At 44.4% G+C, this 57,671-nt stretch carries 54 protein-coding genes and 2 riboswitches (2 of these 56 cut by a window edge); of the genes, 6 read left to right on the top strand and 48 right to left on the bottom strand.

The features are described from left to right. The 8 genes from BN1765_RS03820 to BN1765_RS03785 form a co-directional block, all read right to left on the bottom strand. Positions 1-176 carry the start of a MetQ/NlpA family ABC transporter substrate-binding protein gene (locus BN1765_RS03820; RefSeq protein ID WP_050613917.1) on the bottom strand. The gene continues 658 nt to the left of window position 1, outside the view, so only the first 176 of its 834 coding nucleotides appear in the window; it begins with the start codon at positions 174-176; its stop codon lies off the left edge, out of view. Between the two features lie 13 nt (positions 177-189). Then, complete coding sequence (locus tag BN1765_RS03815; protein WP_050613916.1) at positions 190-840, bottom strand: methionine ABC transporter permease; 651 nt, start codon at positions 838-840, stop codon at positions 190-192. Then, positions 830-1,861 carry a methionine ABC transporter ATP-binding protein gene (locus BN1765_RS03810; protein ID WP_050613915.1) on the bottom strand — a complete coding sequence of 344 codons (1,032 nt, stop codon included), beginning with the start codon at positions 1,859-1,861 and terminating at the stop codon, positions 830-832. Before BN1765_RS03810 ends, BN1765_RS03815 begins: the two co-directional genes overlap by 11 nt. A 103-nt stretch (positions 1,862-1,964) precedes the next feature. Then, positions 1,965-2,073: riboswitch (SAM riboswitch) on the bottom strand. Between the two features lie 246 nt (positions 2,074-2,319). Next, positions 2,320-3,051: an ABC transporter permease gene (locus BN1765_RS03805; RefSeq protein WP_050613914.1), complete on the bottom strand. Its 732-nt coding sequence runs from the start codon at positions 3,049-3,051 to the stop codon at positions 2,320-2,322. Beyond that, positions 3,048-3,782 (bottom strand): ABC transporter ATP-binding protein, encoded by a 735-nt coding sequence (locus tag BN1765_RS03800; protein WP_050613913.1) that lies wholly within the window; start codon positions 3,780-3,782, stop codon positions 3,048-3,050. Before BN1765_RS03800 ends, BN1765_RS03805 begins: the two co-directional genes overlap by 4 nt. Then, complete coding sequence (locus BN1765_RS03795) at positions 3,779-4,213, bottom strand: helix-turn-helix domain-containing protein (protein ID WP_050613912.1); 435 nt, start codon at positions 4,211-4,213, stop codon at positions 3,779-3,781. Before BN1765_RS03795 ends, BN1765_RS03800 begins: the two co-directional genes overlap by 4 nt. Positions 4,214-4,447: 234 nt before the next feature. Then, positions 4,448-4,978, bottom strand: coding sequence for a DUF4269 domain-containing protein (locus tag BN1765_RS03790; RefSeq protein ID WP_050613911.1), 531 nt, complete (start codon positions 4,976-4,978; stop codon positions 4,448-4,450). 23 nt (positions 4,979-5,001) lie between these two features. Further along, on the bottom strand, positions 5,002-5,850 hold the full coding sequence (locus BN1765_RS03785; protein WP_050613910.1) for a pyridoxamine kinase: 849 nt from the start codon (positions 5,848-5,850) through the stop codon (positions 5,002-5,004). Between the two features lie 255 nt (positions 5,851-6,105). On the opposite strand from BN1765_RS03785, the gene BN1765_RS03780 reads away from it, so the two are divergent. After that, positions 6,106-6,645 (top strand): ECF transporter S component, encoded by a 540-nt coding sequence (locus BN1765_RS03780; RefSeq protein WP_050613909.1) that lies wholly within the window; start codon positions 6,106-6,108, stop codon positions 6,643-6,645. A gap of 584 nt (positions 6,646-7,229) precedes the next feature. On the opposite strand, the gene BN1765_RS03770 is transcribed toward BN1765_RS03780, so the two are convergent. Next, complete coding sequence (locus BN1765_RS03770) at positions 7,230-7,796, bottom strand: GNAT family N-acetyltransferase (RefSeq protein ID WP_050613907.1); 567 nt, start codon at positions 7,794-7,796, stop codon at positions 7,230-7,232. A gap of 296 nt (positions 7,797-8,092) precedes the next feature. Continuing rightward, positions 8,093-8,947 carry an alpha/beta fold hydrolase gene (locus BN1765_RS03765; RefSeq protein WP_050613906.1) on the bottom strand — a complete coding sequence of 285 codons (855 nt, stop codon included), beginning with the start codon at positions 8,945-8,947 and terminating at the stop codon, positions 8,093-8,095. Positions 8,948-9,127: 180 nt separating this feature from the next. Here BN1765_RS03765 and BN1765_RS03760 point away from each other — a divergent pair, with 180 nt between their 5' ends. After that, a complete protein-coding gene (locus BN1765_RS03760) occupies positions 9,128-9,577 on the top strand; it encodes a MarR family winged helix-turn-helix transcriptional regulator (RefSeq protein ID WP_050613905.1) in 450 nt (149 codons plus the stop codon). Positions 9,578-9,874: 297 nt separating this feature from the next. Here the strand turns inward: BN1765_RS03760 and rlmD are convergent, their stop codons facing one another. Next, positions 9,875-11,245, bottom strand: coding sequence for a 23S rRNA (uracil(1939)-C(5))-methyltransferase RlmD (gene rlmD, locus BN1765_RS03755; protein ID WP_050613904.1), 1,371 nt, complete (start codon positions 11,243-11,245; stop codon positions 9,875-9,877). 200 nt (positions 11,246-11,445) lie between these two features. On the opposite strand from rlmD, the gene BN1765_RS03750 reads away from it, so the two are divergent. Beyond that, positions 11,446-11,817: a hypothetical protein gene (locus BN1765_RS03750; RefSeq protein ID WP_050613903.1), complete on the top strand. Its 372-nt coding sequence runs from the start codon at positions 11,446-11,448 to the stop codon at positions 11,815-11,817. A 43-nt stretch (positions 11,818-11,860) separates the two neighbouring features. Here BN1765_RS03750 and BN1765_RS03745 read toward each other — a convergent pair whose 3' ends face one another. The 12 genes from BN1765_RS03745 to pruA all read right to left on the bottom strand — a co-directional run bounded on the left by BN1765_RS03745 (position 11,861) and on the right by pruA (position 26,089). Next, entirely contained in the window at positions 11,861-12,637 is a 777-nt protein-coding gene (locus BN1765_RS03745; protein ID WP_050613902.1) for an alpha/beta fold hydrolase, read from the bottom strand. Between the two features lie 178 nt (positions 12,638-12,815). Next, a complete protein-coding gene (locus BN1765_RS03740) occupies positions 12,816-13,757 on the bottom strand; it encodes a diacylglycerol kinase (protein ID WP_050613901.1) in 942 nt (313 codons plus the stop codon). Between the two features lie 258 nt (positions 13,758-14,015). Then, the gene (locus tag BN1765_RS03735; RefSeq protein WP_050613900.1) at positions 14,016-14,747 is read right to left on the bottom strand and encodes a DUF3784 domain-containing protein; all 732 of its coding nucleotides are present in this window, start codon (positions 14,745-14,747) and stop codon (positions 14,016-14,018) included. Between the two features lie 558 nt (positions 14,748-15,305). Further along, positions 15,306-16,736: an Asp-tRNA(Asn)/Glu-tRNA(Gln) amidotransferase subunit GatB gene (gene gatB, locus BN1765_RS03730; protein ID WP_050613899.1), complete on the bottom strand. Its 1,431-nt coding sequence runs from the start codon at positions 16,734-16,736 to the stop codon at positions 15,306-15,308. Between the two features lie 12 nt (positions 16,737-16,748). After that, the gene (gene gatA / locus BN1765_RS03725; RefSeq protein WP_050613898.1) at positions 16,749-18,209 is read right to left on the bottom strand and encodes an Asp-tRNA(Asn)/Glu-tRNA(Gln) amidotransferase subunit GatA; all 1,461 of its coding nucleotides are present in this window, start codon (positions 18,207-18,209) and stop codon (positions 16,749-16,751) included. 12 nt (positions 18,210-18,221) lie between these two features. Beyond that, a complete protein-coding gene (gene gatC, locus BN1765_RS03720; RefSeq protein ID WP_050613897.1) occupies positions 18,222-18,512 on the bottom strand; it encodes an Asp-tRNA(Asn)/Glu-tRNA(Gln) amidotransferase subunit GatC in 291 nt (96 codons plus the stop codon). 232 nt (positions 18,513-18,744) lie between these two features. Continuing rightward, entirely contained in the window at positions 18,745-19,422 is a 678-nt protein-coding gene (gene deoC, locus BN1765_RS03715; protein ID WP_050613896.1) for a deoxyribose-phosphate aldolase, read from the bottom strand. A gap of 73 nt (positions 19,423-19,495) precedes the next feature. Next, the gene (locus tag BN1765_RS03710; RefSeq protein ID WP_050613895.1) at positions 19,496-20,797 is read right to left on the bottom strand and encodes a pyrimidine-nucleoside phosphorylase; all 1,302 of its coding nucleotides are present in this window, start codon (positions 20,795-20,797) and stop codon (positions 19,496-19,498) included. 321 nt (positions 20,798-21,118) lie between these two features. Continuing rightward, positions 21,119-22,300: a NupC/NupG family nucleoside CNT transporter gene (locus BN1765_RS03705; RefSeq protein ID WP_050613894.1), complete on the bottom strand. Its 1,182-nt coding sequence runs from the start codon at positions 22,298-22,300 to the stop codon at positions 21,119-21,121. 101 nt (positions 22,301-22,401) lie between these two features. Beyond that, entirely contained in the window at positions 22,402-22,803 is a 402-nt protein-coding gene (locus BN1765_RS03700; RefSeq protein WP_050613893.1) for a cytidine deaminase, read from the bottom strand. A gap of 516 nt (positions 22,804-23,319) precedes the next feature. After that, on the bottom strand, positions 23,320-24,270 hold the full coding sequence (locus tag BN1765_RS03695) for a sugar-binding transcriptional regulator (RefSeq protein ID WP_050613892.1): 951 nt from the start codon (positions 24,268-24,270) through the stop codon (positions 23,320-23,322). A 271-nt stretch (positions 24,271-24,541) separates the two neighbouring features. Then, entirely contained in the window at positions 24,542-26,089 is a 1,548-nt protein-coding gene (pruA, locus tag BN1765_RS03690) for an L-glutamate gamma-semialdehyde dehydrogenase (protein ID WP_050613891.1), read from the bottom strand. A gap of 169 nt (positions 26,090-26,258) precedes the next feature. On the opposite strand from pruA, the gene BN1765_RS03685 reads away from it, so the two are divergent. Next, on the top strand, positions 26,259-26,573 hold the full coding sequence (locus tag BN1765_RS03685; RefSeq protein ID WP_050613890.1) for an ArsR/SmtB family transcription factor: 315 nt from the start codon (positions 26,259-26,261) through the stop codon (positions 26,571-26,573). Then, positions 26,570-27,277: an SRPBCC domain-containing protein gene (locus BN1765_RS03680; RefSeq protein WP_050613889.1), complete on the top strand. Its 708-nt coding sequence runs from the start codon at positions 26,570-26,572 to the stop codon at positions 27,275-27,277. The genes BN1765_RS03685 and BN1765_RS03680 overlap by 4 nt, the downstream gene beginning before the upstream one ends. Positions 27,278-27,352: 75 nt before the next feature. Here the strand turns inward: BN1765_RS03680 and BN1765_RS03675 are convergent, their stop codons facing one another. From BN1765_RS03675 to BN1765_RS03645, 7 genes are all read right to left on the bottom strand, one after another. Beyond that, a complete protein-coding gene (locus BN1765_RS03675; protein ID WP_050616666.1) occupies positions 27,353-28,537 on the bottom strand; it encodes a CamS family sex pheromone protein in 1,185 nt (394 codons plus the stop codon). Positions 28,538-28,555: 18 nt separating this feature from the next. After that, a complete protein-coding gene (gene ligA / locus BN1765_RS03670; RefSeq protein WP_050613888.1) occupies positions 28,556-30,562 on the bottom strand; it encodes an NAD-dependent DNA ligase LigA in 2,007 nt (668 codons plus the stop codon). A gap of 19 nt (positions 30,563-30,581) precedes the next feature. Continuing rightward, positions 30,582-32,825 (bottom strand): DNA helicase PcrA, encoded by a 2,244-nt coding sequence (gene pcrA / locus BN1765_RS03665; RefSeq protein ID WP_050613887.1) that lies wholly within the window; start codon positions 32,823-32,825, stop codon positions 30,582-30,584. A 227-nt stretch (positions 32,826-33,052) separates the two neighbouring features. Further along, a complete protein-coding gene (gene pcrB, locus BN1765_RS03660) occupies positions 33,053-33,739 on the bottom strand; it encodes a heptaprenylglyceryl phosphate synthase (RefSeq protein WP_050613886.1) in 687 nt (228 codons plus the stop codon). Positions 33,740-33,898: 159 nt separating this feature from the next. Beyond that, a complete protein-coding gene (locus BN1765_RS03655; RefSeq protein WP_050613885.1) occupies positions 33,899-34,195 on the bottom strand; it encodes a YerC/YecD family TrpR-related protein in 297 nt (98 codons plus the stop codon). Positions 34,196-34,268: 73 nt separating this feature from the next. Further along, the gene (locus tag BN1765_RS03650; protein ID WP_050613884.1) at positions 34,269-35,306 is read right to left on the bottom strand and encodes a DUF3048 domain-containing protein; all 1,038 of its coding nucleotides are present in this window, start codon (positions 35,304-35,306) and stop codon (positions 34,269-34,271) included. Between the two features lie 60 nt (positions 35,307-35,366). After that, positions 35,367-37,109 carry an adenine deaminase C-terminal domain-containing protein gene (locus tag BN1765_RS03645; RefSeq protein WP_050613883.1) on the bottom strand — a complete coding sequence of 581 codons (1,743 nt, stop codon included), beginning with the start codon at positions 37,107-37,109 and terminating at the stop codon, positions 35,367-35,369. A 147-nt stretch (positions 37,110-37,256) separates the two neighbouring features. Between BN1765_RS03645 and BN1765_RS03640 the strand changes: the two genes are divergently transcribed. Further along, complete coding sequence (locus BN1765_RS03640) at positions 37,257-37,580, top strand: YgaP family membrane protein (RefSeq protein ID WP_069202979.1); 324 nt, start codon at positions 37,257-37,259, stop codon at positions 37,578-37,580. 257 nt (positions 37,581-37,837) lie between these two features. Here BN1765_RS03640 and purD read toward each other — a convergent pair whose 3' ends face one another. The 18 genes from purD to BN1765_RS03550 form a co-directional block, all read right to left on the bottom strand. After that, positions 37,838-39,115: a phosphoribosylamine--glycine ligase gene (gene purD, locus BN1765_RS03635; RefSeq protein ID WP_050616665.1), complete on the bottom strand. Its 1,278-nt coding sequence runs from the start codon at positions 39,113-39,115 to the stop codon at positions 37,838-37,840. A 22-nt stretch (positions 39,116-39,137) separates the two neighbouring features. Then, a complete protein-coding gene (purH, locus tag BN1765_RS03630; protein ID WP_050613882.1) occupies positions 39,138-40,679 on the bottom strand; it encodes a bifunctional phosphoribosylaminoimidazolecarboxamide formyltransferase/IMP cyclohydrolase in 1,542 nt (513 codons plus the stop codon). Positions 40,680-40,681: 2 nt separating this feature from the next. Beyond that, positions 40,682-41,272 carry a phosphoribosylglycinamide formyltransferase gene (gene purN, locus BN1765_RS03625; RefSeq protein ID WP_050613881.1) on the bottom strand — a complete coding sequence of 197 codons (591 nt, stop codon included), beginning with the start codon at positions 41,270-41,272 and terminating at the stop codon, positions 40,682-40,684. Between the two features lie 6 nt (positions 41,273-41,278). Beyond that, complete coding sequence (gene purM, locus BN1765_RS03620) at positions 41,279-42,307, bottom strand: phosphoribosylformylglycinamidine cyclo-ligase (RefSeq protein ID WP_050613880.1); 1,029 nt, start codon at positions 42,305-42,307, stop codon at positions 41,279-41,281. Positions 42,308-42,364: 57 nt separating this feature from the next. Next, positions 42,365-43,783, bottom strand: a complete 1,419-nt coding sequence (purF, locus tag BN1765_RS03615; protein WP_050613879.1) for an amidophosphoribosyltransferase — start codon at positions 43,781-43,783, stop codon at positions 42,365-42,367. Then, positions 43,768-45,990: a phosphoribosylformylglycinamidine synthase subunit PurL gene (gene purL, locus BN1765_RS03610; protein ID WP_050613878.1), complete on the bottom strand. Its 2,223-nt coding sequence runs from the start codon at positions 45,988-45,990 to the stop codon at positions 43,768-43,770. Before purL ends, purF begins: the two co-directional genes overlap by 16 nt. Continuing rightward, on the bottom strand, positions 45,974-46,660 hold the full coding sequence (gene purQ, locus BN1765_RS03605; RefSeq protein ID WP_050613877.1) for a phosphoribosylformylglycinamidine synthase subunit PurQ: 687 nt from the start codon (positions 46,658-46,660) through the stop codon (positions 45,974-45,976). Before purQ ends, purL begins: the two co-directional genes overlap by 17 nt. After that, positions 46,657-46,911, bottom strand: coding sequence for a phosphoribosylformylglycinamidine synthase subunit PurS (purS, locus tag BN1765_RS03600; protein WP_050613876.1), 255 nt, complete (start codon positions 46,909-46,911; stop codon positions 46,657-46,659). The genes purQ and purS overlap by 4 nt, the downstream gene beginning before the upstream one ends. Then, positions 46,899-47,624: a phosphoribosylaminoimidazolesuccinocarboxamide synthase gene (gene purC, locus BN1765_RS03595; RefSeq protein WP_050613875.1), complete on the bottom strand. Its 726-nt coding sequence runs from the start codon at positions 47,622-47,624 to the stop codon at positions 46,899-46,901. The genes purS and purC overlap by 13 nt, the downstream gene beginning before the upstream one ends. 203 nt (positions 47,625-47,827) lie before the next feature. Continuing rightward, positions 47,828-49,120, bottom strand: coding sequence for an adenylosuccinate lyase (gene purB, locus BN1765_RS03590; RefSeq protein WP_050613874.1), 1,293 nt, complete (start codon positions 49,118-49,120; stop codon positions 47,828-47,830). After that, positions 49,113-50,291: a 5-(carboxyamino)imidazole ribonucleotide synthase gene (purK, locus tag BN1765_RS03585; RefSeq protein WP_050613873.1), complete on the bottom strand. Its 1,179-nt coding sequence runs from the start codon at positions 50,289-50,291 to the stop codon at positions 49,113-49,115. Before purK ends, purB begins: the two co-directional genes overlap by 8 nt. Then, the gene (purE, locus tag BN1765_RS03580; protein ID WP_050616664.1) at positions 50,266-50,730 is read right to left on the bottom strand and encodes a 5-(carboxyamino)imidazole ribonucleotide mutase; all 465 of its coding nucleotides are present in this window, start codon (positions 50,728-50,730) and stop codon (positions 50,266-50,268) included. Before purE ends, purK begins: the two co-directional genes overlap by 26 nt. Positions 50,731-50,932: 202 nt before the next feature. Then, positions 50,933-51,034, bottom strand: a riboswitch (purine riboswitch). Positions 51,035-51,111: 77 nt separating this feature from the next. Further along, positions 51,112-51,306: an NETI motif-containing protein gene (locus tag BN1765_RS03575; protein ID WP_050613872.1), complete on the bottom strand. Its 195-nt coding sequence runs from the start codon at positions 51,304-51,306 to the stop codon at positions 51,112-51,114. Between the two features lie 155 nt (positions 51,307-51,461). Beyond that, positions 51,462-51,980, bottom strand: coding sequence for an anaerobic ribonucleoside-triphosphate reductase activating protein (gene nrdG, locus BN1765_RS03570; RefSeq protein WP_050613871.1), 519 nt, complete (start codon positions 51,978-51,980; stop codon positions 51,462-51,464). Between the two features lie 22 nt (positions 51,981-52,002). Then, complete coding sequence (locus BN1765_RS03565; RefSeq protein ID WP_050613870.1) at positions 52,003-54,360, bottom strand: anaerobic ribonucleoside triphosphate reductase; 2,358 nt, start codon at positions 54,358-54,360, stop codon at positions 52,003-52,005. 279 nt (positions 54,361-54,639) lie between these two features. Further along, entirely contained in the window at positions 54,640-56,502 is a 1,863-nt protein-coding gene (locus tag BN1765_RS03560) for a PTS fructose transporter subunit IIABC (RefSeq protein WP_050613869.1), read from the bottom strand. Positions 56,503-56,526: 24 nt separating this feature from the next. Next, the gene (pfkB, locus tag BN1765_RS03555) at positions 56,527-57,438 is read right to left on the bottom strand and encodes a 1-phosphofructokinase (RefSeq protein WP_050613868.1); all 912 of its coding nucleotides are present in this window, start codon (positions 57,436-57,438) and stop codon (positions 56,527-56,529) included. Next, positions 57,435-57,671 carry the 3' portion of a DeoR/GlpR family DNA-binding transcription regulator gene (locus BN1765_RS03550; RefSeq protein WP_050613867.1) on the bottom strand. Its footprint extends 516 nt past the window's final position, so 237 of the gene's 753 nt are visible here — the last part of the coding sequence; its start codon lies off the right edge, out of view; it ends in the stop codon at positions 57,435-57,437. The genes pfkB and BN1765_RS03550 overlap by 4 nt, the downstream gene beginning before the upstream one ends.

Genomic DNA, 57,671 nt, shown 5'->3' with positions numbered 1-57,671 from the left:
TTGATTCCTTCCTTCTCTGCTTCCTTCGCTACGTAATCCCAAATCCGTGTATCTGTCCCGCTCACACCGAGTTTGATTTCCTTTTTTTCCTCTTCGGCGGATGTTTCTCCGTTAGAGCATGCTGCCCCAAAAATCGCCAATAGGCCTATAATTGCTATGAACCATATTTTTTTCATGATGACCCCTCCATTAACGTCTTCTGATTTTTTTTGATGAAAAATTGCCCAATGATTGTAAGCCTTGAACAAGGACCACAAGAATTACGACCGTGATTACCATTGTCGTTGTATCAAAACGTTGGTAGCCATACGTAATGGCAAGATCGCCGATTCCTCCGCCGCCAACCGCCCCTGCCATTGCCGATGCTCCGACCAGGCCGATGGTGGCAATTGTGAACGTAAGGACCAGTGAGCTTAATGCTTCAGGAATCAGAAATCTAAAAATAGTCTGGAACGGTGTTGCCCCCATCGCATCTGCAGCCTCAAGCACTCCCTTATCAACCTCAAGCAAGGAATTTTCGACGAGGCGGGCAATATACGGCCCAGCGTAAAAGACGAGCGGCACAACCGCAGCAGCCGTTCCGATCGACGTATTGACGATGGCTCTTGTAATCGGGATAATCGCCACCATCAAAATGATGAACGGGATCGAGCGCAGAATATTGATAATACCGTTCAAAATATGGAAGACCACTGTCTGCTCCAGCAAATGTCCCTTTCGTGTCACCACGAGCAGCACACCTAATGGCAGCCCGATGATGGTCGAAAACAAAAGCGAGAAAGCGACCATTTGGATGGTTTCAATAAGCGCTTCAATGATTTGTTCTGAGTTAACCAGCATGTCTCGCCACTTCCTTTATTTTGATTTCTTTTTCGCGGATATAAGCTAATGTCTTCTGAATTTCCGTGTCCGTCCCCCTGAATTCGACAATCATATTTCCAAACGGTGTGCCCTGCAGCTCTGTGATATTGCCGAACAAGACGTTGACATCGAGCCCGAACCGTTTGGATATATCGGATATGAGCGGTTGCCCGGTCGATTTTCCGATGAAATTGATCTTGTAGATTGGATGGCTTCCACTTCTGTCCTCGGTCAGCTCATGGACATGTGCCGGAATATGGTCATGGATGACTGTACCGACAAAGTTCCGGGCCGTCTCTGTCTTCGGCGACGAGAAGACCTCGAACACGGTACCTTCCTCAATCATCCTTCCCTTTTCCATAACCGCCACCTTGTCGCAGATTTCCCTGATAACCGCCATTTCGTGGGTGATGATTAAAATGGTGATGCCGTATTCCTTGTTGATCCTCTTCAGCAACTGCAGGATGGAGCTTGTCGTTTGAGGATCCAATGCGGAAGTTGCTTCATCACAGAGGAGGATGGACGGCTGGGTAGCTAAGGCCCTTGCAATTCCAATCCTTTGTTTCTGCCCTCCCGACAATTGGTCCGGGTAAGCGGCTGCCTTATCGGATAACCCGACGAAATCAAGAAGCTCATCCACCCTTGCCTTTATCTGCTCCTTCGGTACCTTCAGCAATTTTAGCGGCATCGCCACATTGGCAAACACGGTCTTTGAATTTAAGAGGTTGAAATGCTGAAAAACCATGCCAATTCCTTTTTTGATCGAGCGTATTTGTTTCGGCGTCAATCCTGTCAAATCATGTCCATCCACGATCACCTTCCCTGCACTCGGTCTTTCAAGATTGTTCACGCACCGGATCAATGAACTCTTCCCTGCCCCGCTGAAGCCGATGACGCCGTAAATTTCTCCTTTTTTAACTTCAAGGCTGACCCCATCAAGTGCTTTGACCTGTCCTTGGCCGCCACCGTAAATTTTTGTAACATTCTGAAATTTAATCATGTCACACTTCCCTCCCTATACTCCTTGCTGCCATCATGCAAAAAACCCCTCTTCCGGAAAAAAGAAGAGGGGTTTACTTATAGACATGCAAAGTAAGATGCTCTTCTTATCTTCCAAGACAATGCTTGCTGGATTTGGCACAGTTCCCTTCATAAAGAAGTTCCGCTGCCGAGGCTTCAAAGGGCCAGTCCCTCCACCTCTCTTGATAAGAATCGGTAATATGTAGTTGTTGTTTCTTTTTAAATTATGTTTTCTAATATATTCTATAAACAGATGGCTGTCAATGAATTTTTAGAATTTTTTGTTCACTTGGTTGCATAAGCAGAAACCAAAAACCTTTCTTTACTTCTTCCTTTGCCAGTCCAAACAGAACGGAACTGTCCTAAAAATGTCATCTAATTATTTTTAGAACAGCCAATCATATCGTTCAATATTCTTTTAACAAAGGGCATACGGAATCAATCAGCTTGCATTTTCTTTTTAAAAACAATAATCGCAAGCACCGATAAGACGATGCTGTAACCAAGAACCCACCATATATGAGGAAAAATGCCGCCATATTCACCAGCAAGGGCAGCTTTCCCCATATCAACCGCATGTACAAATGGCAAAGTATAAGCAATGTCTTTGAAAAGACCTCCGACCAGGTCTAAGTCAAACCATACACCCGAGAGCCAAGCCGATAAGTTAGTTAAAAGTGCTCCGCATACACCGACAGCGGCTTTTTCACTTAATAGTGTCCCGCATAACAGACCGATTCCGATAAAAATCAGAGAAGTCGGGATCAGCAAGGCAATGGCCGCAATGATGGAAACAGAAATAGATAGCCCTATGAAAACAGCAACAATATAACATACAATGCCCTGCAATATGGACATCACAAGTAAAGGTAAACCGTATCCGATTATATAGTCTTTTGATGTCATTGGAGTTGTGAAAAGCCTTGTTAAAAACGAACTTTCCCTGTCTTTGGATAAGATTTGTGCTGTAAAAAGGGCCATAAAAGACAGGCCAAACACCGCTATTCCAGGTGTCAATGCAGCAATGTTAAAAAGATCGACCGGGATGCTGCGATTAATCACGGATAAAAGGAGCAGCAGAACAATTGGAAACACCAGGCCCAAAAAAACCGATAACGGATCCCGCACTATTTCTTTTGTCGTTCTGTCCGCAAACACTAGCATTCTCATCTAGCCTCACCTTCCGTCACAAAGTAAATGAACGCATCCTCAAAACTAGCTGTTTTAGACTGTTCTATAAGCTTCTGCACTGAACCGATGGCTTTGATTTGCCCATTCTTCATTATGCAAATGCGGTCTGATAGCACCTCTGCTTCTTCTAAATAATGTGTCGTTAATACAATCGTTGTTTTTTCCTTCACCTTTTTTATTAATGCCCATAACTCGCGTCGTCCTAAAATATCGAGCCCAAGCGTCGGTTCATCCAAAAATAAAATGCCGGGCTCACTGATTAACGCCATTGCGATGCTCAGTTTACGTTGCCAGCCACCGGATAACGTTTTGCTGCGCTGTTTTTCATAAGGTTGCAGTGAAAACTGAGCAATCAGTTCATCTGTTTTTATTTTCGTTTTCTCTTTGTTGAAGCCGTGTATTCCGGCCATCAACTCTAAATTTTCACGTACGCTTAAATTTGGAGCAATCGCAGTTTCCTGTGGTGATACAGAAATAGATTTACGCACTTGTTCCGGATGCTGTGTAATACTTTCACCTAATAATGTTGCTTCACCGCTCGTTGGTTTTGTTAAGCAAGAAAGCATCTTGATCAGTGTCGTTTTGCCGGCCCCATTTACACCCAGCAGGCCGATCAGCTCCCCTTCCTTTATAGAGAAAGACACGTGATCGACAGCATTTTTTGTGCCATATGTTTTTGTTAAAGAGTTTATTTTAATGGCAGTATTCATTTATCTCCCTCCAAATCAAAAGAAGATTTAACCATATGAAAAAAACTATTCATCATCTGTTCCGGGATAATGGCAAGTCCGCGATCTTCATCTCCAACGATAATAAGCTTATCGCCTGCATGAAAATTAAATAAATCTCGTGCTTTTTTAGGAATGACGATTTGACCGCGCTCCCCTAAAGTTGCTATTCCGAAAAAATGTTTTCCTTTCGGAGGAACACCCAGTCCCGCTACTTCACCTTCGTACTTAACTAGATTATCCAGTGTAACATTGTAAAGCTTTGCGAGTTCAATACAATATTGAATATCAGGAGTTGACTCACCCTTTTCCCATTTTGCAACCACCTGACGTGATACATTCAAATGATTCGCCACTTCTTCTTGAGTGAGTTGATGGTGCATACGCAGTTGTTTAATATTCATATTAATCATACTTTTCACACCTCCTACTTAAAATTATCGGCTTATGAAAAGCAATTGTCTATCAATGATCGTTTACTTAGATGTTACAATTCATTCCGTTGTATAATTTTTTTGCTAAAAAGAGTCTTCTCAGTTTAATAGGCGGCTTCGGTATGGACCTAGCAAAAAAAACGGAACCTTTTTAGGAACCGTTCTTTTCAATGATTATGCAATATAGTATGTACTCCCTTTACAATAAAGGAATTATATTATCCCCATATATCTTCCGTAAGCCAACAGACTCTCATAAGAATCTCCTTTTAACCCCAACACTTTACAGAAGGCTGGCTCTGTTTTATACCCTTGTTTTTTAAGATATATGACATCATTTCTCATGTTAGGGAACCGCTTCATGACGGCGTTTACAATCATCATATGAAGATAGGCATATTGTTCTTTGACAGGCTGAGGTTGGCCAAATAATTCAAATTCGAATCCTTCAAAAATGAAATTTACTTTGACAACCGGGACTTCTCTGATTAAAAGTCTCTTTATTTTAAAATTTTCTTTATTGCCATATAGCATTTCTACTTTCTCCATAAATCTCTCGAAATCGGAAACCTCCATGATTAGATCCAAGTCGGACCCGGCAATGTCTATTCCAATCGGGATTGTACCGCAAAGAACGGGATTATATTCGGCCAAGCTTTCCATGATTCCCAAATTTTTAATGGCTTTATAAGCAAGAATCTGTTTTTCATTCCCTAACGCCAAATAATCTATATCATCAAACAAGCAATCTACTCCAAAAATTAAGGTTATAATAACATTCCCAAAAACGTTTCGAAGTTGACTCCCTCTCTTTGAGGAATTTGCTCCAAGGATGTATCCGCAATGGCTTTGGCCAGAAATTCCTCCGCAAGCCGGATAGACTTTTCTAGATCGTCTCCCCGCATTAGGCTTCCCATTATGACAGAGGCGAATAAATCACCTGTGCCAGAATAGCCTTCACCATTATACGGCATTGCGCTATACAAGGTTTTATTCCCATCCACATACATATTGCCGATCAACTGTTGATTGGTATGTGCTGACGGCGGATTTACGCCAGTAATGATTACCTTAGCTTTCGTTTCTTGTTGCAATGTCTTGCCTGCTTCTTCTAATGCTTTAATAAAATCTCTTTCATCTGAATAACTATGTAGTTTTTCATAAGATAATCCGGTTAATAGGCAGCACTCCGTTACATTCGGTGTAATCACATCTGCACATTTCACCAGCTCTCTCATTCGCACTAGTAAATCTTCCGTAAAAAGTTTATAGGCTTCCCCTGCGTCCCCCATTACCGGGTCAACAAGCAAAACAGTTTCTTTTGTATGAAATCTATCTAAAAAACGAAAAATATGATCAATCTGCTCTCGGCCAGTTACAAAGCCAGTGTAGATCCCATCAAAGGTTACCTGAAGCTTGCTCCATTCCTCTTCGAAATAGTGCATTTTAGATGTGAAATCTTCACAAAAGAAACTTGGAAACCCTGTCTGTGCTGATAATATAGCAGTCGGTAAAGGGCATGCCTGCACCCCCATAACCGAAAGAACCGGAATCGCGGCTGTTAATGAACATTTTCCAAAGGATGATAAATCCTGTATGACAGCGACTTTTTTCATAATAACCTCCATAAAATCTATCCAACTTACACTTTTTTCATATTACCATGAATGAAAAAATGAAGAAAATGGCCATATTTAAGTGCTCACTAAATCTTCTCGCAGTTCTCTTGTTCCATAATGGAAACGGGAGTTTTAGCGCCAGTTAGAACGGGGCAATCTGACCCCATCGTTTTTTAATAAATTGACCCTTTTTGATATATCAGTTTTTTGCTAAAGTAATCCGTACATTCTATTGTTAGGAGGTTTATTGATTTGCAAAGTACACAAACTTATTCCAAGTCACGTCAACAAACTCTTGATTTAATTATTACCGCCATGTTAGTTGCACTTGTTTTTGTTTCTACCGTCTTTATAAACATCAAACTGCCAATCACCGCAAATGGCGGATTAGTTCATCTGGGAACTGCAATGCTTTTTATTGCCTCTCTTTTATTCGGCCCTAAGAAGGGGGCTCTTGCCGGTGCAATTGGAATGGGATTATTCGATCTACTTGGAGGTTGGGCAATCTGGGCACCTATCACTATTCTTGCGCGCGGCTTGCAGGGATACATAGTCGGTAAAATTGCTTGGTCAAATGATCGCAAAGGTACCAGCCTTGCTCTAAATTTAACGGCAACCATTGTTTCAATTCCATTTATGGTAGCCGTTTATTACTTTGGTGAGGTAGTTCTGTACGGTAATTGGATTGCACCCTTAGCTTCCATACCTGGAGATCTCCTACAAAATGCATTGGGCGTTCTAATTGCCGTGCCTGTTTGTGTAATGTTAAAAAAAGTTCCTTACTTTAAGTAATAACCACTTCTTAAGGTGATCCATACATAGTAAAAAACGAATTCCACTAACAGAATTCGTTTTTTACTAATCACTATAACCAACCAAGTGACCGCTTCACCATATGTAGAGGGTATGAGGGAACATATAAGTGTTGGTGGGTTCATTATAGAAACACGATTTTTATTTAAGAAGGAATCCATTCTTTTTTCTTCAACAAACGCGCCGTTAAGCTACATTGTTTTTGAGAAAGTACGTAGGAACTAGTAAGTCCTTCAGAAGTTTTTTAGCTAAGTGCATTATTTATTCTCTTTTTAATTAAGATATAGAGCGAGATTAAAAATGCACAGATTGTAAGAAACCATGTTATAAAAAATGAGATGCCTAAACCAATATTTGCATCTTCATATTGAACGATTTTATGATTAATTACTCCATAAACAACAGGACTAGCGATCATTAAATAGATAAAAGATGCGAAAATAAACGGCATTTTTCCCTTCTTACCGGTATTTTTAAAGTAAATAATAAAGGGAATGACCAATATAATTAAAGTGATTAGTAAGATAGTAGTCAGGAACATGTCACGTACACCTCCCTATCTATTACTCCTTTTTTTCGGAATTTACATACTCATCTTTTAGTATGGAGTAATATGCACTATCTACTAGTTCACCTTTTATCATTTCGCTTTTACGAAGGATCCCTTCACATTTCATACCTAAGCGGCTCAATACTTTTCCAGAAGCATTATTCTTAACCTCATGTGCTGCATATACGCGCTCTAATCCCAGTACATCGAAGGCTAATCCTAGTATTAGTTTTCCAGCTTCCGTCATGTAGCCATTACCCCAAAAATGTCTATTTAATGTAAAACCTAGTTCTCCACTTTTATTCCATTCATGCACTCTGAACTCGATAGCGCCAACCATTTTATTGCTTTCTTTTAAAACAATTGCATATTTGCCGATAGACTCTTTTATAAAATAATTAGCAATTAGATTTTTAGTTTGGTTCAAATCTTTATGTGGTGCATAAAGAAATCGTGTCGTTTCTTCATCCGATGTATATTCATACATATCTTCAGCATCATCAAGCGAAACCGGACGTAATAGGATACGTTCCCCTTCCATTTGACTGTGTTTAACTATTAAAAGGTTTAAATTGCTCATGTTCTCTCCTTAATTTGTTTTCCAAATTTAGTATTTTTTACTAATTAATACTAACACAAATAAATTATTTAGAATAGTTAGATTTTATTATATATCTCATCTAAGCGGGATTGAGGCATTTTTTAATTCCTGTTACATGAAAGCCCCGTTAAGCTTCATCATGCTTTATTTCCATCTATTCGTTGTGCAATATGGGATATTTACTAAAAAAATGTCGGCGTTTACACATGGCCAACTTCTTATTTCAACAACTTGAAGGCACGCTATTGCGTGCCTTTATTGTTTACGTTAAGCAATTATTTAGCAATTGATTCAGTAGTTTTCAAGAATTGAACAAGTTCCGCATTGAACTCTTCGGCATGTGTTACGTTAAAACCATGCGGACCTCCTTTAATCACAACAAGTTGACTGTTAGAAATGCGTTCATGTGCCTTCTGTCCACTGATTTCAACCGGAACGATTGCATCTGAATCACCATGAAGAATCAATGTCGGCACGTCAAACTTATCTAAATCGCCACGGAAATCTGTTTGGCTAAATGCTGCAATACAGTCAAGAGTGCCCTTTGGTGAAGCAAATGCTGCAATGTCGCGATTGTATAATCGGAATTCTTCGCTCACTAAATCCGTTCTATCCCCAGAAGCGAAGAAGTTAGTTGTAAAGTTATCCAGGAATGCAATTCGATCTGCCTTCACGCCATCTTGTAAGCCTGTGATTGTGGCATCGTCAAATCCGCCGTCCGGATTATCTGCAGACTTGTAAAGGTATGGTGGTACTGCTCCTGCCAATACGGCTCTTGATACACGATCCGTTCCATAGGTGCCGATATAACGCGCAACCTCACCGCCACCCATCGAGAATCCAACCAACGTCACGTCTTGAAGATCCAAATGAGTAATCAGTTTGTGCAAGTCCGCCGCAAATGTATCATACTCATAACCATTCCAAGGCTGTGAGGACTGCCCGAATCCACGTCGATCATACGTAATAACACGGTAACCAGCCTCCACTAATACTGGCACTTGTTTTTCCCAAGACCTTCCGCTAAGTGGCCAACCATGAATTAATACAACCGGTTTTCCAGATCCTACATCCTCGAAGTGAAGTTCAATAGGTGCACCATTTTCAAATCCAACTGTAATATTACTCATTTTAAATTCCCCCATATTCATATTTTATATTTTGCGAAATTGTATTGTGCAAAATATATTCGGTATGTTTATATTACCTCCCCTTCAAAATATTGTCAACGATTAAATTGTGCAAAATATATTTTTCTCCGGAAGCATGGTAAGATGTTAAAGAACAATACTATTGATTGAGGTGTAATCATGGAGAACAACCCACATAATCTAAATTTAGAGGATCACTTATGTTTCTCATTGTATGCCTGTTCAAGAGCTATTTTACGACTTTATCGCCCTTACCTAGATGAACTGCAACTAACTTACCCACAGTATTTGGTCTTAGTTACGTTATGGGAGAAGGAACAGCGCACAATTAAAGAGCTAGGTGAAGCACTTTATCTTGATACCGGCACACTGACGCCTCTACTCAAACGGATGGAAGCTGCCGGTCTCATCGAGCGTCATCGTGACACAGTGGACGAACGCGTTGTTAACATCCACATTACGCAAGCAGGCAAAGCGTTACAAGAGAAGGCATCATGCGTTCCGCAATCTTTATTCAATGCTTCTGGTATGAGTAAAAAGGAACTGGGGGAAATAAACAAAACCATTATGAGCCTATTACATCTGCTGAATGTAACCGCTGAGAAATAAATCCAAGCAAAGATTCTCTCACCATCAACCGCACCCCCCTTGTATTCGATTTAACAAGTGGGGTACAGGTTTCCCCTCATTACAGAAAAAACAGTTTAATCCGAATTCAAAAAAATCAACATTTAATCAATCAAGAAGTCCAGAAGGCGCCCTTTTGCTGGCGATGTACACGCAGTTGATGAAAAGATCATTGCCTTTCGTAAAAACATGGTGCTCATGCTACATCTTCCTATTGGTTCTATTTAGAACGCAAAAAAAAAGAACGAATTCCACCATCGGAAATTCGTTCTTTTTCATTTATACTAACTCCAACCAAGTGACCGCTTCAACATGCGTTGTTTGCGGGAACATATCAACCGGCTGCACTTCCATCGTTTGATAGCCGCCGTCCTCGAGTATGCGCAGGTCTCTTGCCAATGTGCCCGGATTGCAGGATACATAGACGACCTTTTTCGGTTTCATGGCAATGATGGTGTTCAATAATGCTTCGTCACAGCCTTTGCGTGGTGGATCGACCACGACTACATCTGCTTTGACGCCTTCTTTGTACAAATCGGTGATCACAGTCTCAGCCGCTCCTGTGATGAACTCAGCGTTATGGATGCCATTCAGCTTGGCGTTGCGCTCAGCATCTTTGATGGCGTCCTTGACGATTTCGATTCCGTATACTTTCTTCGCTTTTTGGGCGAGGAACAGGGAGATGGTTCCGATTCCGCAATAAGCATCGATCACTGTTTCTTCTCCTGTCAGGCCGGCATAGTCAAGCGCTTTGTCATATAATACCTTCGTTTGGTATGGGTTGACTTGATAGAAAGATTTGGCCGAAATGGCGAATTTGACATCGCCTATATAATCTGTGATGGTCGAGCTTCCGTAAATGGTCAGTGACCGGTCGCCAAGAATGACATTTGTGCGTTCTACGTTGATATTATGGACAATGCTTTTCACATTCGGGATTGTTTTGACGATATCTTTAACGATTTCATCTTTATTCGGCAACTGGCGTGTGCGAGTTACCAACACAATCATGATTTCGCCCGTTTCTTTTGCCCAACGAACCATGATATGGCGCAGCACACCGCGGTGTGTTTTTTCATCATACGGGGAAATGCCGTTATCGATGCAGATATCCCGGACTTTCAATACAATACTGTCGTCCATGGACAATTCGACGCCGCAGTTTTCCATATCGATGATATCGTGGCTGCGCTTGCGGTAGTATCCAGTAACGATTTTTCCGTTCTTTTCGCCTACCGGCACCTGTACCTTATTGCGGTATTTCCAAGGGTTGTCCATGCCAAGGACGTGGTGGACCTTTACATCCTTTAATCCGCCGATCCGTTCCATGGCGTCACGGACTTGCTTTTCCTTTGCTTTCAGCTGTCCTTCATAGCTTAGATGCAGCAATTGGGCGCCGCCGCATTCTTTATGGAGCGAACATGGGTAATCGACACGGTCCGAGCTTTGCTCGATGATTTTTTCCAAGCGGCCAAAGCCATATCCTTTATTGGCTTTTACTACACGGATAATAGCTTTTTCACCGGGCAATGCGTAAGGCACGAATAACGGATAACCATCCACCTTGGCTACGCCAGCTCCGTCCGTTGTCATATCTTCAAATGTAACAGTCAGCTGTTCATTTTTAGCGACTGGTGCGTTTTTCTTCATGTATTCTACTTCCTTTTCTATATGATGCCTCATTTTCAAGGCTTTCCTTTTACAGACTAGCATGATTTTACCACATTCAGGATTGACAATAAAGGAAGCCGGAATGTCCCGGGTGATTGAGGGGTATAAGATAAGAGAACCCTATATTCGCTTGCTCCGGTTTATTGTACACTTAAGGTACATAGGAAGAGGTGTTTTGCATGAGAAAAATACTTACAGCCCTTGTCGCAACTATTCTATTCAGTGTATTATTGCCAATCTTGCTTTATGGTTTCACTGAACTTACTTATATTCCGCTCGTCGCTCTATTGTCACTGCCTCTTTTTGTTGTATTCGGCATCCCGGCTTCCATCTTCATCGAAAAACGGAATCCGCGAAACGGCATTGTCAAATTTGTGCTTTATATTGTGGCAGGGCTTGCTTTGGGCTTGATTGGCCATCTATTTGGCCAACTATTCAACACTGACTTTGGCAACTTCAGATCAGATTTTGTCTGGTTCCTTGCCTACGGGGCCCTTGCCGGATTGATCTATTATGGTGTGACGCTGATCATCAAGCCAAAGCGCTATTAACAGCTAAAAAAAGATGAATGGAACACATGCCATTCATCTTTTTTTAGCTGCTCTTTATGGAAATTAATTCTTGACAATAGGAATCAATAAAAGACATGCTCCGCTTAGTAAATGCTTGAGGTTGATCAATATTGCACATATGCCCCGCCTGGTCAATGATATCAAACGTGACATGGTGCCCCGTATGCAAAACGATATCTTCTACGCCTTCTAGAAAAAGGTAATCTTGTTCGCCCATGAGGAATAAGGTCGGGATATTGTGGAATTCTTTCTGCAGTTTTTTCAGGTAAGGACCAGCATTCTTAGCGAGTGCATTCCATTGAATAGACTCACTTTGCTGTATGGATTTTGCCTGCTCGATAAATAACTGTCGGGCTTCTTTTTGATTCGCGAGTGGCATGACTATCCAGGCAAACGACCGGTAGATCCATTTAAAGGGGACAAATTGGTTGGCCAAGCGCCCTAATGACAGACAAAGTTTGGTGCGCATATTTAGTGTCGTAATAGCACCGCCGAGGACCATTGTCTCGACACGATCCGCCTCTAGATTAGCTATACATTGGATAACCACAGTCCCCAGTGAGATGCCTATAAAATGTGAACGCTCTATTTGTAGGACATCTAAGACCTTTAAGACTTCCTTTGCAAGCGTATCCAAATTTGATTCGTCCTGGCCGTGCAGATCAATCAGCAGCACATTATAATGCTTCCTATACTCCTTCAATTGCTTGAACCAAATAGATGAATCGCCTTCTGCTCCCTGGATCAATGTAATCCATGGTTTATTCTCATTCAAGTGGTATGTCTGATAATGGAGCACTGTTACCGCCCTTTCAAATTGGGTTTCTTTTTTACATATAGTTTGAGTATAAAGGATACGGCTCCAAATCTGAACAGGGAGAGGATGGGAATAAAGTGAAACTTTGATTCGTTGGTTATTCGATTATAAAAAAAGCAAATGAACCTGCGAGGGATCATTTGCTTTTTTTTTTAGCTATTTATAAGCTTTCTTCTTCACGCTCATCAATCTGCGGCAAGGCATCAGGAGAGAAGCCGCTTGGCACAAATACGTCGAAATGGCGATACATATTAACGAATTCCGCAGGTGCCATGCCGCCGTATTCACCATCAAGGTTCAACAGGATCTTCTTGTCGACCGGCGTTACCTTAATGCGGTTCGCTTTGGCATAGACAACGCTCGGATGATTAATATGCTCTCCGCGGATGGCCATGGTGACTACGCGAATAAACTCGGCTAAATTCATCTTCTTAACAATCAGCAGGGAGAACATGCCGTCATTGAGGGAGGCGTCCGGAGCCAACCGTTCAAATCCGCCGACGGAATTTGTATTCGCTACTAGGAATAGCATAATTTCGCCTTCAAACAGTTTTCCGTCATATTCGATTTTGACTTGGGAAGCCTTGATGCTTGGAAGCATTTCGATTCCCTTGAGATAATACGCAAGCTGGCCGAGCATGGTTTTCAGCTTGCTTGGAACTTCATATGTCAGCTCGGTCAAGCGTCCGCCGCCAGCAATATTGATGAAGTATTTATCATTCATTTTACCGATATCAATCGGCATCGCATATCCATCCGTAATGATATCGACAGCAGCGTTTACCTGACGGGGCACATGGATGGCGCGCGCAAAGTCATTGGTTGTCCCTGTTGGGATAATCCCCAGCTTCGGCCGGTGCTCTGCGCCAGCAAGGCCGTTGACGACCTCATAGATTGTTCCGTCTCCTCCTGCTGCTATTACCACATCGTATTTGCGTTCGATGGCGATCTTAGCCGCTTCCGTTGCATCTCCCTCGCAAGTCGTTGCGTGCGCGGATGCTTCGTATCCCGCCTGTTCCAATTTGGCAAGGATATCGGGTAAATGCTTGCGGATCACCTCGCGCCCCGATGTTGGATTATATATTAGTCTTGCTCGTTTCATTGTCATCATCCTATAGTCAGATTCATCGGTTATGCTTTTCCTGCGCACAACATATATCAATTCTCAGTGGCAAAGTGTCCAATATAATGCCGAATAGATTATATAGCACTGCTCAAAAAAAAGCCACTTAAACAGTATATCTAAAAAACAGGGATTTTAAAAAATATTTATCCTATTTCAAGAAAATAATTTCTGCTTATTTCCATACTCTCCATAAAATGACTTAAACAAACAACCAAGCCTTTTTCCTGTGCCTCACTATTCCATACCGGCCCCTTGCAGTGCGGCATGTATCCGATCATACCATTGCTCTGTTTCCTGCTTGTCCCTGGAATTAATCAAGATGTATGTGTGTTTTGCTCTAATATAGATGAACGGCGGTTTATTGGGGTAGACAAAATGAACGCCTTTTCCCAATTCTTTGGATTGAAAATAACCGAGCGATCTCCAGGTGGTGGCATATCCATTCAATTTAATAAGGTTTTCAGGCATTTGCTCCATCCATTCTACGCTCTCTATATCTTTAATGGGAAGGCGGTACGTATACATGCTGTCGAATACGATGCTTTGCTCATTGATTTTAACCTTTGTCTCCTGCTGCCCCTGGATGAAAATAAAACCCAGAATAATGGCGATAGCCATATACAGCATCAGTAAAATCCGAGTATTGCGCTTCCTTTTTTTAGCTACATCGAAGCGCCGGATAATCCAGGTGCCAACCATGACATATAGTAAAAAAACCGTCAGCGACACTTCCATGGCATAGGTTACCTTAAAGGCTAAAAATGGGATGGTCAAAATCCACAGTATCGCTATCCCCCAAGTAAACCGGCCGATATGGACCAGGTAACCGCTCTGTTCCATTTCTCTTTTTACAAAAGGGCTATATTGGTGATAATGCGATAACAAGTGATATTTTTTACGATTATGGAACGCATAAGCCAGAACACAAAATAGAATGGCGACCGCTATCCAGATCGCTAAAACCATATTATTTCTTCACCCTCTCCTCATTTAATCGCAGCCTCCACCTGAATCTCCTCCTGAACCTCCGCCAAAATCGAATCCATTGCCCATGCTTACTCGGAAGCATCCTTATTCAAGTTATATAAGCATAACATATATGCATCGTTTCCTTCGAGAGTAGCATTGTAGGTTGGCCCGGTTAGAGCTTTTAACAAAGAAGCATGCCTCTTGCTGATTAACCTTCAGAGTGATCAAGTGTATTTTCCTTTATTTTAGCATATTCTGAATAAAGAATTATGAGTTTAAAGAGCATTTTATTTATTAATCCCGCTCTTGTCGATTGATCGTTGAAACACTAGCAAGACAGAGTAAAAGATGGAGGGCAAAATAAGAAAACCACTTCCCTATGAGGGGAGTGGCCTGTATTTGTTTATCCCATTCTAATTGCGCTAAGGACCCCACTTCAACTGATTAGAGACGCGAAGAAGTATAAAGGGAGATCAAGCGCCAGTAAGAATGCGATTGGTTCAACTAATGATCGGCAGGAGATGAATAAAAACTCCCGCCGCCTAAGGTTTCACTTTATCGTTTCTGTATTTCCTGCATAAGCAGTTTATTGACCAACTGCGGATTGGCTTGGCCTTTTGTCGCCTTCATGATTTGTCCTACGAGGAAGCCGGTCGCTTTCTTTTTGCCCGCTTTGAAATCTTCAATGCTTTGCGGATTTTTGTCGAGTGTTTCATCAATGATTTTCAGAAGGGCGCCTTCATCCGAAATTTGGACAAGTCCTTTTTCTTTGACGATTGCTTCAGCGTCCCCGCCATGCTCAACCAATTCCTTAAACACTGTTTTGGCAATCTTAGAAGAGATTGTTCCGTTTTCGATCAAAGCGATCATGCCTGCAAGCGAAGCCGGAGTCAAAGGCAGATCATGAAGTTCTTTTCCTTCAGCGTTCAAGTAGCCAGACAAGTCTCCCATGATCCAGTTCGAAGCCTGTTTCGGATCAGCGCCCGCTTCAACAGTCGCTTCGAAAAAGTCGGCTGTTTCCTTGGCAACAGTCAGAACGCCTGCATCGTAAGCCGGCAGTCCCATCTCTTCCATATAACGCTTCTTGCGCGCATCAGGAAGCTCAGGAATTTCGGCGCGGATGCGTTCTTTCCACTCATCGTCGATATATAGATCCATTAAATCCGGTTCAGGGAAGTAGCGGTAATCATCCGATCCTTCCTTCACCCGCATCAATAGCGTTTTGCCTGTATTCTCGTCAAATCGGCGCGTCTCTTGTTCGATGACGCCCCCGTTCGAAACAATTTCACGCTGGCGTTCTTCTTCGTGCTGCAATCCACGGCGGACGAAGTTAAAAGAATTCAAGTTTTTCAATTCTGTTTTTGTGCCGAATTCTTTCTGCCCAACCGGCCGGATAGAGATATTGGCATCACAGCGCAATGAACCTTCCTCCATTTTGCAATCTGATACGCCTGTGTATTGAATGATGCTCTTCAATTTTTCCAGGTATGCATATGCTTCATCCGGCGTGCGGATATCCGGTTCCGATACGATTTCGACCAGTGGCGTTCCCTGTCGGTTGTAATCGCATAGCGACATGCCGCCGGCTCCATGCGTCAGCTTGCCGGCATCCTCTTCCATATGGATGCGTGTAATCCCAATTTTCTTTTTATAGCCGTTCACTTCAATCTCAATCCAACCGTGCTCGCCGATTGGCTTATCGAATTGCGAAATCTGATAAGCTTTTGGGTTATCCGGATAGAAATAATTCTTCCGGTCGAATTTCGTCTCGGTCGCAACTTCACAGTTCAGCGCCATAGCTGCCTTCATTGCATAATCGACTGCTTTTCTGTTCAAGACGGGCAATACGCCAGGGTAGCCCAAGTCAATGACCGATGTATTGGTGTTTGGTTCAGCTCCGAACTGGTTCGGACTGGATGAAAAAATCTTCGAATCTGTTTTTAATTCCACGTGCACTTCAAGGCCTATTACCGTTTCAAATTCCATAATCCTCACCCCTTACAATTGTGGTCTTTTTGTATGATGGTCTGTTGCCTGTTCAAATGCATGAGCAACACGATAGACGGTGCTTTCATCAAAATGCTTGCCGATAATCTGCAATCCAAGTGGCAGCCCTTGCTGTGACAAGCCGCAAGGAACAGATATGCCTGGCACGCCGGCAAGGTTGACAGGAATCGTCAAAATATCATTTGCATACATGGTCAACGGATCTTTCGTATTTTCACCGATTTTGAAAGCCGGCGTCGGTGTTGTTGGCCCTATAATGACGTCATATTGGGCGAATACATCATCAAAGTCCTTCTTGATCAATGTGCGGACCTGCTGGGCTTTTTTATAATACGCGTCATAGTAACCTGAACTTAACGCAAAGGTACCAAGCATAATCCGGCGCTTTACTTCTTTTCCGAAACCTTCTGAACGGGTGTGCTTGTACATTTCAATTAAATTCTCGGCATTAGGCGTACGGTAGCCATATCGGACACCGTCAAAACGAGCCAAGTTAGCCGATGCCTCTGAAGAGGATAGCAGGTAATAAGTAGCTAAAGCGTACTTAGAGTGCGGAAGGGATACTTCCTCCCATGTCGCTCCCTGGGCCTCTAAAACGTTTAGAGCCTCCATCACCGAAGCTTTCACTTCTTCATCTACGCCCTCTGCCAAATATTCCTTCGGCACAGCGATGCGCAGCCCTTTGATATCCCCTGTCAGCGCTTCTGAGAAACGCGGGACATCCACATTGGCAGATGTTGAATCCATAGGGTCAAGACCGGCAATGGCTTCAAGCAAATAAGCATTGTCTTCAACCGTATTGGTGATTGGCCCGATTTGGTCAAGCGAAGAAGCGAATGCCACCAAACCGAAGCGTGATACACGGCCGTACGTAGGCTTCATGCCCACTACGCCGCAGAACGAAGCTGGCTGGCGAATGGAGCCGCCTGTATCTGAACCTAATGAGAACAGCACTTCTCCCGCTGCAACAGCCGCTGCGGAACCGCCTGATGACCCTCCAGGTACATATTCGTTATTCCACGGATTTCTGACAGTCTTATATGCGGAGTTTTCATTAGAGGAGCCCATGGCAAACTCATCCATGTTCAACTTTCCAATGGTTATTGTTTGCGCATTGTTCAACTTTTGGACAACGGTCGCATCATAGATTGGATCAAAGTTATCCAGGATCTTACTTGCACATGTTGTGCGCAGATCCTTTGTGACGATATTATCTTTAATTCCGATTGGCATGCCGAATAACAGGTTATTGCCCTCGTTCTTTTTCAATGCTTCGTCCAATGACTTTGCCTGCGTGCGGGCTTGTTCTTCATTCAAAGTAAGGAAAGCGCCGATTTTTCCATCCACTTGCTGAATGCGCTCGAATGAAGCATTCACCAGGTCGGATACGGACACTTCATTTTTATGTAGTAAACTGTGCAGTTCTTTCAAACTATTCGTAAACAGTGACATGTTGTCCCCCCCTTAGTCCATAATTGCCGGTACACGGATCAGTCCGTCCTTGTGGTCCGGTGCATTCTTCATGACTTTCTCGACTGGAAGCCCTTTTTTGGCTTCATCTTCACGAAATACATTCACCATATCAAGAACATGCGACATCGGCTTTACACCGCTTGTGTCCAATTCATTCAATTGTTCGGCAAATGTGATGATTGCTTCCAGTTCTTTTCTCATTTCTTCGGCTTCTTCTTCATTGACGGCCAATCTTGCCAGATGGGCCACATGCTTCACTTCTTCATTTGAAATACGTGACATTTCTCCATTCACCTCCAGAAAATCTCGATCAAAAATCATACTTCTAATACTATCAAATTGTGCTACGGTAAAGCAATATAGGGGCAAGGTTAAACATCGCTTTGCCTACTTTTCTCCCTTGCCTTTACTCTCGTGTTGAAGCGAGAGCCATAACGCCATATAGAACGAAACAAAAAAAGACGCTGGCAAGAGCCTTGAGCGTCTTTTTCTTCATATTAATATATGGACTTGATTAATAGCTTGATTTAGATTGTTCGCCGTTGATGATCGCAATGCCTGAGCTTGCTCCAATACGAGTAGCGCCGGCTTCAACCAATGCTTCAACGTCAGCTAGGCTGCGCACGCCGCCTGATGCTTTAACGCCAACGTCCGGTCCTACTGTTTTGCGCATTAATGCGATATCAGCAACTGTTGCTCCGCCAGTAGAGAATCCAGTTGATGTTTTAACGAAATCTGCGCCGGCTTTAACAGAAAGCTCGCAAGCACGGACTTTTTCTTCGTCAGTCAACAAGCAAGTTTCAATGATGACTTTTGTCAACGCTTTGCCTTTTGCCGCTTCAACAACTGCTTTAATATCGTTCAAAACAAGCTCGTCATTCTTGTCTTTAAGCGCGCCGATGTTGATGACCATATCTACTTCAGTAGCGCCTTTAGCGATTGCATCTTTTGTTTCAAATGCTTTTGTTTCAGATGTAGATGCCCCTAATGGAAAACCGATTACTGTGCAGACTTTCACTTCTGGAGTGTCTTTAAGGATTTCGTACGCTGTTTCGATTTGTGACGGGTTCACACAAACAGAAGCGAAACGGTGTTCTTTTGCTTCGTTAGCCAATTTAATGACTGCTTCGCGGCTTGCATCCGCCTTTAATAATGTGTGGTCAATCATTCCTGCGATTTGTTCTTTGTTCATGGTGGTTCCTCCGTTGCTTATTATTTGTTAATGGCGTTACATCCCGAAAGATACAACGCATTCTTACTGTCAATTAATGGATTTCTGCATGTACAAGCACAGCTTCTCCAACTTTTTCAGGCGTAATACGGTAAGATTCGTAGATACGGTCCATTACATCATCCACGTTCTCGCGGTTGCTGTGGATCGTAACGATGGTGTCGCCCTTCTTCACTTCATCGCCGATTTTCTTATGTAGCATGAGGCCGACTGCCAAATCTACAACAGATTCTTTTGTTGCACGGCCGGCACCCAGAATCATAGCTGCTGTTCCGATGCTGTCTGCTTCGATTTCAGCCACATAGCCATCTTCTTTCGCCAATACAGGAATTTCATATTTCGCTTTAGCCAATTTAGATGGATCGTCGATGACAGAAGCATCTCCGCCTTGAGCGATGACAAATTCCTTGAATTTCTCAAGTGCTTTACCGTTATCGATGACTTCCTTAAGCATTTTACGCGCTTCTTCCACTGAATCTGCATGCTTAGCAAGCACGACCATTTTGCTTCCCAATGTTAAGCAAAGCTCTTCAAGGTCTTTAGGGCCTTCTCCGCGAAGAGTATCGATTGCTTCCTTTACTTCCAAAGCGTTACCGATTGCATAGCCAAGAGGCTGGTCCATGTCAGAAATGACAGCCATTGTGTCACGGCCGACGTTTTTGCCGATTTCAACCATAGCATGAGCTAATTTTTTGGCACTGTCAACATCTTTCATGAATGCGCCTGCGCCAACTTTAACATCTAAAACAATGGCATCAGAGCCGGAAGCAATTTTCTTGCTCATGATGCTGCTTGCCATTAGAGGGATTGAGTTAACAGTAGCCGTTACATCGCGCAAGCCATAGATTTTTTTATCGGCAGGAGTCAAGTTTCCAGTAGGTCCTGTTACAGCCACTTTCACATCATTCACTTGCTTGATGAACTGCTCAGAGCCAATTTCAGAATGGAAGCCTGGAATTGATTCGAATTTATCAACTGTACCGCCTGTATGTCCAAGGCCGCGTCCAGATAATTTAGCAACAGGCACGCCCACAGCCGCCACTAGTGGAGCTAGCACGATTGTCGTTGTATCGCCTACGCCGCCTGTGCTGTGCTTATCGACTTTGATGCCTTCGATCGCTGAAAGGTCAATTTGGTCTCCTGAATTCACCATCGCCATTGTCATATTAGCTGTTTCTTCCGGAGTCATACCTTTAAAGAAAACAGACATTAAGAAAGAAGACATTTGATAATCAGGAATAGAACCATCTGTATAGCCTTCAATCATGAAATTGATTTCTTCTTTCGTCAACTCGCCGCCGTCACGCTTTTTTTCGATTAAGTCTACCATTCTCATATAATCCAACTCCTCTTTGTTTGTGTTAGCTTAGAAAAGCTGCTTGTTCGTTCTAAAATGCCCAGTATCCCTTTACTTTGGGCCATCTATTGATCAGTAACTGCTTCATAAGATTATTTACTTTCCAAGAAAAATCGTTCTTCTACAAATAAAAGAACGCTTTCCTATGGGTTACCCCTTTACTATACCAGCTTTTTGAACAAACGTAAAATATAAAATGAACATATGTAAAAATAAGTGGCGAACAAGTGAATATCCCTACATCTAAAACAAAAAAAGAAGCATCTTTTGACCTTTCATCAAAAGCTGCTTCTTTTTTAATCATATAACCAATCCGACGATAATAGATGATAGAACGCTGACTAGTGTTGCACCATACAACAATTTTAAACCAAAGCGCGCAACCACGTTCCCTTGTTTTTCATTCAAACCTTTAACTGCACCGGAAATAATGCCGATCGAGGAGAAGTTTGCAAAAGAAACAAGGAATACAGAGATAATACCGACTGTACGTGCGCTGAATGTATCGGCAACGTCAGTCAAGCTCAGCATAGCCACGAATTCATTCGTTACTAGTTTTGTGGCCATAATTCCACCCGCTGAGACAGCGTCTGCCCAAGGCACACCCATTAAGAATGCAACAGGCGAGAAGATATAACCAAGGATATCCTGGAATGATACGCCAAGAATCATGTCGAATAATGAATTGATGAACGCCATTAAAGCAACGAAGCCGATCAGCATGGCAGCAACAGTGATTGCTACTTTAAATCCATCCATTATGTATTCGCCAAGCATCTGGAAGAAGGTTTGCTTTTCTTCTTCTTCAATAGCCAGAATATCTTCTGAAGGATCTACTTTATATGGATTGATGATAGAGACAATGATAAAGCCACCAAATAGGTTGATTACGATAGCCGTTACAACATATTTCGGTTCAATCATTGTCATATAAGCACCGACGATGCTCATTGAAACAGTTGACATGGCAGATGCGCATAACGTATACATACGCTGCGGATTCAGCTTAGACAACTGTTTCTTCACGGTAATGAATACTTCCGATTGTCCCACCATTGCGGATGCAACCGCATTATAGGACTCCAATTGGCCCATTCCATTGATTTTGCTCAACAAATATCCAACGCCCTTCATGAATAGAGGCAGGATTTTAAAATGTTGCAGAATACCGATCAATACCGAGATGAACACGATTGGAAGAAGGACGTTCAGGAAGAAAGGAGCTTCTCCCTTGTTGGCAATGCCGCCAAAGACAAAGGCTACACCAGCTTGCGCATATTCAAGCAAGTGATCGAATACAGTTGCGATTCCCTTAATTAATACGTAGCCGAAGCGTGTATTCAAGAGCAAGGCTGCCAGCAAGAATTGAACGACTACCATCAAAATGATATTTTTATATTTTATTTCCTTTTTGTTTTTACTAGCAAGCAGTGCAAGACCGAAGACCACTAACAACCCCAAAATTGAAATTAGATATCTCATAAGCCCCTCCAGTTGTATAATATATATCCTTTCAAATTATATGGACTCTATCTATTTGTATAAGAGAACTGGAAGGAATTATTTCCCCCAATTGTTTCCCCTCATCCCTGTTCCATATCTTTAGAACTAAAATATCCCGGCAGCAATTCGTCCATTGACGTCTCTTGCAGGTCACCCTTTAAGTTAGCCAGATATATTTTTGTATGTGCATCAAAAAATTCAGCCATCACCTGTCTGCAGGCTCCGCACGGAGAAACAGGACCGTCCGTATCCGCAACAATCGCGATTGCTTCAAATTCCGTTTCATTTTCAGAAACCGCTTTGAACAATGCCGTCCGTTCTGCACAATTCGCAAGCCCGTAAGAAGCATTCTCAATATTGCATCCCAAAAAAACTTTATCGTTTTTCGTCAGGACAGCAGCTCCCACATTAAACTTGGAATAGGGCGTGTATGCGCTTTCTCGAGCCTGAATCGCTTGCTCTACTAATATTTTCCTATCCATTCCAATCTACTCCCATCTCAGATGAAAAATAACGCGTCTGTATGCAGTGCCAAACGAAAGGATTACTTCCATACATAACAGTATGTTTCACTGATGCCTTGATCCATATACATACAGCAAACCTCCTGTTTCACCAACAATGCCATACAAAAAGCAATCAACTAAACGGTTGCATCAGTTTTAAAAAGCGTTTATTTTGGAAATGGTGTAATCTTCATACATTTAAATCTAGTAGACGACTTACTCTCTTGAATGTAGACAGGTTAATCCCTTCCAGAATTGCTTCTCAATCCTCAAAGAAACCGTTCTCAAACCAGAAACTGACTCATGATCCAGCTGAGTACATTTACAATATATCAGTAAAAAGAACAATTGTAAAACATAAAGTGAAATTATGTAATCCTGCATATGATTCTACTCTTTTCTGAACCCTTTGTCACTCGCAAATATCCTTGATTTCAATGTTGCCCCACTGCTTTTTTAGCGTAAAAAAAAGCAATCATATGATTGCTTCCTTTATTGGGCAGTTTCTTTATTTAATAATATTTTGGCTGTATACGAATCAGTGATCAGTACATTGGCAAGCTTGGCATTCATTGCTCCACAGATGCCATCCACTTTTTTCAGCCCACCTGCCACAAGAATGGACTGCTCTTTCGTTTTCAAGTCTTCCAATTCAATGCCGATTGTTCTGGCATCCAGGCCATCATTGCAAATTTTCCCTTCCTTATCAAAGAAACGGGAAGCAATATCTCCGACTGCACAATCAGCTATCAGCTTCTCATCCTCTTCCGTAAAGTAGCCCAATTGGAACAGAAGTGAATCCGTGCGCGGTACCCCTACCGTATAGACCGCAATATTTGCATGTTTTCCCATGTCCAGCAATCTTTTGATATGCCTGTCTGCTTCGATCGCCTGTTTGACGACGACATGGTCTACAATAGCTGGCAATGGCAATTGATACAAGGTTGCATCAAATGCTTTCTCAAATAAATGCAATGTTTCGGATGCGTATGTCTTCTTTTGGGAATGGCTTACGCCTCCCTTCAATTGGACAATTTTCACATCTTTCACTGATTCATGTTCAAGATGAGTGGCCACTTGATACATCGTCGTACCCCATGTGGTTCCGATTATATCACCATCTTTAACGATACTCCCCAGGTAGGCCGCCGCTGCTTTGCCGATTGCTTGTTTAACAATTTCATCATCATACATGGGTACGGAAACTACAATGGCTTCCTTCAAGCCGAATTTCTCTTTTATGTCATCGCTCAACTGCCGACAATTTTCCGAAGGGTCATTAATTTTGATTTCTACGATTCCTTCTTCTTTCGCTTGCTGAAGAAGCCGGGAGACAGTGGGCCGGGAGACACCCAACTTTTTGGCCACTTCCATTTGGCTGCAATCCAATAAATAATATAGTTTTGCAGCCTCCACCATTTTCCTGCTTTTTTCCACTTCCATAATCTTCAGCCCTTTACACGCACTTTTTTCTTATAATGTTACACATTTGTCAATAAGACTGCAAGATGATCAAAAATTTAATAGCATTTATATGTAATCGCTTTAATTATTACATACTATTCAGGATATTTGAACCTAATAAGGATATTCTTGGATGAGATTCTTTCACTATGTCCATGGCATGATTTACAATTGTAATCGATCAACCTAACAAAATTAAGGCCCTTGCCTTTTTGTAAAAGGCAAGGGCCTTGCTTGTGATTAATCTCTATTAATAAGCTTCAGAGGTTGTTTTTGCTTGCATATGAAGAGTCAGATAATCAGGGCCGCCCGCCTTGGAATCTGTTCCAGACATATTAAATCCTCCAAATGGCTGGTAACCAACAATGGCACCTGTGCAACCGCGGTTAATGTACAGATTGCCAACCTGGAAATCTTCCTGAGCTTGTTCGATATGTGCTCGGTTTGTGGAGATGACTGCCCCTGTCAATCCATATTCCGTATTATTGGCAATATCTAACGCTTCGTTAAAGTCTTTCGCTTTGCAGAAGGCAACAACAGGGCCGAAGATTTCTTCTTGCATGAGACGAGCCTGAGCCGCTACATCTGCCACAATAGTAGGCTGGATAAAGTAGCCTTTGGAATCGTCCCCTTCGCCTCCTGCCACAATTTTTCCTTCTTGTTTGCCGATTTCAATATATTCCATGATTTTTTTATAGGCAGATGCATCGATGACTGGTCCCATTGATGTAGATAGTTCTTCTGGATTGCCTACAGTCCATTCTTTTGTCAGCTCTACTGCACGTTCCAACACTTGGTCGTATACATCTTCGACAATGACTGCGCGCGAGCAGGCTGAACATTTTTGGCCAGAAAAGCCGAAAGCAGATTTGACGATGCTTTGGGCAGCCAACTCAAGGTCTGCTTCTGAATCGACAACAATCGTATCTTTTCCGCCCATTTCAGCAATAACGCGCTTCAGCCATTTTTGGCCCGGCTGGACTTTAGAGGCGCGTTCATAAATACGCGTACCCACGTCGCGTGAACCTGTGAATGATACAAAGCGGGTTTGCGGATGGTCGACTAAATAATCTCCTACTTCTGCACCGCTGCCTGGAACAAAGTTAAGCACGCCTGCCGGCAGTCCTGCTTCTTCCATGATTTCGACGAATTTAGCAGCGATGATTGGTGTTGTGGAAGCTGGTTTTAAAAGAACCGTGTTGCCTGCCACAATGGCTGCCACTGTTGTTCCTGCCATAATCGCCAATGGGAAATTCCATGGAGAAATAACAATGCCGACACCAAGCGGGATATAATTGTATTTATTGAATTCATTGGGACGGCTTTGGACAGGGACTCCATCTTTCATCAACAGCATCTGGCGTGCATAGTACTCAAGGAAATCGATTGCTTCTGCAGTATCTGCATCCGCTTCCGGCCAAGGTTTGCCCGCTTCCTTCGTCATAAGCGCTGAAAGTTCATGCTTGCGGCGGCGCATGATGGCTGCTGCACGGAACAGGATATCAGCACGTGAATCCGCTTTCGTTTTACGCCATGAATCGAACGCCTGAACGGCAGCCTGCATTGCTTTCTCTGCCAATTCTTGATTTGCCTTTGATACTGTACCAATTACTTCTTCTTTATTTGCAGGATTATAAGATACGATTTGCTCTTCGGTATGGATGCGTTCTCCACCGATCAATAAATCATAGCTCTTCCCCATATTTTCTTTTACTTTCTTTAATCCTTCCAGATAAGCCTCATTGTTGTTGCCCTGTGAAAAATTTGTCAATGGCTCATGTTTATAAGCTTGTACCAAATTCGTTCCCTCCCAAATGAGTATGTAATTGTTTTCTATCCCATTTTAACTGAATTTTCTAAAGTGTACAAATAACTCCACTTCCTTTTTTTGAAAACTATTTACTTTTCTATATTTTACCATTACATTATATATAACCAAACGGCTATCTGACATAAGGGAGGCAGGTATGGGAGATATCTATCGGGCAATCGCTGATCCAGTAAGAAGACGTATTTTATATATCGCCTCACAAAAAGAATGCACCCAATCCGAGCTTGTCCAAGCTTTCAGAATGTCACAGCCCGCCATTCACAAACATATCCGCATTTTGAAAGAAGAAGGGCTGATTTCGGAAAGGAAGATAGGGAAGTATAGCCTTTATTCATTGAATGTCGATTCATATGCCTTGGCTTTTGCAGCCATTCAGCAGGAATTAGGCCAGATTCTGCAGCAAAAATTAGTACGCTTAAAATACTTTTTGGAAAAGGAGCGAGAAGATTGACTGCTATTCGATCTGTAAAAAGAAACATTTTTATCAATGCTTCGCCTCAACGGATTTGGGATGCACTGACTATCCCTGCGGAAAGAAACAAATGGGAAACAAGAGCATGCACCATTGACTTGCAAACAGGAGGAAAGATCGAGCTGGATTACGGTTGGGGAGTCTCATTCTCCGGCAAAGTAGCGGAAATAGAAGTAGCAAAAAAATTGGTGATCGAGGATGAGGAAAAAAATTTGACGATCTGGACCATTACACCGGAGCATAGCGGCAGCCAGGTAACAATTACATACACGGGCTATTGGTCTACTGAAATGGAACGGATGCTTATGGAAAACATGCTTTTCGGTACCTATCAATTCATGAGGAATTTACGTTCTGTCCTTGAGGAGTCCGCCGACATTCGGCATACTTTTTGGAAAAGCTGGATCGGCGCCGGGCATACCACCGTCCCCTATAATGGATCTACAGCTATTATCGTGTTGGATGTCCGGACCGGTACCCCGGCTAATGGAATCCTGCAACCCGGTGACCTGATCTATCGCTTAAACGGCCGCATGGTCAATAGCTATGATGATTTTGAAACAGCCGTTACGGAAGCGGATCCCGGCAGTGAATTAACGATTGAAGCAGAAAGGGATGGCTTGCCTATTCAATTGCAAATCAGAACAACTGAGTATGGCAAAAAAACAACTTCCACTTTGTGAACCGCAAAAACCAATCGGCCCTTAAGCACAGCCAGAAGATCAAAAAGCCCTGCTTATTTAGCAGGGCCCAGTTGATTATTCATAGATATGGACAAATGGTTCTTTGTCTTTAGTATTTCTTACGATGATGGACTCGGGTCCATCCACACTGGAAATTTCCACTTGGACATTGATGTAATCAGGGAAGAATTCCATGACTTTACTTGCGACTAGCTGTGTGAAACCGATGCTTTCCGCTTTTCCATAGAATTGGATAGGGATTTCAATTTTCATTTTTTGCAGCTGGTCATCAAGATAGTAGCCACGCCCTATTACACCATTGAAGTTCGGATAGTATTTTTCAATTTCTTGCTTAAAGCTTAAAAAGTTTTTATTGTCATCCCGATGTTTCTTGCCTGCTTCCTCTGACGGGAATAGATAATATTTCTCATCAATTTTTTTCCAATCAGAAAGGCTGCTGCTTCCTTCTTTCGCTTTGGCATAAGCAAAGAAATTGCCCGGAACCACAGAGGATTTTTCCGCTTGTTTATACAGAGCGATGGTGATCGGGACATTTTTCAGTTTGTCCATGCTCCGCAAACGGCTAAGAACTTCATCTGCGATTTTTTTGCCTTCTTTAACTATTTCATCATTATCAATTTTTGTTTCGTATACTGCACCGAATTCTTCTTTTTGGTAATAATGCGTTGAATTCAGGGCTAAACCGATCACTACGCCGCCAAGGCTAACTTCATCATCGGATTTTTTCACGAGATAATCCTGTTCAAGGATATGCGCCAAATACAGTGGGTTTTCTTTGTTGCGCTTATCGATATCCCCTTTGCCTGGGTCAACCGGATTCAGGCCGATATTATCTGACTCTTTCAGGCTTGAATCCTTCTTCATCAATTCCTTGAATTGCTCCTTTGTATATTTACGCTGCAGCCATCGGTTTACCATTTTGGAAGTCAGGTTTTGGCCTTCATTATAAATATACTCATCGGTATCGAAATCTTCCTGTGCAATTCGCATCAGTCCCATTTCCATTTCATTCACATCATATCTGCTGTTCAGGTTCGAGACGACTTGTCCACGCGCCTTGCTTACTTCTAATGGTGAAATGATTCGATAGTATTCATCCGAGATTTTGTACTTGGGGATGATTGACTTTTTATCATCATCCTTCGTCTTTTGTACATTCTCTTCCTGACTATTCAACTTAGGGGCACATCCCGATAAGAGTAGCAGCAATGCTACCCCTATTAACGAGATTTTCTTCATCATGTACACTTACACCTCTTATTTGTTTAGTTCTTGTACCAATTTCTCCTCATCCCAAACCTCAACACCAAGCTCCTGCGCTTTAGCAAGCTTCGAACCCGCATCTGCTCCCGCAATGACCAGATTGGTTTTTTTGCTTACGCTTCCTGCTACATTTGCCCCCAATGCTTCGAGTTTTTCTTTCGCTTCATTGCGTGTGAGTATTTCAAGCTTACCAGTTAATACAACTGTTTTGCCAGCAAAAATTGAGTCACTTTCTTCCGCGGAGACCGGTTTAGGCCCTTTGTACTCCATATTGACTCCGGCATTTTTCAGTTCTTGAAGCAATTCGCCCACTTCTTCCTGTTCGAAGAATGTGACAACCGAATCGGCCATTTTATCGCCTATTTCGTTGATTGCCGTCAATTCTTCCATTCCGGCCTTCGCCAGCGCATCCATGGAACCAAACTGCTGCGCCAATGTTTTAGCCGCCTTTGAACCTACATGGCGGATACCAAGGCCGAACAGGAGCCGTTCCAGTGAATTAGCTTTAGATGCTTCAATAGCAGCCAGCAGCTTCTGAACCGATTTCTCGCCCATTCTCTCCAATTCGATCAATTGCTCATGCTTCAATTGATAAATGTCCGCAACATCATGGATCAGATTCTCTCCGAATAATTGGGTGATGACTTTCTCACCCATACCGTCAATATTCATCGCATTCCGTGACACAAAATGGATCAGGCCCTCGCGGATTTGGGCAGGGCACTTAGGATTGATGCAGCGCAGTGCCACTTCTTCTTCAAGGCGGACCAATTCACTTCCGCAGGCCGGGCAATGCGTCGGCATTTTGAATTCCTGTTGTTCATCCGTCCGGCGGTCAACAAGCACATTGACTACTTCCGGAATGATATCCCCGGCTTTTTTAACCACCACATAATCATACAGCTTGATATCCTTCTCACGGATCAAGTCTTCATTATGCAGAGAAGCACGGCTCACAGTTGTCCCTGCCACTTTTACCGGTGAAAGGATGGCAGTCGGTGTGATGACGCCCGTCCGGCCGACACTGAGTTCGATATCCAAAAGCTTGGTGACCACTTCCTCGGCAGGGAACTTGTAGGCAATCGCCCAACGCGGACTTTTTGCCGTATAGCCTAGTTCCTCTTGCTGATCGAGCGAATTGACTTTTATGACAATGCCATCGATTTCGTAAGGAAGATCCGGTCTTTTTTCCGTCCAGCCCTTCACGTATTCGATTACCTCATGGATGTCGGCACATGTCCGACGTTCTTTATTGGTTTTGAACCCCAGATCGTCGAGAAGATCAAGCCCCTCGCTTTGAGTAACAACGCCGGTTCCGCCCAAGTCCGCCAAGCTGTATAGAAAAACGGACAGATTCCGTTTAGCCGCAATGCGGGGATCCAGCTGGCGAAGAGACCCTGCAGCAGCATTTCTTGGATTGGCAAATGCTTCTTCATTGTTTTCAGCGCGTATAGCATTTAGGTCATTAAACGATTTTTTCGGCATATACGCTTCACCGCGCACTTCGAATGTGAGCGGTTTGTTTATTTTAAGAGGAATTGATTTGATTGTCTTAAGATTGGCGGTTATATCTTCGCCCACATATCCATCCCCGCGAGTCGCCCCTCGGGTGAACAATCCCTCTTCATACAGCAGTGATACAGCTAGGCCATCGATTTTGAGTTCGCACATATAGGAAAATGAATCGCCAATACCCTGGCGGACCCTGCGGTCGAAATCCAGCAGGTCTTCCTCGCTGAAGGCATTGGCCAAGCTCAGCATCGGTGTCCGGTGCTCTACTTTTTGGAATGCATCAAGCACGGCACCGCCGACACGGACAGTCGGGGAATCCGGTGTTTTCAGTTCCGGATATTGTTCTTCAATGCCGATCAATTCTTTCAGGCGCATATCATACTCTGAGTCAGGCACCGACGGATTATCAAGCACGTGATACTCATAGTTATATTGGTTCAGTATGGTTTGTAATTCCTTTGCCCTCTTTTTTGCGGTAGTTGCATCCATATTCAAGTTCCTTTCTTGATTAAACTTTTTCGATTGGCGCGAATGCTGCCAACAGGCGCTTAATGCCGGTCGGGCTAGGGAAAGCGATATCCAGTTCTTTCTTCTCGCCTTCTCCTTTTACGCTGACGACTGTTCCGATTCCCCATTTTTTATGTTGGACTTTATCGCCCACCATCCAGGCAATGGCACTGCCGCCTGTATTGACCGGAGCCTTAACAGGACGCGCTGTGACAGCAGCCCTTCTTGATGTATATCCGCTTTGGCCGCCGCTTATAGCCGGACGGCTTGATACAGCTTTTTTCAACCGTTCTTCCACCCGCAGATCAATCAGAAGGTCATCAGGGATCTCTGTGATGAAGCGGGAAACAGGATTACAGTTCGTACGCCCGAACAAAGTCCGCATCTGTGAATTGGTGAGGAATAGTTCTTGCTCCGCACGGGTAATGCCGACATAGGCAAGGCGTCTCTCTTCTTCCATTTCATCTTCTTCCATTAACGAACGGCTATGAGGGAATACGCCTTCCTCCATCCCCATCAGGAATACCACGGGGAATTCCAGCCCTTTGGCCGAATGGAGAGTCATTAAGGTAACGCTGTCCTGCGGCGTTTCTTCCTTATCAAGCTGGTCGATATCGGCAACGAGCGCCAAATCGGTCAAAAATGCGATAAGGCTTTTATCATCTTCGCTTGCCTTTTCAAAGTTCTGGGTAACAGACAGGAACTCGTCCAAGTTTTCCAGCCGGCTTTGTGATTCAATCGATTTTTCTGCTTTAAGCATATCTTTATATCCTGACTTATCCAGCACTTCTTCAACCAATTCAGTGACGGACAGATATTCCTGCATATTGGAGTAATTTTTGATTAAATCAATGAACTCTATGGCTGCTTTACGGATTTTCGGACTCAACCCGATCAAGTCGATATTCTGAAGAGCTTCAAACATCGATGTATCCTGCATACGGGCAAAATCAGCTATTTTATCAAGCGACGTCGAACCAATTCCTCTTTTCGGTACATTGATGACGCGCCGCAGCGATATATCATCGTCCGGATTGGAAATCAGGCGCAAGTAGGCAAGGATATCCTTAATTTCTTTACGGTCATAGAACTTTACGCCGCCCACAATGCTGTAAGGAAGATTAGATTTGAGCAAATAATCCTCCATTACACGCGATTGGGCATTGGTACGGTAAAGCACAGCTACATCGCTTAATTTTCTTCCGTTATTTTTCGTCATCTCTAAAATTTTGCCGACCACAAATGCCGCCTCTGCCTGCTCATTATCAGCATTAAAATAGACGATCTTATTTCCTTCCAGATTTTCTGTCCACAATTTTTTTGGCTTACGGTTGCTGTTGTTGGAAATGACCTCGTTTGCGGCCTGCAGGATGCGCTTAGTCGAACGGTAATTCTGCTCCAACAATATGACATTGGCATCCGGATAGTCTTTTTCAAAAGATAGGATGTTGGCAATGTCCGCACCGCGCCAGCGATAGATGGACTGATCGGAATCACCCACAACGCACAGATTTTTGAATCTTGCCGCCATCATCTTCACAAGCATATATTGGGCTCTGTTTGTATCTTGGTACTCATCCACGTGGATATATTGGAATTTACGCTGATAATAGCTCAATACTTCCGGCACCCGTTGGAACAAGAGTATGGTCTTCATAATAAGATCATCAAAATCCAATGATTGATTCTTGCGGAGTCTTCTTTCATATTCCTTATAAACATCGCTGACAACACGGCTGAAGTAATCAGCTGCTGTCTTATCGTATTCTTCAGGATTCACAAGCTCGTTCTTGGCTGAGCTGATGGCAGCCAGAAGCGCGCGGTGATCATACTTCTTGGGATCTAGGTTGAGGTCTTTCAGGATTTGTTTAATAACCGTCTGTTGGTCTGTTGAATCTAAGATCGTAAAATTTCGGTTATAGCCGATACGGTCTATGTCTCTTCTTAGAATGCGCACACACATAGAGTGGAAGGTTGAAATCCAAATGTTTTCAGCATCCGGCCCCAGCAATCTTCCGATACGTTCCTTCATCTCTCTGGCAGCTTTATTTGTAAACGTAATGGCCAAGATATTCCACGGGGCCACTTCCTTTTCGAGCATTAAATAGGCAATCCGATGCGTAAGGACACGAGTTTTGCCACTGCCCGCACCCGCCATGATCAGCAAGGGCCCGTCTGTTGTTTGGACAGCCTTCCGCTGTTCTGGATTCAGCCCTTTCACAAGCTGTTCTGAACGATTTTCCATATTTACACCACCAATAAGAACATTTGTTCCTTTATTATACTATAAACCAGGCTTTCAGTGTTGATTGATTCAGTTTATCCCAATTCTAACTGGCACTAAGACGCCCGCTTCCCCACGAGAGTGAAACAAAGAATTAAAAGCGAGAGATCAAGGCCAGTTAGAATCCGATTGCTTCAACTAATGATCGGTGGGGGATGAATCAAAAACCCCACCGATCATTCTTGCCTTTATCCCTTGACTGCTTCTACCGTTTTAAGAGCTTGGCCAAAATCTTCGTAGACAATATTGCCGACCACAATCACATCGGCATACTGGGCCATCTCCTTTGCTTGGGCCACAGTGGAAATGCCGCCGCCATAGAAGAATGTTGTCTTCTCAAGCCCATGTTTAACTTGTTTAACGACATCAGGATTCCCGTATGCTCCACTGTATTCCAGATAGAAAATAGGCATGGAAAACAGCCGCTCTGCCATTTGGGCATACGCCGCCACATCATCGGCTGTCAGATCGACATTTGCATTCGTCAATTCCGCAGCTTTACATTCTCCGTTCATAATACAGTATCCTTCAACATGGATTTCGCTCCAATCCATGATTTCTCCATATTCTTTAACAGCCTGCTGGTGCAATTGTACAATCCACTTGGGATCCCTGCTGTTCAGGACCGAAGGGATGAAATATAAATCAAATCCCGGAGTCACTGTTTCAATAGATGACACTTCCAAAGCACACGGCACAGAATAGCGCCTCGTCCGCTGCATTAAGTCCAGGACATTGTCCAAAGTCACTCCATCAGTGCCGCCGATGATCACGGCATCGGTTCCCGATTCGCAGATTTGCTCCAGCTGTTCATCGGTTATTTCTTTATTAGGATCGAGTTTAAACACATGTCTCCACTCGCGGTAATCATACATTCAGTTTCCCCCAATCACATAGTTCATTTCATCATTATAGCATTAAGAAATCGAAGAAAAAAACTTCCTAACATATTCGAATTCTTTAACTACAAGAATAGTCTATATCTATTTTCTTCCCTTTGGGCAAATAAAAAAGGCAGGATCATCCCTGCCGTTTTATTCGGAGACTTCTATTCGTTGCAAAGCCATTGTATAGGCATCATTGCCATAATTCAAGCAGCGTTTCACTCTGGAAATCGTCGCTGTGCTTGCACCTGTTTCTGTTTCAATCTTATGGTAGGTATTTCCCTCCTGAAGCATTCTAGCCACTTCAAGCCGTTGGGCAAGCGATTGTATTTCATTGATTGTACAAAGGTCGTCAAAGAAACGATAACATTCATCAAGATCTTTAAGAGACAGAATGGCATTAAAGAGTTGATCCAACTCTCTTCCTCTTAATTTATCAATTTGCATAGTTTAACTCCTCTTCAAGTAACGTATATTCCTGCATCTATCCAAAGGACGGGCGGACAATGTTTTATTCCCATCACATTATGTTTACAACTGCGTCCAATCCGTTTTTGTCAGGCACGATATTCACCCATGTCTTGCCTGGGACCAGTTTCAACGCTTCTCCATCTTTTTGGAATGTAAGCACTTGGTCGAGATACCGCCATTGTATTCTATTCCATTTTCCTTTTTGCAGCAAGTATGCCTCACCGCCCCCGGTTAAATCGATGTCGCGCCTTCCCTTGCTGTCCGTTACGGCATGCGGCGCATCAAGCACAATGATGTTATCAATATAGACAGGATTTCCGCTGTCCCGGTCCTTCATTTGCTCTCCTGCCGTGGAGCGTGTATATCGGCCAATACTTTCATCATAGGCATAATGGACATCGAACAGCCGATTTCCGTATTCTACCGTAGCTTCGTTCCCGCTTTCCCCTTCTATCCGGGTGGTTTCCTGCCTATCCATGAACAAAAAAGGCTTTGGCGGCGATGCCATATTATAGTGCTTCTCGTTCGCTCCTTCTTCGATGTGATTGAATGTAATGTATGAATTATGCGGTGCTTTACGTGTCTTATCCCTCTTGAACAGGGTGCCATCGTAAAATAATCCGTTCAGATGATCAACGTAGCCCTGGTCGAGCAACGCTTTTGCTTCCGGGCTATATCCATGGCAGATAAACAGGCTATCCAGGCCTTTTGCTAAGCGGATATAATAATCGCGCGCGCTTCTAACCGGTCCGACCATATCCGGAAATTCACTTTGGTAAACAGCCAGAAAGCGGGTGATTTCTCCTTCCGCCAGCATTTCATAAACTATATCCGCTTTTTGCAGGCCGCTTTGGGGACGGGCATCCGGATGATTGTTGACCATAACGGCAACCGCTCTGTGGTGGGTATCCCCTGTAGCCTCCTTGCCTGTCAGTGGATATATATCCCCCGCTTCTTGCATGGCTTCCGCCTTCACAATCTTCCTGTCGGTTTGTTCTTCAGGATCCGCTTTTTCCTTCTCTTTGCTGCATCCAGTGACCGCCAAAAGAAAAGCGAGGCATATACAAGCAATCCATTTCCTATTCATATTCATTTTCCCCGTTTCCAGCGTGAACGCTGAATCAGTCTCTATTTATACTTTACTATTTTAACGCATTATCGTTGGAAAAAGTACTGTCTTGTTCATAACATCATACATTCCCGCAGGAGTTATGCGGATATACGGCAAATGGGTGGAAGAAAAAAACAGCAAACTATAGATAGGATCGGAAAATCGATAGCCTCTTTCTTTCAATAAACAAGTCAGTGCCTTTTCTTCTTCGATCAATTCCGGCAGCGGTTTTTCTGAAATGATTCCTTTTAGGCTCAACGGCATCCGAAAAATAACGCGGCCGTTTTCCGTTAGGACGATACCGCCGCCCATTTCCTTGAGTTCCTGTACTGCAAGCTTCATATCCTCTTTTCGCTTTCCGATGACAATAACGTCCCCTGTTGTCGAATAGGAGCTGGCAAAACCGCATAATCGATCGGCAAACCCTTTTATGATGGTGTTATTGCGCCATTTTCCGTTGCGGTCGACCAGCATGAAGAAGCATTCGTCATGGTCAAATCCCAACTCTTCACCAGACATATCCCTAACGATGGAATAAGGTTTTGTAATGACATCATTGACCATTTCAACTCCGAACGGTGTAGAGAACTGCATATCCTCCGCAGTTAGTTCCCAATCCATTTCCATGGGTGAAAAACCATAGTCTTTCCAATTGATTTGGTAATCCGGCTCTATCTCTTGGCCGTTTCGGACGACCCATTTTCCTTTGGCCATGACCGAAACCGGCGTTGGATTTTCCGGCGAATCCAAAAAGTTGATATTGGCTACGCGCCCTGTCGCTATATTACCGTGGAGATAATCGATCTTATAATATTTAGCAACATTGATAGTCGCCATATTATAGGCGTCGATAACCGGAACATTATGATCCATGCACATCTTGATTAAACGGTCCATCATCCCTTTCTCATAAAAAGATGGAGGCGAACCATCCATATTCAAAAAGAAATGGTCGTATCTGTCAATCCCCGCCTCATGGAGTTCATCGAGAATAATGGGCAAATCGGGACGGATAGAAGAATACCGCAACGACACCATATATCCTTGAAGCAATCTTGCAATGACTTCTTTTCCATTCATCGCTTCATGGTCGCAATCTGCGCCCAAAAGCATCAGTTTTGCAAGCGTTTTCTCGGATGCTCCGGGGAAATGCCCCTCAATTTGTTTCCGCATCCGCTTTGCTTCCTGGATCCAGTGAAGCATGAGGTCATCGCCGTCCAGTAGTTTCGGCCATCCTGTCAATTCGCCTCCCTGAAGCACCGCATCATGCTCCAGCCAGGATTTAATATTGCTGTGCGAAAATATGGATTCTTCATTAGGAATTTCCGTTTGAGGATCAAATCGGCACCACCAATACATGCTGACCGGAATATTGCGAAATTCCCTCAATAAAGAAAACGCTTTCTTTTTTTCTAAATGCAAAAATAACATCATATTGTCATTGATCAGTGTCGTTGTTCCAGTCAAAGACGCATAATGCGCAAATGTCTGGGGATTATATAATTGAAACGGATGAGCATGCGGCTCTATATAACCTGGGACCAAGTAAGAACCGGCACAGTCTACAACTTCACAGCCATCAAGCTGAGCAGGCATTTTAGAGCCTACATAGACGATGCGGTCTTCGTAGATCCAAATATTCGCCGTCAACCATTTCCTAAGTACCTGGTTTAAGTAAACGGCATCCTTCAGAACGATACTTGGCACCCTTTCTCCATCTATAACAGCAACATGCTCACGCAGTTGTTTATTTTTCCATCGGTAGCGCTGTTCCAGCATGAACATCCCTCTTTTCTGTTTCTCTCTTTAATTTGATACATTAAAACGTTAAAATATGAGTTTGTCTTAATGTTAACATATTTGGATATTTTACACAGTAGGATTTTTTCATTTTTCAGTTAATATTTTGTGAAGGGAGTTTACTACATGTTAAAAAACCGGACCAATATCTCCTCCATCAATGCCTTATTGCGCATTGCCTGCGGATTATCGATGCTGAGCATACTGACTGCCAAAATGGTCAGGAGGCCGTGGAAACAATCCTATGTGCTGTTAGCTATTATGAGTGCCTTTAAAGTTGCCGAAGGGATTGTCCGCTTCTGCCCTATGACTGCCCTCTATTGTAAAGGGCGGGCTTTATATGATGACATGCTTAGTGATATGGGTACCTTTGATTTTGGCATGGACCCGGAAGACCCAGAAGACCCTGAACCGCTGCCAAGTTTAGATGCAACTCATATAAACAACTAGGCGATGAGCGAAAATGGATTCGAGCGATGTGTCAGGGATATCTGCCATTTAAAGAACGCTGTTCCTCGGAACGGCGTTGTTTTCGTAAATAGTGTAACATACCATTGGCCCCCAAAATGTATATGGCGTTTCATGCCTGTCTGAATACAAAATAAGCCCCTGCTGTACCTCAGCGGGGGCTTATTACTGCCTCTCAAAAGGAGAAGAAAAAGGAGAAAATGATTGGAAACAAAAAACAATTGGTTCTGCTGTTGAAGCTATCCTCTATTGACGGGGGCAGCCAAAGCACGATAGCCGATATCGGTCCGGCAGAACAAGCCATCGCACTCTATTTTCTTGATTTCATGATAAACGAGCGCACGCGCCTCTTCGATGGTAGAATGTTTTGCTGAAAGGAAGAGGACACGGCCACCGTTAATTGTGGTCTCTCCATTTCCATTTATGGATGTACCCGAGTGGTAGACATGCACAAGCGGGTCCATCAGCTCCAAGCCCCGAATGACTGCGCCTGTTTCATATTGGCCGGGATAGCCCTTTGCCGCCAGAACGACGCCGAGAGAGGCTTGGTCATCCCACTCGATGGAAAAAGGTTTCTGATCTCGGACCGCTGTCAGAACCTCGATGATGTCCGACTTCATTCTTGGAAGGATCACCTGGGTTTCAGGATCGCCGAATCGCGCATTGAATTCGATGACTTTCGGTCCTTCCTTCGTCAGGATAAGCCCAGCATATAATACACCTGTAAATGGCCGCCCTTCCGATTTCATGGCAGCAGCCGTCTTTTTGACGATTTGTTCCACCGCTTCGGAAACAACAGCCACATCAATCTGTGGAACGGGCGAGTAGGCTCCCATCCCTCCGGTATTGGGCCCCTGGTCTCCATCGAATGCCCGCTTATGGTCTTGGGCGATATCCATCGGATACACCTGTTCACCGTTCACAAAAGAAAGTAGCGAGAATTCTTCCCCTTCCAGGAATTCCTCGATTACTACACTTCTTGAAGCACTTCCGAATTTTTCATCAAGAAGCATATCGGATAAAGCCTGAACGGCTTCCGTCTCAGTCATGGCAACGACTACTCCTTTGCCGGCAGCCAGCCCATCCGCCTTAATGACAATCGGCGCTCCTTGCTCCATTACATATTCCCTGGCCGCTTCAAACGAAGTAAATGTGCGGTATTCGGCTGTCGGAATGCCATATTTTTTCATAAGGTTCTTGGCAAAGCTCTTGCTGCCTTCAATTTCCGCCGCAAGCTTGCCCGGTCCGAATGCTTGCAGGCCCTCAGCCGCAAAAGCGTCGACCAATCCTTCCAACAGCGGCGTCTCAGGCCCTACGAATGTCCATTCGATCTTATTGCGTTTCGCAAAAGTGATAAGCTTCTCCTGTTCATGTTCCCTGATGGGCACCAAAGAAGCCACGTCCTTCATTCCTGGATTTCCCGGTGCCACATATACATTAGCTACCTGTGGACTCTCCGAGAATTTCCGGGCAATTGCATGTTCACGTCCGCCGCGCCCTATGACTAATACATCCATCAAATGCATCACGCCTCCTCGATCAATGTTTGAAATGCCTTACACCGGTGAATACCATGGCGATTCCATGCCGGTCTGCTTCTTGGATCGATTCTTCATCCTTTATGCTGCCTCCCGGTTGGATAATAGCTGTTATACCTGCTTTCGCTGCTTCCTGTACCGTATCCTTCATCGGGAAAAAGGCATCTGAGGCCATGGAGGCTCCTTTTGCTTTTTCTCCTGCTTGTTCCAATGCAATTATGGCTGAGCCCACGCGGTTCATTTGCCCTGCGCCTACCCCTAGTGTCATATGGCTGTCAGCCACAACTATCGCATTTGATTTCACGTGTTTAACTACGCGCCAGCCCATTTTTAAAGACTCCCACTCCGCTTCTGTCGGTTGTCTTTTTGTCGGGATAGATATATGCGCATGATCCAATGTATACGTATCCGGTTCCTGCACAAGCAATCCACCTTCAACCGATGTAACGGTCCATTCATCTGTTTTTCCGCCATCGCCATCCATGTCAATCGTTAATAAACGGACGTTCTTCTTGCCCGATAGAATAGTGAACGCTTCTTCAGAGAAGCTTGGTGCTATGATTACTTCTAGGAATATTTCATGGAGGGAAGCAGCTGTCTCCCTGTCCACTTCACGGTTCAATGCCACAATGCCACCGAAGATGGAGGTAGGGTCTGCTTCGAATGCTTTGGAGAACGCCTCATGGATATGCTCGCCTGTTCCGACTCCGCATGGGTTGTTATGCTTTACTGCTACTGCTGCCGGCATTTCGAATTCCTTCACAATCTGCAAGGCGGCATTCGCATCATTGATGTTGTTGTAGGATAGCTCTTTTCCATGCAATTGCTTGGCGTTCGCAATTGAATACGCAGATCCCAAAGGCTTTCTGTAAAAGGCGGCTTTTTGATGGGGATTTTCTCCGTATCGCAGGGTCTGTTTCAAATCATATGTAAGCGTCAGGCTTTCAGGGGTCTTTTCACCGGCCAAATCCGTCATATACTGGGAGATGATGCTGTCATATGCAGCCGTATGGCGGAACACTTTAGCGGCAAGCGCCCTTCTTGTTTCGATGGATGTGTGTTGATTCTCTTTGTACTGGCGAATGATTGATTCATAGTCTTCCGGATCGACGACCACGGTGACATATTCATGGTTTTTCGCAGCTGATCTAAGCATCGTTGGCCCGCCAATATCAATATTCTCAATCGCTTCTTCGACAGAGACGCCTTCCTTGCTAATAGTCTGTTGGAACGGATACAAATTCACGCAGACCAGCTCGATTGGGCTGATTCCAAGGTCTTGAATCTGCTTTAGGTGCTCAGGGTCGTCATGCTTGGAAAGCAGGGCGCCGTGCACATTAGGATGAAGGGTCTTTACCCGTCCATCCAGAATTTCCGGAAAACCCGTTACTTCACTGATGCCAATCACGTCAACACCAGCTTCACGAAGTGCTTTGCTTGTTCCCCCTGTTGAGATGATTTCAAAACCAATCCCCTTTAATTGCTTGGCAAATTCAACGATGCCTGTTTTATCGCTGACACTGATTAACGCCCTTTTTGTCATGATTAACAATCTCCCTCCGAATAGGTCTTCTGTGAAAATAGTGTTTGCAATACCTGTGGATATAGTTGGTGTTCTGTTTCTTGGACGCGTTTTTGAATCATTTCTTTTGTGTCGCCCGGCCTGATGGCTACTTTTTCTTGCCGGATGACCGGTCCCGTATCCATTCCTTCATCCACATAATGGACGGTGACGCCTGTCACGGATACACCCGCTTTAAATGCTTGGCCGATGGCATCTTTTCCCGGAAAAGCGGGCAATAGAGAGGGATGGATATTCACAATTTTATGTGAATAGGCCGCGAGGAGCGTGCTTCCGATTAAACGCATATAACCGGCCAGCACCAGAAATGATACATCTCTTTTCTTTAGTTCCTCCAGAATTTCCTGTTCGAATAACGCCTTATCGCGATATTGGCTTGCGGAGAAAATAAAGGCAGGGATGTTTTCGCTGCTGGCCCTTTCCACCACATAGGCATTTGGCTGATCGCAGACAAGCAACGCCACTTCGGCCTGAATCTCTCCCTTTTTGCACGCTCTAACAATCTGTTGGAAATTGCTCCCGCTTCCAGACGCGAATACTGCTATTTTTTGCATTGTTGACTACTCCTTCCAGTAAACACCGGCTTGCGGGGTAACGGTCCCTATGATATATGCTTGTTCGCCATTCTTTGCAAAATGGGCTAAGGCTCTTTGCGCTTCTTCAGCGGGAACGGTAAGAGCCATTCCAATACCCATATTAAAAATATTGTACATTTCCTTTTCCTGCAAGTTTCCTACCTTCTGCAGTAACTGAAAAATGGGATGAACAGGCCAGGAACCTTTATAAATCGTAATGCCAAGGCCTTCGGGCATCATGCGGGGCAGATTTTCGATAAAACCGCCGCCTGTGATATGGGCCATTCCTTTAATGGATACTTCCTTCAACGCAGACAGAATGGACTTCACATAAATCTTTGTCGGCTTAAGCAATTCTTCGCCCAATGTGCATTTTAATGTCTCTTCGTATACTTGGAGATCCCTGTTGCCATCCTCCAGCAAAATGTTGCGCACTAATGAATAGCCATTGCTGTGGAGTCCGCTGGAAGCAAGGCCAATCACCGTGTCGCCCTCCTGGATGGCGCCGCCGGTTATCAGTTGTTTTTTTTCGCATGCCCCGACCGCAAATCCGGCCAGATCGTATTCTTCAGCAGCATACATGCCAGGCATTTCTGCTGTTTCGCCGCCAATCAAGGCTGCTCCCGCTTGGCGGCATCCTTCCGTCACTCCTTTCACGATAGCTTCGATACGGGAAGGGTCCGCTTTTCCGCAGGCAATATAGTCAAGGAAATAAAGTGGTTCTGCTCCCTGCACCACTATGTCATTAACGCACATAGCCACCGCATCGATGCCGATCGTATCGTGCCGATCCATCAGGAATGCCAACATTAATTTTGTCCCGACCCCATCAGTCCCGGAGACCAATACCGGTTCTTTTAAGTTTAATGAAGATAAATCAAACATGCCGCCGAAACCGCCTAGCCCACTCATAACGCCTGGGCGCATCGTTGTCCGCACATGTTTTTTCATTCGATCGACAGCTTCGTATCCCGCTTCGATATCTACTCCTGCCTGTTTGTATGCATTCGCCATGTCTGATCCTCCCTAATCATTTGCGTACTGACCTTTGCACAGATGATTCGCTCCTTTTTAACCTATGGTAAGCGGTGTGCCCATTGCTTGTTCGTCAAATATTTCCGTCGGATACTGCCCGGTGAAACAAGCCATGCACTGTCCTCCCGTTTCGCCCGGGAAGGTACGGCCGATTGCTTCAACCATTCCTTTTGCGCTTAGGAAAGTCAATGAATCGGCATTGATCATAGCGCGTATCTCCTCAACGGATTGCTCAGAAGCGATTAATTCCTCGCGTGTGGATGTATCAATTCCATAAAAGCAAGGGTTTTTGATGGGGGGTGAAGAAATGACCACATGAACTTCCTTGGCGCCTGCTTCTTTAAGCATGGTTACAATCCTTTTGCTGGTCGTCCCCCTTACTATGGAGTCATCTACCATGATGACCCTTTTTCCCTCTACAACTCCTCTTACCGGCGATAATTTCATTTTGACGCCTTGCTCCCGCAGTGACTGGGAAGGTTGGATGAAGGTGCGCCCGACATAGCGGTTTTTGATCAATCCCATTTCATAGGGAATGCCTGAAGCCTCTGCGTAGCCGATGGCCGCTGAAATGCTCGAATCAGGGACACCTGTCACGACATCGGCATCAATCAACGCTTCCATGGCTAGTTTTTTCCCCATATTCTTGCGGGCGGTATGAACATTGATGCCATCGATATTGCTGTCCGGACGGGAGAAATAGACGTATTCCATCGCGCACATCGCACGGTTTTGGCACAGAGCGAACCGTTCTGCCTTCACGCCTTCGTCATTAATCACCAACAGCTCTCCCGGATCGATATCACGAACGAACTCGGCTCCTACCAAGTCCAGGGCGCATGTTTCGGAGGCTATCACATAGGCATCACCCAAGCGCCCCAGTGACAAAGGGCGCAAACCATGGGGATCAAGGGCGACAATCATTTCTCTTTCTCCCATCACAACAAACGCATACGCTCCTTTAACAAGGCTCAATGCGTTTTTCACCCGCTCCTTCAAGCTCTTAAAGCCTGATCTGCGGATAAGATGGGCAACAACTTCCGTATCCGAGGTTGTTTGAAAGATACTGCCCTGAGCCTCCAATTGCGCCTTCAGTTGATTGGCGTTGATGAGGTTGCCATTATGGGCGAGCGCCATGCTTTCATTTTGGAAGTGGAAGAGGAGGGGCTGGACGTTTTCATAACCTCCGCCCCCTGCTGTCGCATAGCGGACATGGCCGATCGCCCCTCTGCCTGATATGCCTTTCAGCCGCTCTTCTGTGAATACTTCATTCACAAGGCCTTCACCTTTTACACCCGTCAGCTTTTCACCGTCAGTCAAAACCATGCCGGCGCCTTCTTGGCCGCGGTGCTGAAGGCTATGCAAGCCGTAATAAGTAATCTGGGCCGCATCTTGATGTCCCCAGACTCCAAATACTCCGCATTCTTCATTCAAACCTTTTAATTCAGCAAGCATCGTATCGCCCCTTTCCAGGCAGACTCCAGGCCAACCAAGTCTTCTTTGAGGATTTCTTCGTGATCACTGTCTATAATCACGAGCGTTCCGGACTTATTCACATCTCCAAGATAATAGGCATCGCTCACTGTCCGCTCGAACTGCTCCCGGTGCTGCTGGGGAACCGACACGATAAATCGGGATTGTGTCTCGCTGAAAAGTTCGGTTACTGCATCTCCATCTACTTTCAAGGAAGCACCCAATCCCTTTCCGCCGAATAAAGCTTCGGCAACGGCAACGGAAAGCCCTCCTTCAGCAAGATCGTGGGCAGAAGCGACAAGCCCGGTCTGAATGGCCTCCAAAAGCTGTTTTTGCCGCTTTTCTTCCAAAGTCAAATTAATGGAAGGCGCCGGACCGAATATTTCCCCGTGCAAAATCTTCTGCAATTCACTTCCGCCCCATTCTGGTTGGGCTTTGCCGATCACATAGATGGCATCGCCCGCTTGTTTAAAATGCTGGGTGGTAATATGAGAGAGATCGTGAATCAATCCAACCATGCCGACAACAGGGGTCGGGTAGATCGCTTCCCCATTTGTTTCATTGTAGAGGGACACATTCCCGCCAATCACAGGTGTACCCAATACCTGGCAGGCCTCGCTCATGCCATCGGTCGACTTTTCAATCTGCCAGAAAATCTCCGGCTTTTCCGGATTTCCGAAATTCAAACAATCAGTGATTGCCAAAGGTTCCGCGCCTGAACAGACAATATTTCGTGCCGCTTCGGCAACCGCTATTTTTCCGCCTACCTCCGGATCAAGGTATATATAGCGGGAATTGCAATCCGTGGTCATGGCCAAAGCTTTGCGGCTATCGCGGATACGAAGGACGGCTGCATCCGAACCGGGCGGCACGACTGTATTCGTGCGCACCATATAATCGTATTGGTCATACGCCCATTCTTTGCTGGCGATTGTCGGTTGTTCCAGCAATTGCTTCAATATTTCTCCGTAATTTTCTATTGTTGGAGTGTCCAGCTCCATACTTTGATATGTACGGTAATACGCTGGCTCCTTTGAAGGTTGATGGTAAACAGGTGCATCTTCCGCTAAAGCATCCACAGGAACGTCAGCCACCACTTCGCCTTTATGGATTAATCGCAATCGCTGATCATCCGTTACCCGGCCGATAGCTACCGCTTCCAGATTGTACTTAGAGAACAGATCAACAATTTCCTGTTCCCGGCCCTTCGTGACAACAATCAACATTCGCTCCTGCGATTCAGACAGCATCATTTCGTAAGGTGTCATTCCTGTCTCACGTTGAGGAACCAAATCCAGATTCATTTCAATCCCGGAGCCGGCCTTGCTCGCCATTTCAGCCGATGAGCTTGTTAGACCGGCCGCGCCCATATCCTGAATGCCCACGAGCGCGTCACAATGGATCAATTCCAGGCATGCTTCCAAAAGGAGTTTTTCCATAAATGGATCGCCTACCTGGACAGCCGGACGATTGTTGCCGGAGGTTTCCGTCAATTCTTCCGAAGCGAACGTAGCTCCGTGGATGCCATCGCGTCCTGTCTTAGCCCCTACGTACATAACTGTATTGCCTACGCCATGGGCCTGCCCCTTCTTAATATCCTTATGGTCAATCAACCCGACGCACATTGCGTTCACAAGCGGATTGCCGTCATAACAATCATCGAACTGGATTTCACCGCCCACTGTTGGTATGCCGATGCAGTTGCCGTAACCAGCAATGCCGGCGATGATTTCCTTGAATAGGTATTTTACGCGCGCATCATCCAGTTCACCAAAACGAAGGGAATTCAGCATCGCAATCGGCCGCGCCCCCATGGAAAAAACGTCGCGGATGATGCCGCCCACACCCGTTGCCGCACCTTGGTAAGGTTCGATGGCGGATGGATGGTTATGCGACTCAATTTTAAAAACGGCCGCCTGCCCATCGCCGATATCCACAATGCCTGCTCCTTCCCCCGGACCTTGAAGCACTTTTTCACCCGTAACAGGGAATTTCTTCAGTACTGGCTTAGAGTTCTTGTATGAACAATGTTCTGACCACATGACCGAGAATAGGCCCAATTCCGTGTAGTTTGGCTTGCGCCCAATAATTTTGCATACCATTTGGAATTCTTCATCAGACAGCCCCATCTCCGCATATATTTTTTCTGCCAAAATAACGTCCGGACTCGGCTCAAGCAGTAACGACATATGATTCCCTCCAATGTTTGACGATCGATTTAAACAGTCCCAGGCCATCTTCGCTTCCAAGCAAACGATCGACTGCGCGTTCCGGATGCGGCATCATGCCCAGCACATTTCCCTTTTCATTGATGATGCCGGCGATGTTCGCCAGGCTGCCATTCGGGTTGGCCCCTTCATATGTAAAAACGATTTGTTGTTGCTCCTGCAATCTTTTTAGTGTCACTTCATCGCAGTAATAGTTTCCTTCTCCATGGGCGATTGGAATGGTGATTGATTGGCCCTGCTGATACGCACTTGTAAACATTGTTTCGTTATTTTCTACCTTCAGCTGGACATTGCGGCAAATAAAATGCAAGCTCTCATTCCTCCTCATCGCACCGGGCAGCAACCCCGCTTCCAATAAAATTTGAAATCCATTGCATACGCCAAGCACGGGCTTGCCGGCATCAGCGGCCTTCACCACCTGCTCCATCACATTCGAGAATCGGGCAATGGCGCCTGATCGTAAATAATCCCCATACGAAAACCCTCCAGGAAGCAAAATGGCATCGAACGATGATAAATCCGTTTCTGTATGCCATACGTATTCAACCTCTTCCCCCAGCTCATCTTGAATAGCGTGGAACATATCGACATCGCAATTGGAACCTGGAAACATAATGACTGCGAATTTCACTGTGCGACAACCTCCTCGATTTCATATCGGTAATCTTCGATGACCGTATTTACGAGAAGTTTTTCGCATATGTCCTTCACGATTCCGTCTACATCACGCCCGCTTTTCCCGATGGATAATTCCATATACTTTCCGATTCGCACATCCTTCGCCTCTGAGTAGCCAAGGCTGTTCAATGACTGTTTAACGGCGGTTCCTTGTGGATCTAATACACTTTCACGCAATGTGACATACACTTTTACTTTGTACATGCTTTCGCTCCTCCAAGTCGGTTTAGTATCTGTTCATATGCTTCCGTTAGGTTCCCGAGATTCCGGCGGAAGACATCTTTATCCAGCTTCTCTCCGGTTTCTATATCCCATAAGCGGCACGTGTCCGGCGAAATTTCATCTGCCAACAAAATCTCTCCGTTCGGCAATTTTCCAAACTCCAGTTTGAAATCGACGAGCCGGATGGAAAGCCCGGCGAAAAAACGGACCAGCACTTCATTCACCCTCCATGCCAGCTCCATTATACGTTGGAGCTCTTGTTCAGCCGCCAGGCCAAGCAATTGGATATGGTCTTCATTCAATAGAGGATCGCCGAGTTTGTCATTCTTATAATAGAATTCAATAATCGGCTGTTTTAAATGGACGCCTTCGGCAAGCCCTAGCCTTTTCGACAGACTGCCTGCGGCTACATTGCGCACGACAACCTCCAGCGGGATGATATCCACTTTTTTTGCGAGATGTTCTCTTTCAGAGACCTTGGCCAGAAAATGCGACTCAATTCCTTCTTCTCGAAGCATGGAGAATAGTAAACTCGTAATCTCATTATTGAGAATGCCTTTACCTGCGATTCTCTCTTTCTTTTCTCCATTAAATGCTGTCGCTTGGTCGGTATATTCAAGCCATACTGTATCCGGCTTGTCAGTGCTGTATACGCGTTTCGCTTTTCCTTCATAAATCAATGCTCGTTTCTCCATATCGGGCCTCCGAATTCGAAAGATTATGAAAATAAGGGATTAAAAAAACATCTGAAAGAACATAATACTCCTCAGATGTTTTCAGTTGTCAGCTTTATAACAGGTGAACTAGTTCAAAAACCAATGCGGGCAAGCGGCAGCCTGCGAAGGGTTGCATTTCGAGGGATGCCCATTTCGGGTTAACCCGGCTGGGCATCCTTCTTTTATAAACCTAAGCGTTCAAAAATAAAGTCAACATTTTTTAAATGATAGTTATAGTCGAAACAATCGGCGATTTCCTCCGGCGACAATAAACGAGTGATCTTTTCGTCGCTTTCAAGCAGCTTCCGGAAAGGTACTTGTTCTTCCCATGATTGCATCGCTTTTGGCTGTACGGTATCGTAGGCTTCTTCCCGTGCCAGCCCTTTATCAATCAAAGTCAGAAGGACGCGCTGTGAATAAATCAAGCCGAGAGTACGGTCCATATTTCGCTTCATATTTTCCGGGAAGACCGTCAAGTTTTTAACGATATTGCCGAAGCGGTTCAGCATATAATTTAAAGCAATTGTCGCATCTGGCAAGATGATGCGCTCTGCCGATGAGTGAGAAATATCCCTTTCATGCCATAACGAGACGTTTTCGTAAGAGGTCATCATGTAACCGCGGATTACGCGCGCCAATCCAGTCATATTCTCAGAACCGATCGGGTTACGCTTATGTGGCATCGCTGAAGATCCCTTTTGTCCCTTCGCAAAGAATTCCTCCACTTCCCGGGTTTCGCTTTTTTGCAAACCGCGGATTTCAGTCGCGAATTTCTCAATGCTGGTGGCAATTAGGGCAAGGGTGCTCATGTAATGCGCATGGCGGTCCCGCTGCAGCGTCTGTGTCGAAATCGGGGCTGGCTTCGTCCCAAGCTTCTCGCATACATAGCCTTCAACAAATGGGTCAATATTGGCGTATGTGCCTACAGCGCCGGATATTTTTCCATATTCAACCGTTTCCCTGGCAGCTTTAAAACGCTCAAGATTGCGTTTCATTTCTTCATACCATAATGCCATCTTTAGGCCAAACGTAGTCGGTTCGGCATGGACACCGTGCGTGCGGCCCATCATAACGGTATATTTATGTTCCTGGGCTTTCGCCTTCAGAATATCGATAAATCGCTCAATATCTGCCTGCAGGATGTCATTCGCTTGTTTAAGCAAATATGAAAGCGCTGTGTCAACGACGTCTGTGGAAGTAAGACCATAATGGACCCATTTCCGTTCTTCGCCCAGTGTTTCCGATACAGCACGCGTGAATGCCACGACGTCATGGCGGGTTTCTGCCTCTATTTCTTTGATCCGTTCAACATCGAAAGAAGCATTTTGCCGAAGCAACCGGACATCCTCCTTAGGGATCACCCCTAGTTCCGCCCAAGCTTCACATGCCAAAATTTCTACTTCCAACCATGCTTTAAAGCGGTTTTCTTCTGTCCAAATTGCGCCCATTTCTGGTCGTGTATAACGTTCAATCATGTATAGTACCTCCGATATTTGTATGCTGGCTCTTCTCCCAAATCAAGCTTCTGTCAGCTTCCTTGAGTGCCTCATCTATAGATTCCCTTAATAGGTTAACATGCCCCATTTTTCTTTTTTCCTTTGCTTCCGCCTTGCCGTATAAATGGATTTTCCAATCGGAAAGATCCGGAATCCGATCCATCAAACGCCCTAGATGCTCGCCTAATAAGTTGACCATCACCACTGGCTTCAATAACGCTGTATTCCCCAATTTCCAATTGCATACCGCTCTGATATGTTGTTCGAATTGCGAAGTTTCACACGCCTCCATTGTATAATGGCCGGAGTTATGTGGGCGCGGCGCCAGCTCATTTATATAAATCTGGCCATTTTGCGTCACGAACATTTCAACGGCAAGCAGTCCGACCAATCCTGTGAAATCAGCTATTTCGACCGCTTGTTTTACCGCCTGCTTTTCCGTTTCCGGTGAAATGCGCGCTGGCACAATGCTTTGGTGCAGGATATTGTCACAGTGGATATTTTCAGCTACTGGAAACACAGCTGTTTGGCCCGATACGTTGCGGGCTACAATCACCGAGATTTCCTTGTCGAACGGAACCCAGGCCTCCAACACGCAGTCTCCATGTTGCAGCAATGCCTCTGCTGACGGAATATCTTTTTCTTCCTTCAGTACGTATTGTCCTTTCCCGTCGTATCCTCCAGTGGCTGTCTTTAACACGCAAGGAAAACCTATGGCCGCAACTGCATCCGTAAGACCATGGCGATCCTTTACTACTGCATATGGCGCCACTTGCCCGCCAGCATCCCGGATTGTCTGTTTTTCAATTATGCGGTTCTGGCTTATGCGAAGTAAGTGCGCCCCTTGAGGGACATAGGCATGCTCCGTCAACCAGGCCAGCGCTTCCCCATTGATATTCTCAAACTCGAATGTGATGACATCGCTGTATTCCGCTAGCTTTTTAAGGGCCTCTATATCATTATAACCGGCTGTTATTTCATAATCCGCTATTTGGCCGCATGGGCTTTGTGGCGTTGGGTCAAGAACGGCGATTTTGTAACCAGCATTTTTAGCTGCCAGAGCCAGCATTCTGCCAAGCTGCCCTCCGCCAATGATTCCGATTGTCTGTCCAGGTAAAATGGCTTTATGTAAGCTGTCCACTGCTCTCATGCACCTTCTTTTCCGTTTCATTCCGCATGTCTTCCAGTTTCAACGCCAATTCAGGATTATTAGTCGATAAAATCTGGGCAGCAAGCAAGCCGGCATTGATCGCCCCTGAGCAGCCAATGGCAACCGTCGCAACCGGCACCCCGCCCGGCATTTGCACAATGGATAAGAGGGAATCTATCCCATTGAGAGCCTTGGTCTGAACAGGTACTCCGATTACTGGCAGAGTCGTCTTCGCCGCTACCATTCCCGGTAAGTGAGCCGCTCCTCCTGCCCCGGCGATAATGACCTTCAACCCGGTTTCCCTCGCCGTTTCTCCGTATTCCATCATAAGGTCAGGAGTCCGGTGGGCAGAAACCACTTTTTTCTCGTACGGAATTTCCAGTTTTTCAAGCACCTCGCATGCGTGCTGCATCGTATCCCAGTCTGAAATGCTTCCCATGATCACTCCAACAATAGGCTTTGGCAACTATATCCCCTCCATCGCAGTCTCTTTTCTCTTGTTCGGCATTCTCCCATATAAAGCAATATGGCTTAACCATAAAAAACCGGATAGTCTACTTCTGCAAGAGAAAGTAAACTATCCGGGAATATGTTCATCCAGTATCCTTCCAAACTTTTGGAAAGATAGATACTTCACCCTTATAGTATGTACTTTCTCTCATAGTCCGATCATTTACGGCGATCGGGTAGAAACTTATGGGCCATATCCCCAAGATTATATGAGAGACACATTTAATATAGATACATCTTATCAACGAATTGTATTTATTGTCAACCTACAATCGAACATTAAGTTTTGAAAATAATAAAATGTTCGTTTTTAGAGAACTTTCACTGCTTCAAACACAATTTTCTGGGCTACAGGCTCGTAGTTTACCTTTCCATCTATCTTCACTTCTCTGAATACTGGTTTTTCCATCCGCCGTACCGGCATATAGCCTTCTTTCTTAATCCGGTCCAGGCACATATCAATCGTTTCATTTTCTTCTACTTCAAATTTCTTTTTAGCTGCCATGAAAGACACTGCTCCTTCTTTTCCATCTCACTATGAATCCCGTTTTCTTTCATAGTATATGGCAGTAAGTGTAACGAAATTCTCCCCATTAGACAAGTGGAGCAACAGGCAAAGTAAAAAACCACACTCCGATTTGGAAAGTGTGGTTTCTTTTTTCAATGCATATATTCTTCAGCCAAAACGACTTGTCCTTTCTTCAAGGAAGATGGCACATCGATGATGCGCTGATTAGATGAACCACGGAAGCGCAGACCGGCTCTCTTTTTCCGTTCAATAAACCTTCCGTCTACCAACACATCGATATAGGGCAATAGCGCTTGGATTTCTTGATAATTGACATGTTTTGTATCCATGAGCATTTCCCATACAAAGCCGGTATACGCCCAAACATCAAAGCCCATTTCCTTAGCAGCCTTTGCGATCGGCAAAAGGCCAGCCGGCTGCAATAAAGGATCTCCTCCGGAAAAAGTGATGCCTCTCTGCAGATTCGACTGTTTCATTTTCTCGATAATCTCTGCGCATTCGATATCGCTTCCTCCGCAAAGATCATGCGTTTGCGGATTATGGCAACCCGGGCATCGATGGATACAGCCTTGTGTCCAAAGAACCATTCGCAGGCCAGGACCATCTACAATGCTGTCGAATTGCAAAGGAGCCGCCACCCTTATTTTCATGGATTTTCTCTCCTTCCGAATGCTACATATGCTTGACCCTGTCATACACTTCCGCTTTCTTGGCATCATTGAAGCGGTCTACAGTGCCTACCAAGTATCCGGTTATCCGACGAATTCGCTCAAAACCGACACCTTTCTCCGTTTCTTTTCTTCCGCAGGACGGGCATACATCCCCATCAATGACACCCGTAAATCCACAGACAGGATCGCGGTCTACAGGATGGTTGATGCTGCCGTAACCGATTCCTGCATCCTTCATGGCATGGATAATGCATTCAAAGGCTTCGAGGTTTTGAGAAGGATCCCCATCCAATTCGATATAGGTGATATGCCCAGCGTTCGTCAGTTCGTGATAAGGGGCCTCTTTCTTAATCTTGTCGAAAGCGTTGATTTTATAATACACAGGTACATGGAAAGAATTTGTATAATACTCTTTATCTGTGATCCCGGCAATTGAACCGTATTTTTTGCGGTCGATGGCTGTGAATCTTCCCGCCAATCCTTCAGCAGGCGTGGCGATCAGCGAGAAGTTCAAGCCATACTTCTCAGATGCCTCATCCATGCGCTTTCGCATATGTCCAATGATCTCCAGGCCCAGTTCCTGTGATTCATCGCTCTCGCCATGGTGTCTCCCTGTCAGCGCCACCAAGCATTCGGCCAAGCCGATAAAACCAATCGTCAATGTACCTTGTTTAATGACCTCTTCCAGAGTATCTTCCCATCCTAAATCTTCGGCCCCATGCCAAACATGCTGGCCCATTAAGAACGGAAAATTCTTAACGCGTTTGCTTCCCTGTACAGCCATCCGTTCCAGTAATTGCTCAATGACTAAATCGATTTTCTCATCCAATTCAGCATAAAAGCCGGATAAATCAGTGGAATCACTAAAAACCATGCCGTGTTTAATGCCGAGACGCGGAAGATTAATAGATGTAAAGGATACATTTCCCCTGCCGCTGACAATATTCTCGCCGCATACATTTCCAAGCACACGCGTGCGGCAGCCCATATACGTAGCTTCTGTTTCTGGTTTTCCTTCTACATAATATTGGGCATTGAATGGGGCATCCAGGAAACTGAAATTTGGAAACAGGCGTTTTGCTGATACTCGGCAAGCCAATTTGAATAGATCATAATTTGGATCGCCCGGGTTTAAGTTAACCCCTTCCTTCACTTTAAAAATCAGTATAGGAAAGATTGGCGTTTCTCCATTTCCCAAACCAGCTTCCAATGCTAGCAGCAAGTTCTCTGTAACCATTCTTCCCTCTGGAGAAGTATCCGTACCAAAATTGACGGAACTGAATGGTACCTGGGCGCCTGCCCGGGAATGCATCGTATTCAAATTATGGATAAATGCCTCCATAGCCTGGTACGATTTTCGATTCGTTTCTTGATACGCCTCTCGGAAAGCAAAATCCTGAATTTTATCAGCCATTTCGGCGTCTATGTGGAAAACTTTCATTAGAAGCTCTTTTTCAGCTTTTTTATAAGAGTCATCCATCGTCATTGCTAAGCGGCAATGTGTGTTGTTCTCCGAAATCAGTATCACTTCTTTAATGATTTCCACCTGTTCATCTTTTAGATCCTTGAACAATTTGATTGCTTTCATTAAGTGGCTGGTATACATCTTCTTGAAAGTCTTTCTCACGCCCTCTGCCAGACCATAATCGAAATAAGGAATGCTTTGGCCGCCATGCTGGTCGTTTTGATTGCTTTGTATGGCGATTGCCGCTAATGCTGCATAGCTGCTTATATCATTTGGCTCTCTTAAAAAACCATGGCCTGTCGAAAAACCGCCTTTAAATAATTTGATCAGATCGATTTGGCAGCATGTCAATGTACCCATGTTCAGAAAATCCATGTCGTGAATATGAATTTCCCCTTCATCATGGGCAGCGGCATGGGAAGGCTTAATGACCTTATTTTTGCAGAATTCCTTCGATACAGTACTTCCATACTGCAACATGGTTCCCATTGCCGTATTGCCGTCAATATTTGCATTTTCCCGTTTAATATCGGCTTTTTCCGCATCATTGAATGTAATTTCCTGAATCGCATTCATCAACCGGCTTTTAGAATCGCGGATTCGGCTCCGTTCAGCCCGGTAAAGGATATATTGTTCACTTGTTTTGGCATGCCCATGCTCAACAAGCACTTTAACAACCGCATCCTGTATTTCCTCTACCGTCGGAATACGGCCTTCATAACGTTCTTCCAGTAGCGTCACTACATGATTCATCAATTCTTCCGAAAGGCGATAATCCGCTGCCTTCCCTTCCTTTTTTGCCACCTGCTGGGCCGCTTTATAAATCGCCAGAGTGATCTTTTCTGGATTGAATGAGATGATTCTGCCATCACGCTTGCATACTTCCGTAATCATAATTCCTCAGCCCCCAACACCATATATTGATTATATAACCATCAAATTACCTACATATAGTAAAATATATGAAAAAAAATTCCCTTCAACATTTGTTAAAGGGTGCATTTAATACCTACTTACAACGTATCAAAATTATGATTTAGAGTCAATTGGTGATTAGGTCTAAAGTACCATTCTGCGATTTTGGTTGCTGATTCTTCACGATTTATTCATTTTTCTCCACGATAAACAGCAAAAACCCTCCACATGAATAATATGTGGAGGGATGATTGTTTTTTATTTCTCATCCACTGGTTTTTTCCAGAAACCTACCATTAGTGCAGTGACAAAAGCACCAATGACAAGTGAAATGAAATACATCAATGGATTTTTCACAGCCCAGATCACGAAGATTCCGCCATGAGGTGCCTGTAATGTACAACCAAAGAATAGGGCAAGTCCGCCTGCGATAGCAGCACCTACAACAGAACTTACGATTACGCGGAGTGGGTCTGAAGCTGCAAACGGGATAGCTCCCTCTGTAATGAAAGAAAGACCCATGACATAATTTGTCTTACCAGCATCTTTTTCTGCTTGTGTAAATTTGTTGCGGAAGATCGTAGTCGCAATCGCTAAGCCAAGCGGCGGAACCATACCACCAATCATGACAGCAGCTTGCGGAGCATAATTTCCTGCATCGATCATCGCAATACCAAATGTAAAGGCCGCTTTATTGATTGGGCCACCCATATCGATTGCCATCATACCGCCAAGGATAATACCAAGCAATACGGCGTTTGTGCCTGTCATGCCGCCTAACCAATCAGTTAGAGCATCCATGATAAATTTGACCGGCGTATTGACCACAAAGAACATAATCAGGCCAACAATCAACATACCAAAGAATGGGTAAAGCAATACTGGCTTAATGCCTTCTAGTGACTGTGGAAGTTTCGCAAATAGTTTCTTCAATCCTAATGCTACATAACCTGCAAGGAAACCAGCGATCAATCCGCCAAGGAATCCAGCACCCCCTGTTGCCGCCAAGAAACCGCCGACCATACCAGGTGCAAATGCTGGACGGTCACCAATCGCCATTGCGATGAAACCAGCTAAAACAGGAACCAATAAAGCGAATGCGTTGCCGGAACCAATTGTGTTCAATGCTTCAGCGAATGTTCCTTCTGCATGGATCCCTCCGAACAAGAAGGAAAGCGCAATCAATAAACCGCCGCCGACAACGAACGGAAGCATATTGGATACACCATTCATGATTGGCTTATAGAAGTAAGATTTATTTTCTTTATCAGCAGACTCCCCAGTTGATTTGCTGTCACCGCTTGCTCGGTAGATAGGAGCATCCTGATTCACCGCGCGGTCAAGCAATTCATCCGTCTTACGGATACCGGCAGCAACCGGTACTTCAATCACGTGTTTGCCTGCAAAACGGTCCATTTCTACTTTCTTATCAGCAGCAACAATAATTGCCGTTGCCTTTTCAATTTCTTCAGCTGTTAGTTTTCCTTTGACGCCCGTAGATCCGTTTGTCTCCACCTTAAAAGCAATGCCGCGCTCTTTCGCCTTTGCCTTTAGCGCATCTGCCGCCATGTAGGTATGGGCGATCCCTGTCGGACATGCCGTTACAGCAAGGACTAATGTATCATCAGCAGAATCCGTACTTACTGTTTCTTCTTCGCCGTCTTCTAATTTTTCCTTTTTATCGATGATGCTAATCACCTCATCCGGTGTCTTAGCATTCAACAGTTCTTGGCGGAAAGCCGCATCCATCAACAAAGATGAAAGGCGGGACAATGTTTCAAGATGTTCATCGTTCGCTCCTGCGCTTGCAGCAATCATAAATAATAAATGAGCCGGCTGTCCATCTAAAGATTCGTAGTCGACGCCGTCCACAGATTTAGCGAATAAGATGGCTGGAGTCTTTACAGCATCTGTCTTAGCATGTGGAATGGCAATGCCTTCCCCTATTCCTGTCGTGCTCTGTGCCTCACGCGTCAGGATTGCTTCTTTATATCCTTCTAGGCTGTTTAAACGGCCTGCTTCATTTAACTTAGTTGTCATTTCATCAATCGCTGCTGCTTTTGTTTTAGCAGCAAGATCAATGATTACGGTATCTTTTTTCAACAAATCAGTTATCTTCATGATGTATGATCAATACCACCTTTATTATAATTTTTGGATGAGAACCTGGTCCATCAAAGAATCGATCTTTTCTTTAGTGGCCAAGTCCTGGCTGAAAGCAGTTGCACTACCGGTTGCTACGGCTACCTGAAAAGCCTTCACAAAGTCCTGGCTCTGTGAATAGGTTCCGATAAAACCGGCTACCAGCGAATCTCCGGCACCCACGGAATTAATGACTTTTCCTTTTGGGATCGTCGCACTGTAAACCTCGCCGCCTGTGAAAAGCAATGCGCCATCTCCAGCCATGGAAACAATCACATTCTGAGCTCCCATTTCAACAACTTTTCGGCCATAAGGGATAACTTCCTCGACTGTACGAATATCCGTACCGAATAACTCACTTAACTCATGATGATTCGGTTTAACAAGGAAAGGACGCTCTTTCAGCACTTCTGCAAGAATCTCACCGCCGGCATCCACAACAACCTTTACTCCGCGCTCGCTGAATTTCTTTGTAAGATCACAGTAAAAAGTCTTAGTCAAGGATGGTGGAATACTTCCTGCAAGAACCAGAATATCCCCTTCTTGAAGTTCCTCAAGCTTTTGCAATAGTTCTTCTATATTCTCATCTGACAAAGCAGGCCCCAAACCGTTGATCTCGGTTTCCTCGCCTGTCTTCAGCTTTATATTAATCCTCGTATCTTCAGCAACCTGGACAAAATCCGTTTCAATCCCTTCAGCCTGCAGTGTATTCTGTATGAATCCGCCTGTAAAACCGCCAAGGAACCCTAGCGCCTTAGATTTCACTCCCGTATGGGATAACACGCGGGATACATTAATGCCTTTTCCGCCCGCAAATTTGCTTTCCCGGTCCATCCGATTCAAGTGATCCAATTTAAAATCATCCACTTCAACGATATAATCGATAGATGGATTAAGAGTTACCGTGTATATCATGATGTCACAACCTTCACTTTCGTTTTCTCCATAATTTTCTTTTGAAGCGCCTCATCCAAATTATTTGTGATCAGTATGGCCTCAGACACTTCTCCTACTTTTGAAAAAAATGTTTCATTAAACTTGCTCTTATCAGCAAGCACATAAGCTTCTTCAGCCAAACTCATGGCGATTTTTTTTAGAACGCCCTCTTCGGGATCGGGTGTAGTCAATCCCAGCTGTAGGTCTATTCC

Source organism: Bacillus testis (assembly GCF_001243895.1).
Lineage (GTDB): Bacteria > Bacillota > Bacilli > Bacillales > DSM-1321 > Bacillus_AD > Bacillus_AD testis.
This window is presented reverse-complemented; position numbering and strand designations above follow the sequence as displayed.

Excerpts from the sequence above, each read along its gene's own strand:
- BN1765_RS03815 (WP_050613916.1), bottom strand. The coding sequence starts at position 840 with ATGCTGGTTAACTCAGAACAAATCATTGAAGCGCTTATTGAAACCATC.
- BN1765_RS03810 (WP_050613915.1), bottom strand. The coding sequence starts at position 1,861 with ATGATTAAATTTCAGAATGTTACAAAAATTTACGGTGGCGGCCAAGGA.
- BN1765_RS03805 (WP_050613914.1), bottom strand. The coding sequence starts at position 3,051 with ATGAGAATGCTAGTGTTTGCGGACAGAACGACAAAAGAAATAGTGCGG.
- BN1765_RS03800 (WP_050613913.1), bottom strand. The coding sequence starts at position 3,782 with ATGAATACTGCCATTAAAATAAACTCTTTAACAAAAACATATGGCACA.
- BN1765_RS03795 (WP_050613912.1), bottom strand. The coding sequence starts at position 4,213 with ATGATTAATATGAATATTAAACAACTGCGTATGCACCATCAACTCACT.
- BN1765_RS03785 (WP_050613910.1), bottom strand. The coding sequence starts at position 5,850 with ATGAAAAAAGTCGCTGTCATACAGGATTTATCATCCTTTGGAAAATGT.
- BN1765_RS03770 (WP_050613907.1), bottom strand. The coding sequence starts at position 7,796 with ATGAGCAATTTAAACCTTTTAATAGTTAAACACAGTCAAATGGAAGGG.
- BN1765_RS03765 (WP_050613906.1), bottom strand. The coding sequence starts at position 8,947 with ATGAGTAATATTACAGTTGGATTTGAAAATGGTGCACCTATTGAACTT.
- BN1765_RS03760 (WP_050613905.1), top strand. The coding sequence starts at position 9,128 with ATGGAGAACAACCCACATAATCTAAATTTAGAGGATCACTTATGTTTC.
- rlmD (WP_050613904.1), bottom strand. The coding sequence starts at position 11,245 with ATGAAGAAAAACGCACCAGTCGCTAAAAATGAACAGCTGACTGTTACA.
- BN1765_RS03750 (WP_050613903.1), top strand. The coding sequence starts at position 11,446 with ATGAGAAAAATACTTACAGCCCTTGTCGCAACTATTCTATTCAGTGTA.
- BN1765_RS03740 (WP_050613901.1), bottom strand. The coding sequence starts at position 13,757 with ATGAAACGAGCAAGACTAATATATAATCCAACATCGGGGCGCGAGGTG.
- BN1765_RS03735 (WP_050613900.1), bottom strand. The coding sequence starts at position 14,747 with ATGGTTTTAGCGATCTGGATAGCGGTCGCCATTCTATTTTGTGTTCTG.
- gatB (WP_050613899.1), bottom strand. The coding sequence starts at position 16,736 with ATGGAATTTGAAACGGTAATAGGCCTTGAAGTGCACGTGGAATTAAAA.
- gatA (WP_050613898.1), bottom strand. The coding sequence starts at position 18,209 with ATGTCACTGTTTACGAATAGTTTGAAAGAACTGCACAGTTTACTACAT.
- gatC (WP_050613897.1), bottom strand. The coding sequence starts at position 18,512 with ATGTCACGTATTTCAAATGAAGAAGTGAAGCATGTGGCCCATCTGGCA.
- deoC (WP_050613896.1), bottom strand. The coding sequence starts at position 19,422 with ATGAACAAAGAACAAATCGCAGGAATGATTGACCACACATTATTAAAG.
- BN1765_RS03710 (WP_050613895.1), bottom strand. The coding sequence starts at position 20,797 with ATGAGAATGGTAGACTTAATCGAAAAAAAGCGTGACGGCGGCGAGTTG.
- BN1765_RS03705 (WP_050613894.1), bottom strand. The coding sequence starts at position 22,300 with ATGAGATATCTAATTTCAATTTTGGGGTTGTTAGTGGTCTTCGGTCTT.
- BN1765_RS03700 (WP_050613893.1), bottom strand. The coding sequence starts at position 22,803 with ATGGATAGGAAAATATTAGTAGAGCAAGCGATTCAGGCTCGAGAAAGC.
- BN1765_RS03695 (WP_050613892.1), bottom strand. The coding sequence starts at position 24,270 with ATGGAAGTGGAAAAAAGCAGGAAAATGGTGGAGGCTGCAAAACTATAT.
- BN1765_RS03685 (WP_050613890.1), top strand. The coding sequence starts at position 26,259 with ATGGGAGATATCTATCGGGCAATCGCTGATCCAGTAAGAAGACGTATT.
- BN1765_RS03675 (WP_050616666.1), bottom strand. The coding sequence starts at position 28,537 with ATGAAGAAAATCTCGTTAATAGGGGTAGCATTGCTGCTACTCTTATCG.
- ligA (WP_050613888.1), bottom strand. The coding sequence starts at position 30,562 with ATGGATGCAACTACCGCAAAAAAGAGGGCAAAGGAATTACAAACCATA.
- pcrA (WP_050613887.1), bottom strand. The coding sequence starts at position 32,825 with ATGGAAAATCGTTCAGAACAGCTTGTGAAAGGGCTGAATCCAGAACAG.
- pcrB (WP_050613886.1), bottom strand. The coding sequence starts at position 33,739 with ATGTATGATTACCGCGAGTGGAGACATGTGTTTAAACTCGATCCTAAT.
- BN1765_RS03655 (WP_050613885.1), bottom strand. The coding sequence starts at position 34,195 with ATGCAAATTGATAAATTAAGAGGAAGAGAGTTGGATCAACTCTTTAAT.
- BN1765_RS03650 (WP_050613884.1), bottom strand. The coding sequence starts at position 35,306 with ATGAATAGGAAATGGATTGCTTGTATATGCCTCGCTTTTCTTTTGGCG.
- BN1765_RS03645 (WP_050613883.1), bottom strand. The coding sequence starts at position 37,109 with ATGCTGGAACAGCGCTACCGATGGAAAAATAAACAACTGCGTGAGCAT.
- BN1765_RS03640 (WP_069202979.1), top strand. The coding sequence starts at position 37,257 with ATGTTAAAAAACCGGACCAATATCTCCTCCATCAATGCCTTATTGCGC.
- purD (WP_050616665.1), bottom strand. The coding sequence starts at position 39,115 with ATGGATGTATTAGTCATAGGGCGCGGCGGACGTGAACATGCAATTGCC.
- purH (WP_050613882.1), bottom strand. The coding sequence starts at position 40,679 with ATGACAAAAAGGGCGTTAATCAGTGTCAGCGATAAAACAGGCATCGTT.
- purN (WP_050613881.1), bottom strand. The coding sequence starts at position 41,272 with ATGCAAAAAATAGCAGTATTCGCGTCTGGAAGCGGGAGCAATTTCCAA.
- purM (WP_050613880.1), bottom strand. The coding sequence starts at position 42,307 with ATGGCGAATGCATACAAACAGGCAGGAGTAGATATCGAAGCGGGATAC.
- purF (WP_050613879.1), bottom strand. The coding sequence starts at position 43,783 with ATGCTTGCTGAATTAAAAGGTTTGAATGAAGAATGCGGAGTATTTGGA.
- purL (WP_050613878.1), bottom strand. The coding sequence starts at position 45,990 with ATGTCGTTACTGCTTGAGCCGAGTCCGGACGTTATTTTGGCAGAAAAA.
- purS (WP_050613876.1), bottom strand. The coding sequence starts at position 46,911 with ATGTACAAAGTAAAAGTGTATGTCACATTGCGTGAAAGTGTATTAGAT.
- purC (WP_050613875.1), bottom strand. The coding sequence starts at position 47,624 with ATGGAGAAACGAGCATTGATTTATGAAGGAAAAGCGAAACGCGTATAC.
- purB (WP_050613874.1), bottom strand. The coding sequence starts at position 49,120 with ATGATTGAACGTTATACACGACCAGAAATGGGCGCAATTTGGACAGAA.
- purK (WP_050613873.1), bottom strand. The coding sequence starts at position 50,291 with ATGAGAGCAGTGGACAGCTTACATAAAGCCATTTTACCTGGACAGACA.
- purE (WP_050616664.1), bottom strand. The coding sequence starts at position 50,730 with ATGGGAAGCATTTCAGACTGGGATACGATGCAGCACGCATGCGAGGTG.
- BN1765_RS03575 (WP_050613872.1), bottom strand. The coding sequence starts at position 51,306 with ATGGCAGCTAAAAAGAAATTTGAAGTAGAAGAAAATGAAACGATTGAT.
- nrdG (WP_050613871.1), bottom strand. The coding sequence starts at position 51,980 with ATGAAAATAAGGGTGGCGGCTCCTTTGCAATTCGACAGCATTGTAGAT.
- BN1765_RS03565 (WP_050613870.1), bottom strand. The coding sequence starts at position 54,360 with ATGATTACGGAAGTATGCAAGCGTGATGGCAGAATCATCTCATTCAAT.
- BN1765_RS03560 (WP_050613869.1), bottom strand. The coding sequence starts at position 56,502 with ATGAAGATAACTGATTTGTTGAAAAAAGATACCGTAATCATTGATCTT.
- pfkB (WP_050613868.1), bottom strand. The coding sequence starts at position 57,438 with ATGATATACACGGTAACTCTTAATCCATCTATCGATTATATCGTTGAA.